Below are 57,671 nucleotides of genomic sequence, written 5' to 3' on the forward strand. Positions count from 1 at the left end.
CGGTCATAGCGTGGGGGAAACGCCCGGTCCCATTCCGAACCCGGAAGCTAAGACCCACAGCGCCGATGGTACTGCATCCGGGAGGATGTGGGAGAGTAGGTCACCGCCGGACAATATTTAGTAGAGAGGGTCAGGTCCCGCACCATTGGTGCGGGACCTGACCTGTTTAACATCCTTCGGCAGGATTGCTGCCGCGCTGCCGGAGCCATACAGTCGTCGCTATTAGTAGCGGCAGCTGCGTGACGCCGTACAGAGCGTGGAAAGCATAATGCCGCGCCGATTGCTCGGGATCGAAAGGCAGGACCGGCAGCGGAAGCACGCTAAAAACCGCGCCTATGAGATTCAGCACTCCCCATACCAGCATCCCCCAGGCGGCCCACAGCCGACGGGGCGTAAACCACAGGACCAGGAGCGCGAGCAGAAGCACCAGCGGCAGGAATGATTCCGGGCTCAGGAGCGTCTGGCCGGGCAGATCGGCCAGATTATGGACCAGCAATCCAAGCCAGCTCAGAACCGCCAGCGCCGGTAGCCACGGGAACATGCGTCGACTATCCCACTCCGCAGCAGTAAAAGAGATCGTCTACTAGGCTTAGACCCATGCGTATTGCTCGATTTGTACAGGACAGCGACCCCGCCTTCGGCGTGGTCGGCGGAGAAGAAGGCAGCGAAGAAATCGCCGTCATTAAGGGTGACCCGTTCTTTTCGGGCGTCCAGCTGACGGGGGAGCGGCACAAGCTGGAAGACGTGCGCCTGCTGGCCCCGATCATCCCCCGAAGCAAAGTAGTCGGCATCGGCCGCAATTACGCCGACCATGCCAGCGAAATGGGCAACGAGGTGCCGCCGGCGCCGTTGATGTTCCTCAAGCCCAACACCTCGGTGATCGGCCCCAACGATCCCGTGGTGCTCCCGTCCTTCTCGGACGAGGTTTCCTACGAAGCCGAACTCGCCGTCGTCATCGGCCGCATCTGCAAGGATGTTCCGATTGAGCGCGTGGACGAAGTGATCTTCGGCTACACCTGCGCCAACGACCTCACGGCCCGCGATGCCCAGCGCACCGACGACCAGTGGGCCCGGGCCAAAGGCTTTGACACCTCCTGCCCGCTGGGCCCGTGGATCGAAACCGAACTGGATCCCGAGAGCACCGCGGTCCGCGGCTACCTCAACGGTGAACTGGTTCAGGACGGCAACACCAACTCCATGATCTGGGGTGTCAAGGAACTGGTTTCCTACGTCTCGCAGGCCTTCACCCTGCTGCCCGGCGACGTCATCCTCACCGGCACCCCCGCAGGCGTCGGGATCATCAGCGACGGCGAACGCTTCGAGGTCGACATCGAAGGTATTGGCCGCCTGGCCAATACCGTCCGCAGCTGATGCCGCGCGGAGCGGTCCGGGAGACCGGACGAAAGACAGCAGGGGCTTCGCTCATCTGGTCCCTCATTCTCCTGGCCGCTCCGTTCCTCAGCTTTTCACCGGGCGTAGCCCTGCCGTGGGGCGTCGGAGCTGCGCTGCTGATGGGTGTTTTCCCGGCAGTCCTGGTCTCCTATCTGCAGCGCCGCAATGACCTGCGCCGCCTGCCGCCGTCGTCCCTCCCGCCCGCCGTGCTGGGTGCCGCGGCGCTGGCGTTTATGTTCCAGCGGATCATCCTCTGGCTGCAGGGACCGTTGACGCTCTCGGCCGCGGTCTTCGCCCTGCTGGCTGCCGCCGTCGTGCTGCTCATCGCCAATACCTTCACCTCCTGGTCCTGGTTGGACCTCACGCTGGGCGCGGGCGCCGTGATCCTGGGAACGACGGCGGCCCTGCTCCTCCCGGGTCTGACGGGAACAGCTGCGGGGATCCTCCTGGCGGCCGTACTGGCCGCTTTCCTCGCCGTTCGACTGCGGCAGGGGAACCTGTCAGGACGCTTGGCCGCCGCCGCGGCCGGAGCGGTTGCCGGCGGCGGAGTCTTCCTCTGGCTGCTGTCCTACGCCCAATAAGGCGGCTACCTGACGGAAGAGTCTAAACTGGGAACCATCATGACAAACGCTCCCACTCCCTTAGCTGACCTTCCCACCGTTACCGATGACACGCCCGTACGCGTGCGCTTCTGCCCATCTCCCACGGGCACACCGCACGTTGGCCTCATCCGGACCGCCCTCTTCAACTGGGCCTATGCCAAGCACACCAAGGGCACCATGGTGTTCCGCATTGAAGACACCGACACCGCACGCGACAGCGAGGAGAGCTATCTCCAGCTCCTCGACGCGCTGAAATGGCTCGGCATCACGTGGGATGAAGGCGTGGAAGTAGGCGGCCCGCACGAACCGTACCGGCAGTCCCAGCGCGGCGACATCTACCAGGGCGTCATCGCGAAGCTGCGCGAGGCCGGCTACATCTACGAGTCCTACTCCACCCCGGAGGAAGTCGAAGCACGCCACCGTGCCGCCGGCCGTGACATCAAGCTTGGCTACGACAACTACGACCGCGACCTGACCCCGGAACAGATCGAAGCCTTCCGGGCCGAAGGCCGCTCACCCGTGCTGCGCGTCCGGATGCCGGATGAAGACATCACCTTCACGGACCTGGTCCGCGGCGAGATCACCTTCAAGGCCGGAACCGTTCCCGACTTCGTGGTGGTCCGGGCCAACGGCGCACCGCTCTACACGCTGGTCAACCCGGTGGACGATGCCCTCATGGGCATCACCCATATTCTGCGCGGCGAGGACCTGCTGTCGTCCACCCCGCGCCAGGTGGCCCTCTACCGTGCCCTGATCGACGTCGGTGTGGCCAAGTACATGCCCCTGTTCGGACACCTCCCGTACGTCATGGGTGCCGGCAACAAGAAGCTGTCCAAGCGCGATCCGGAATCCAGCCTCTTCCTGCACCGGGAACGCGGCTTCATCCCCGAAGGCCTGCTGAACTACCTCTCCTTGCTGGGCTGGTCCCTGTCCGCGGACGAGGACATCTTCACCGTCGACCAGCTGGTGGAAAACTTCGACATCCACAACGTGCTGGCCAATCCCGCCCGCTTTGACCTGAAGAAGGCAGAGGCCATCAACGGCACCCACGTGCGGATGCTCGAGGCCGAAGACTTCCGCAACCGTCTGGTCCCGTACCTGCAGGAGGCTGGCCTGGTAGGGGAGACGCTCACCCCGCGTGACGAGGAAATCCTGACCGAAGCCGCGCCGCTGGTGCAGGAACGCATCACCCTGCTGGGTGAGGCTCCGGACATGCTCGGCTTCCTGTTCAAGGCCGACGACGCGGTCGACGTTGCCGACGACGCCCGGAAGGGCCTGCCGGCGAACCTGGCCGAGGTGCTCGACGCCGCCCTGGCGGCCCTGGACTCCGTGTCCGATTGGACTGCGGAGAACATCCAGGCTGCGCTGCGCCAGGCCCTGGTGGAGGACATGGGGATCAAGCCGCGGCTGGCCTTCGGCCCGGTCCGCACAGCCGTGTCCGGACGCCGGATCTCACCGCCCCTGTTCGAATCCATGGTCATCCTCGGCCGGGAATCCTCCCTCGCACGGATCCGCGCCTTCCGCGCCGCCGCGTAGGGAACTGTCATCATGGGCAGGTCCGTCGATGCAGTGCTCTTCGACATCGACGAAACGCTCATCGACCTGCAGGCTGCCATGGGCAGTACGCTGCAGGCGGTCGGCGCCGATGACCTGACCCATTTCACGGCGGCGGACTGGGAGGCCTATACCTCCCTGTTCGCCGCCGACCCGCAGGGGCACTACGACGCCTATTTGTCCGGCCGGCTGGGCTTTGCCGACCAGCGGGTGCTGCGCCTGCAGCACGCCCGCGAACGGGCCGGGCTGGCGCCGCTGGACAGTGACGCCGCCCGCGCCTGGAACGAGGCCTACGAAGCGGCTCTGCCTCGCTACTTCCGGGCGTTCGACGACGTCGTGCCCCTCCTGAACGCGCTGGAGGCCCGCGGCATTGCGTACGGTGCCGTGAGTAACAATGTCCACGATTACCAGCGGGCCAAGCTGGACGCCGCCGGGCTGCAGCGGATCAAGGTCCTGGTGGGCATCGACACCGTGGGCGCGGCCAAACCGGAGCCGGCGATCTTCCATGAAGGAGTGCGCCTGCTCGGCAGCGAGCCGGAACGCACTGCCTACGTCGGGGACAACCCCACCGTGGATGCAGTGGGAGCGGCCAACGCCGGCCTGCTGGGCGTCTGGCTCGACCGCACGGACAATCCTTCTCCGGTGCACCCCCGACGAAGCAGTAGCTCCTTGGGGGGGGGGCACACCATCGGCTCGCTCGGGGAGCTGCTGGAGCTGGTCTGGCGCGGCCTTCGGGCCCGTTTTGTACTTGGTCCGGAAGCCGTGTATAGTTATATCTCGTGCTGAGGGGTTGCAGCCGAGGATAAGTCCTCAAGATGCAGCCAGAAAAGCGCATTGGGATATGGTGTAATTGGCAACACATCGGTTTCTGGTACCGACATTCTAGGTTCGAGTCCTGGTATCCCAGCGGTAATCAATGGTGGTTTAGCCCCGATTGGTCTCCTCTGAAAGAGTATGAAATACTTTACAGGCCGGTTCTTGGAAACCGGCAAGGAAGTGCCTGAGCTGTAAAGCTCGGAGCACTGTACACGGCCCCATCGTATAGCGGCCTAGTACGCTGCCCTCTCACGGCGGTAACGCGGGTTCGAATCCCGCTGGGGTCACATATATTAGCCGGTCCCGGACATTGTCCGGGACCGGCCTTTTTGCATTCAGGGGTTTTCCAAGGGTGCTAGGGCGGGCTGTATCGCAGAACTTACGATAACGCCGCGTCCCGCTCGCTGGCCGTCTCCCCGCAGGCCCGGCAGATTTCTGTCTCGTGCCGAGAGCGGCTTGCACGATGCACTCGCAGATATCCATTAGAGTGGGATCACTTGACGAGTGAATATAAGAGCTCTACGCCGTGTGTGACGGTGGCGTAGCGGTGCATGAAAATGGGGTCTTACTACTAATGCAGCACAAAAAGGGCGCTCTCAGCCATGAAACAAATGTTTCGGAACGCCGTGAATCAATTCAAAACGGACCGGACCAGGGCCTCTCCGTACCAACATCGCTTGAAAACTCGATGCGGGTTGCTATCGAAAGTCAGCTCTTATCAATGGGTGTGTTGCTGGAACGCACAACTGAAGCCATGGAGCAGCAAAGCGGTCAGTTCAGAGCGGCTTTGTCTGCCCTGGAACAACGAAACCAGCGACTACAGACTTTGTTGGACGAGCGGGACGAAAGTCTCCGGCAGGCCACTAGAGAGATAAAGAGACTGACGGTTACACGCGGTGCTATTGCTCGTGACGCGGAGCGGCTGAGGGACGAACTCGCGCAGTTACAAGCGAGTCTGAGTATGCGAGTTGGTTCCCACATCGTGCGCTCGATCGAAAATCCGAGCAGCTCGTGGAAGCTTGTCCCGAGTTTACCTCGAACGGTTCTGCGCGAAATTATGTCACGACGGGTTAAGTAAAAGGGGAAGCAGTAAGTTGAGCTCGAATGAAGACTTGGCACAAGAGGTATACCGGAACATGGGCGTACGCCTGATACGAGATGTCGTTCCTAATGAGGAACCCACCCGGACGAGCGTGCTCCAGGGAAGCGCCTACGCAAGAACGGTTACAGCTGTCGAAACGCAGAATACGATACTCCGAAACAATGCGCTTGCGCTGCATAGCGTGATTGACACCCTCAGGGATGGTGCCTATGAGCGCCCTCCCCTGCCTAATAGTAGGTCCAACAGAATCCGTGGGCAGGAGATATCCGTTGACTCTGTCCGCGGGCTTCGCGTTCTGGGAATTATGGACGAATTTACAGCGTCGGCTTTTGAAGTCTCGTGTAATTTACTGCGCCCGAACGCTACAGGTTGGGAATCTGAGGTTGGGGAGTTCAAGCCCGATCTGTTGTTAGTGGAATCAGCTTGGAACGGAAACGACGGTGAGTGGCACAAGAAGATTGACCGTGTAAGCCCTGAGCTGGTCGCCCTAATAAACTGGTGTAAAGCCGAACATGTTCCTACCATCTTTTGGAATAAAGAAGATCCGGTACACTATAACGGCTTTGTGTCCACGGCAAGCCTGTTCGATTTTGTTTTCACGACAGATCTAGGTTCTGTTCCTAGGTACAAACAAGCCCTTGGACACAACAGGGTGTACGTTATGCCGTTCTTCTGCGAGCCAGCGCTTCACAACCCTCTGAACGCAGATCGCAAGCCGGGTTTCAGCTTCGCTGGCGCATACTATAAAAGGTACGAAGAACGCAGCAAGAATTTCGATGCCCTAATAAGCGGGGTCAGAGCGCACGGCCCGGTCACGATATTCGATCGTAATTTTGGCGAGAATAAGCCTGAGTTTCGGTTTCCTGATGAGTATGAAGATTTTATTGCGGGAGGGTTGAAGTACAGCGAAATAGACAAGTCCTACAAGGGCTTTGAATTCGGCATCAACTTGAACTCTGTAAAGCAGTCGCAGAGCATGTTTGCTCGTCGCGTCTTCGACTTAGTCCTGTCAAATACTCATGTCGTCAGTAACTACTCTCTCGGTCTCCGCCTTCTGTTCGGCGACTTGGTCGTGTCATCCGATGATGCTGGACAAATTGAGAGCCAAGTGCGGAGTCTGTTGGGGGAGGGAGACAGTGCATCGACTAATTCGTTCGCCGCATACGTTCGATTCCTCGCTCTTCGGAAGGTTCTCGCAGAGCACACCACCCAAGATCGCCTAGCTTATATTGCGTCGCGGATATGGGTGGACCCGCCAACTAGAGAGGCGCCGAAGGTCGGCGTGGTCGTTGGGGTAAAAGAATCCACCGAAATCGACTTGGCCATCGCCCAGTTTCACAACCAAACGTGGACCAATAAAGAGCTTATCGTTCTCATTGACCCGGACAACAACTCGATTGAACTGCCGCCCCAGGCGGAAGGTATCAGGTATCTCCTGAAGCCAGAAGGCAACCTAGAGCTGCCAGCGCTCACAGATGCTCCCTTGGTCTCTGTCTGGAATACAGCCGCTAGCTACGGTCCCAACTTCTTACAGGATGCCGTCAGAGCGTTCGAGTTTGGCGACGTCGACTGCGTAAGTCGTGTACCCGTCGAAGGAGACCCTCTCGGACTCCTCAACGCCTATGCCGGAGTGGATAGCTCACCGGCAATGAGTTCAGTGTGGCGTACTGAGGCTATGCCCGTGGTCCGCTATGCTCAGGGCACGCAGGCGCCATTCGATGTCCGCATCAGTGGTCTCCGGATCATAACTCTTCCGAGTTTTGATTATGCTTCCCCCTGCCAGCGGCTCGCAGATACCTCAACGTGGGATCTCGAAATCAATATGGGGTTGCCGCTGTCAAACCTCTTGAATGAGGCAGAAACGCTTCAACCAGACAGACCACTGCCAGATATCGTCAGTGGCTGGAACGCAGAAGCCCTTGCTGTCAATTTTCCGGCATCGCATGGTAAGGGGGAAGTGCAAATAACCCATTCAGCTGATGGGCTAGCAGTGAGTTCTACACTACCTGCAGACAAACACCGTTACGTGTATGCTCGTGCGTCAATTCCATTCGCCGAAGTTCTGGGGGACGAAAACGAAGCGCGACTGCATGTTGTCAGTCGCCCTGGTGCGGCTATCTCTTTGGTCGTTCTGTTCTTGGATCTAGCCGGCGATCGCCTAGGTAGCCAGGTCCTTCCCGTGAATAGCAATGTGGTTCTCTCTGCGCCAGAAAACACCAGTCATGTCCATCTAGGCCTGCGAATTCAAGGATCCGGCAGCTGTAATGTTTCGGGAATATCCTTTGGCGCCATCGAGCGTGCGGGCACTTCTGTGGGTATTCTTAACGCCAAGTCACAACTGCTGGTGACGAACGTTTACCCGTCATATGGCGATCTCTATCGTAACGGCTTTGTCCATAGTAGGGTTAGAAGCTATCGCGATGCAGGATTACAGACGACGGTTTTTGTATTGAATAAACGGCTGAGGCCGGGCACCTATGAGTTTGAGGGCGTGGACGTACAAGTTGGCAATGCGGAAGACCTGGATGCTGCCGTCAGAACTAATCGATTCGACAGTGTTTTGGTGCACTTCCTGGATGAGACCATATGGACGGTATTGGAGCCCTTCGTAGAGTCGATCCCTGTAATTGTCTGGATTCACGGTGCCGAAATTCAGCCATGGTACCGACGCGACTTTAACTATGCCACCGAGGCTGAACGCGATAAAGCGAAGCAACTAAGCGCTGTACGCATGTCGTTCTGGAGGAGGGTGTTCTCCTCTATCCATCCAAACTTGCACTTCGTCTTAGTGTCGCGGTATTTCGCTGAGGAAGTCATGAGCGACGTCGGCATCAAGCTTCCGGCCAATAGATACAGTGTCATTCATAACTTCGTGGATACGGAAATATTCAAGTACAACAAAAAGCTGCCAGAAGACCGATTCCGGATATTGAGCATTCGGCCCTTTGCGTCTAGGAAGTATGCAAACGATCTCACTGTTGAGGCTATCCTTCACCTCCGTAAGCACCCGAATTTCGCGCAGGCATCAATCTTGATTGTGGGCGATGGAGTACTTTTCGACGAAGTCCTCGGTCCCCTGAATGAGCTGGAAAATGTTGAGATACGCCGCGAATTCCTCGCACAAAGTGACATAGCCGAACTACATCAGGGCTACGGCGTTTTTATGTCGCCCACCAGGATGGATAGCCAAGGAGTGTCGAGGGATGAGGCAATGTCATCCGGCTTAGTCCCAGTTACCACGGCCGTTACTGCTATACCGGAGTTCGTCGACCCGTCCTGTGGAATCTTGGCTCCTGCCGAGGACGCCGCCAGCATGGCGAATGGTATAGCGTCCCTGTGGGATGACCCAAGTAAGTTCCTGGAAATGTCAGCCGCAGCATCCCGGCGCGTGTACCAGCAAAGCCGGCAGGAGAAGACTATAGACGCGGAAGTTCAGCTAATCAGGCAACGGTCAAATACGCCGGGAGTTTCTGTCTATCGAGTGCAGGAAACAAAGGCGGGGATTCAGTAAAATGCCGAAGGTCTATATCTACGGAAGTTGCGTCTCTAGGGACGCCTTTGAACATCCGCTAGCCCCGTTCCTGTCTGGCTATAGTGCGAGGTCTCCGATCGGTAGCGCCTTCTCGCCTATGCTTCGTGAAATCCCGGATATCGATCTGGAGGCCAACACAAGCACTTTCCAACAGGCCATGGTCCAGACGGATCTGTATAAGCTACTTCCCCACCGTTTGGCGACATCGCAGTACGACATTCTCCTCATTGATTTGATCGACGAACGACTGCAAACGGTTCGTAGTGATTCGGCCTTCTACACGTTTTCACCAGAAGCACAGCGTTGCGGGATGAACATAGAAGATATGGCTATAGTTCGTCCAGGCTCGGAGGAGCACAAGTCTACCTTCAAGGAGGGCTTGAGGAAGCTGCTAGAGGTCGTACCGCCAGAGCGCATCGTGGTGAACCGCGTATTCTGGGCCGCAGTCGATGTGCACGGCGTTGAGGTCGCACCAGCAGCCAATGTTGACGAAAATAACGAGATACTGGCCGAGTTGTACGCGTTCTTTGAAGAAGCGGATGGGGTGCGATTTATCGACTACCCGCCCGAGCTCTTCGTTTCCGATCCGTCGCACAAGTGGGGACCTTCGCCGTTTCATTATGTTCCTGCCCTATACGAACACACAATAAACAGCCTGCATAGTTTAGTCGGAGGGGTGGAGAATTCCGGTAGGTCTCGGAGTATGGTCCAAGGCTTTAACGCGCCAGATGTGGGTGCTGAAGTTGCAGGCCGGCACCTAACATCGATTCGGCCAGTGACGTTTAGCCGGGGTCGCACTGTTCAAGCAGGAGGGCTGGCTCCGGACAACAGTCCGCTTCATAGTAATGGCTTATGGAGTTACTCAAACGACTGCCTTACTATCGATTTTGAGGGCGAAATCGGCGTTTATGAAGCAACAATAAAACTGCCGGCGGGAGGTGTTGCCGGCAACGGGCTCAGCGCCAGATTCCGACTAAAGGACTGGGAAAGTGTTCAATATATCGCGGTCGGTCATATGCACGAAGGTCAATATCGTCATGTCAAGGTAGTCCATACGCGGCAGAAGGAATGGCTGAATCTTAGCGTTTCCTACCAAGATCTGGCCTTTAAGGTCCAGAACGGTTTCGAGCCTGTAGGGCCATGCCCTATATCGGACGTTCGAGTATTCATTAAAGGAAAGCCTGCCGCCCATGGGGCGGCTCTCGACATAGCTTGGTGTGCGACGTGGATGGAGAAGGCGGAAAGCCCCTCTGGGCTGGTGTCGCCTCTGAAACCAGAAGACTCACTCATTCAGCTGCTCGCGGACTACGTGATTGCAACCTCCGATGGAGTTGCCGAGCAGATCCAGACGTTCTTGGGAACAGGTCGATTTCCGATGCCGGGCGGCGTCGAGCTCCCCTGGAGAAGCTCTGAAAGAGTACCCGATGGATTGTACGCATTCGATACATATCGATATATATGGCATTCTCTTTACTTCGCTGCAAATCTTGTTATCTATGGCCGCCGCAATGATAACCACGCTGCGGTACTGGCCGGGCAAAGCTTGGTGCAAAGCTGGCTCGAAGACAATTTGTGGAGGGAGTCGGACGACAAGCGGTACGCATGGTACGACCACGGTACTGCTGAACGTCTTATCGCTCTGCTATTAGTCCAGCATATGGGCGGTTCATCGGGGCACGATTACCGGTTCTCACGACGCTTAGAAGTTGCCATAGAGGCACACAGTCGGCTCCTTGAGTCTGAATCTTTTTATGCTGCAAATCAGGTTTCTCGATACCATAACCATGCTTGGTTTCAGGATCTAGCGTTAGTTTCGGCTTCGGCTATTGCTGGTCGTTGTCGTGCAAGCGAGCGAAGAATCGCCAAAGGGCTGGAACGTCTGCGGGACCAATTTTCGCGATTGATAGTCTTGGAGGACGAATATGCGGTGTTTGCCGAGAACTCTTCCGGTTACCACGCTGGCGTCGGAAGTATAGTGCGGCTCGCCGGAGCGGTCGAAAAGCTTGCTACTGGAACCGGTGAATTCAGTCGATTGGCGGATAAGCTTGACGCCTGGACTGAGTATTTTCGTTACCCTAATGGTCGTTCTCCGGCGAACGGGGATACCTTTAGATACGGCAATCATCTCCCCGCTAAAACGTCAGGTGTGGCAGCATATGAGTCTCCGCATCTTTTGGTACTGCCCGACGCAGGTTACTCGGTGGTTAAGGGCAATGCCCACGGTTCCAGCTTCATGATGACGTTTTTGGCGACCTCTATATCGCCAACCCACAAGCACTGCGACGATCTATCGGTCACGCTCTTTTATGACGGTATCGAATGGTTGGTTGATCCTAGCTTCCACTCGCACGCATACGCTGAGGACGTCCCGAGATATCTGAGAGGCGCATGGGCACACAGTGCTGTTGCGATTCCCGACGTAGGCTATTCCATCGCCCCGGGTCTTTCGCGATTGGAGGGAAAGGCTGAAGGTAACAGATTCTGTCTCTCTGGACATCATGAGGCGTATTCGGATGTGCTCGTGAAGCGAAGCGTAGATGGTTATTTGGATGATTTGCAGTTGCATTTTAGAGACATCGCTTTGCCGGCAGATCGGTCGGCCTTACAGCCCTCACCTATTTATAGTGTTCTTCATCTCGGTGAGGGGGTTTCGGCGGAGATTTCTGAGACCTCGGCAACACTGCGACATGACCGCTCTGAACATGTGTTGATAATCAATTTTGGTCATGCGACGGCACGAAGCGTTGTTGGGCCTGGTGCTGACGAGAGTTCAACCAGTTTGTGCGGAACTGTCTTCGGGCAGGTTGAAGACAGCCAATCGATTCTCCTTCAACATCCGGAGCCCGGAGTCGTTCTTGGTTGGTCGATTGAGGTCAAGCGGTAGTTTGATACCACATTGGTGCTTCCGGCTCCGGACGTTCAGTCCGGAGCCGGACTCGTGCTTAACGGAGTGCATAAGACCTTGAGTTCGTCTGACACGCAGAGGCATACCTGGACCCTGTAGCGTACATTCGCAGCCCAGCGGCTGCCGCAACTGGAAGGCGTCGGGCTGTTTGTGGCGGTCATACTCTACGGTTTACGACCGTCAGACGGCCTGTCCGTAGCGTCTCCAGGGCCACCTCCGCCGACACATAATTGGAACTGAACTTGGCTGGCAGTCACCGCAGGAGCCCCCGCTGGACAGAACAGCGCTGCCACTAGCAGCCCAATCGGGCCTGCAGTACTACTAAGAGCCAGACGCGACGCGCGTAACTCTTGGCATGATGGTCCGCCGCAGCCCCCACTGTGGGTTCCGATCAGAGGGCTCCGCCGGGTCGGTCCTACACTGCTGTGCTAGTTTCAACACGGTAGCTTCAAGACAATAACCAGAGGACCAGCCCGTGCCGCTAGAAGCCCTGACCGTGGACCAGCTCGACGAGAAGGCGCTCCTGGCCCGAATCTTCCCCCGGCTCGGACCCACGACGGCACTTGTCGGGCCGGGCGATGACGCCGCTGTTATCGCTGCGCCGGACGGCCGGATGGTGATCTCCATCGACACCCTCGTCCAGGACGCAGACTTCCGCCTGCTCTGGCCCTCGGGGTACCGCACTACCGGATTCGTCGTTGGCTGGAAATGCGCTGCGCAGAACCTGTCCGACATCAGCGCCATGGGCGCCGTTCCCACGTCGCTGGTGGTCAGCCTCACGCTTCCGGGCCGCACCGAGGTTGCATGGGTAGAGGATCTAGCGACCGGACTTGCGGCGGGGGTGCAGTCCTTAACGTTGAACGCGGGCCGCTGCTCGGTGGTGGGCGGTGACCTGGGCCGTGGCAGCCAGATTGTGGTCACGGCCGCCGTCACCGGTGATCTCGAGGGCCGCGCACCGGTCCTGCGTTCCGGAGCCCGCCCCGGAGACGTGCTGGCACACTCCGGCGCATTGGGTGCTGCCGCAGCCGGCCTGGCCGTGCTGGAGAGCAGCCTTGACTACTCAATAGTCCGGGAAGAGGAGAACCAGGTTCTCGCGGGGCTCGTTGCGTCACAGAACCGTCCCCATCCGCCGGTCCATCTGGGTCCGCAGGCGGCAACTGCCGGCGCCACGGCCATGCTGGACGTCTCCGACGGCCTCGTGCGCGACGCCGGCCGCATCGCCCGTGCCTCGGGCGTGGCCATAGATCTCGACGCCGGCTATCTCACCTCCCGGGCCGAGGTGTTGGCTCCGGCAGCAGCCCGGCTGGGAGCTGACCCGCTGGCCTGGGTGCTCGGCGGGGGAGAGGACCACGGGCTACTGGCCACCTTCCCGCCGGACGCGGTCCTGCCCGAGGGATTTGTCCGGATTGGCGACGTGGCCGCAGGGGAGGGCGTCACCGTCGGCGGGCAGGCGCCGTCGACCATCGGCTGGGACCACTTCGCCGGTTAGCGGTACAGAGCCGCACCGCTCAGGAGCCCGGGAAGATGCGCCGGTTCCGGATCCGCTCGGCCAGGTTCAGCAGCTGTTCGCGTGACAGGTCCGGCAGATGCTCAAGCTCGTTGACGAAGTCATCCAGTGCGTTGGTGGCCCGGGCCTTGAGGAGCTCGGTGTAGAAGCCGACGATGATGCCGGTTATGAGGGCCACCACGAGGATTCCGTACAGGGTCACCACCACGGTGATGATCCGTCCGGCCGGACCGGTGGCCACGTAGTCGCCGAAACCGACGGTGGTGAAGGAAACAAACAGGTACCAGAGGCCGTCGCCGAAATCGGTGAACTCCGGTTCGAGCCGCGGCAGCAGGAAACTGGCAACACCGAGGACAATCAGGAAGCCGGTGAAAATGTAGTCGGCGCCGGAGATCCGGACAACGTGCCACAGCACCCGCATCCGCTTCATGGGAACCTCCCGCGTTGGAGATTCCCAATATAGGGTTACTCCCCGCTCTTGCGCAGTGCCTCGGTCAACTGGGCTCCTGCCTTGGCCACCACTTCGGCGTGGACACGGCCCGGCTGGCGGGTGAGGCGTTCGATCGGCCCTGAAATCGAGACGGCGGCAATGACCCGGCCGGACGGTCCGCGCACCGGCGCGGAAACGGAGGCGACACCCGGTTCGCGTTCACCCAGGCTCTGGGCCCAGCCGCGGCGCCGGACGCCGGCCAGAACCGTAGGGGTGAACCGGGCATTGTGCAGACCTTCAAGGAGCCGGTCATGGTCCTCCCAGGCGAGCAGGCACTGCGCCGCGGAACCGGCTTTCATGGACAGCTGGGTGCCCACGGGAATGGTGTCCCGCAGTCCGATGGGCCGCTCCGCGGAGGCAACGCAGACCCGCCATTCACCCTGCCGCCGGAAAACCTGGGAGCTTTCACCCGTAGCGTCGCGCAGCGCCAGCAGCACCGGCCCGGCCGAAGCAATGAGCCGGTCTTCACCGGCCGCAGAAGCAAGCTCCACCAGGCGTCCACCCAGGACAAAGCGCCCCTGGATATCGCGTCCCACCAACCGGTGGTGCACCAGGGCAAGCGCCAGCCGGTGCACCGTGGGGCGGGCAAGCCCCGTGGCGGAAACCAGCTGCGCCAGCGTGGTGGGCCCGGCCTCCAGTGCATCCAGCACCATGGCCGCTTTGTCAATGACGCCTACCCCGCTCGCTGTGTCCATAAACTGATACTGCCGTCTCACTATCTGAGATGCAAATCGGAAAAGTGGCGGAGCGCACTCGTCGGCTGGTTTTCTTAATGCCACAGGGAAACACAACGAGGGGTACCTGATATGGGTGAGCACGTGGCAGGCAGGACACTCGCACAGAAAGTGTGGGACGAGCATGTGGTCCGCAAGGGGGAGGACGGTGCTCCCGACCTGCTCTATATCGACCTTCATCTCGTCCATGAAGTCACCTCGCCGCAGGCCTTCGAAGGGCTGCGGCTGTCCGGCCGCCAACTGCGCCGCCCGGACCTGACCATCGCCACCGAGGACCACAACACGCCCACACTGGCCATAGATAAGCCTATTGCCGATCCGGTGAGCCGGACCCAGATTGAAACGCTGCGGGCCAACTGCGCCGAATTCGGAGTGCGGCTGCATTCGCTCGGAGATGCAGAGCAGGGCATTGTCCACGTGGTGGGACCGCAGCTGGGCCTGACCCAGCCCGGGCTCACCGTGGTCTGCGGCGATTCGCACACCTCCACGCACGGGGCGTTCGGGGCACTGGCAATGGGTATCGGCACCTCCGAGGTGGAACACGTGATGGCCACCCAGACCCTGTCATTGAAGCCGTTTAAGACCATGGCCATCAATGTCGAAGGCACGCTGCGTCCCGGCGTCACGTCCAAGGACATCATCTTGGCGGTGATTGCCCGGATCGGCACCGGCGGCGGACAGGGCTACGTGCTGGAATACCGGGGCTCGGCCATTCAGGCGCTGTCGATGGAAGCGCGGATGACCATCTGCAACATGTCCATCGAAGCCGGTGCGCGGGCCGGAATGGTTGCCCCGGACGAAACCACGTTCGCCTACCTGCGGCACCGCCCGCACGCCCCGCAGGGCCGGGACTGGGATGCCGCCGTCGAACACTGGAAATCCCTGGCCACGGACGCCGACGCCGAGTTCGACGCAGAGGTCTTCCTCGACGCCGACACGCTGGAGCCATTCGTGACCTGGGGAACCAACCCCGGGCAGGGCGTCCCGCTCTCCGAAGCCGTTCCTGCCCCGGAAGACTTCAGCAACGAGAACGCACGCGCCGCGGCCGAACGGGCGCTGGCCTACATGGACCTGGCCGCCGGCACTCCCATGAAGGACATTCGGGTGGACACCGTCTTTTTGGGGTCCTGTACCAACAGCCGCATCGAGGACCTGCGGATAGCGGCGGACATCATCCGCGGCCGGCAGAAGGACCCCGCCGTCCGGATGATGGTGGTGCCCGGCTCCGCACGCGTCCGGCTGGAGGCCGAGGCGGAAGGACTTGACCGGGTGTTCAAGGACTTCGGCGCGGAATGGCGGTTTGCCGGCTGCTCCATGTGCCTGGGCATGAACCCGGATCAGCTCGAACCGGGGGAGCGCTGCGCCTCCACTTCCAACCGCAATTTCGAGGGCCGGCAGGGCAAGGGTGGACGGACCCACCTGGTGTCCCCGGTGGTGGCAGCCGCCACGGCCGTCCGGGGAACCCTCAGCTCGCCCTCCGACCTTGATCCGCTGCCGGGCGCCGTCGCCGGCGCCGCAGCCTAGGAGAACCGTTATGGAAAAGATCACCACGCATACCGGTATCGGCGTCCCGCTGCGCCAAAGCGACGTCGATACGGACCAGATCATTCCCGCGGTCTACCTCAAGCGGATCACCCGCACGGGGTTCGAGGACGCGCTCTTCGCCGGCTGGCGGAAGAACGAGGACTTCATCCTGAACCGGGAACCCTACCGCCGGGGCTCCGTCCTCGTGGCCGGCCCCGACTTCGGTACCGGATCCTCGCGTGAACATGCCGTCTGGGCTCTGAAGGACTACGGCTTCCGCGCCGTGCTCTCCTCCCGCTTTGCCGATATCTTCCGCGGAAACGCCGGCAAGCAGGGCCTCGTCGCCGCCCAGGTGGCGCAGGACGATATCGAGCTCATCTGGAAGGTCCTGGAAAACTCCCCGGGAACTGCAGTGACCGTTGACCTGCAGGCCCGGACGGCCGTCTGCGGCAGCGTCACGGCACCTTTCGAGATTGACGAGTACACCCGCTGGCGCCTGCTGGAGGGGTTGGATGACATCGCCCTGACTCTGCGCCACGAGTCCGAGATCACCGCCTTCGAAGCTGTGCGCCCGTCCTATAAGCCGGCAACTCTCCCCGCCCTGCAGTAAGGCGGCGCGGCGTAGCCGGCCGCCCCGGGATGATCAGTACGCTGCCGGTTTGCGCTCCGGACAGTTTTCTGCCTTCCCTCCAGCCCCGATACCATGGATAGGCCCCCCTTCGGGCGGGGCCTATCCGCGTTCCGCTGCGGTGGACATGACCGGAATCACACCGGCGCTGCCCGCCGGAGAGGCGGAGTTATTTCAGTAAGCAGACGCTTGCTCATATGCTTGAGTGCAGTCTCTTATTGCTTCCGGGGCCAAACTATTTTAAGAAATCAGGTGTTCATGGGTAGCGTCCTCACCATCCGAGGCGGTGTTCCTCTCTCCGGGAAGGTACCGGTCCGCGGGGCGAAGAATCTGGTCCCCAAGGCGATGGTTGCGGCCCTGCTTGGCAACGGCCCGTCCACACTGCGCAACGTTCCGGAAATCAAGGACGTTGAGGTGGTGACGTCCCTGCTGCAGCTGCACGGCGTCGAGGTCACCAAGGACCCCGTCACCGGCGACCTCACCATGGACCCGACAAACGCCAAGACCGCGGCGTCCAAGGACATCGACGCCCACGCCGGCGATTCGCGCATCCCGATCCTGCTTTGCGGGCCCCTGATGCACAGCCTGGGTGAAGCCTTCATTCCGGACCTCGGTGGCTGCAAAATCGGCGACCGGCCCATCGACTACCACCTGCAGATGCTGCGCAACTTCGGTGCCGTGGTGGAAAAGCGCCCCGGCGGCATTTCCATCTCCGCCCCCAAAGGCCTCAGCGGCGCCAAGCTGGAGCTGCCCTACCCGAGCGTGGGAGCCACCGAACAGGTGCTCCTGACCGCTGTGAGGGCCGTCGGCATCACCGAACTCCGCGGTGCAGCCGTGGAACCGGAAATCATGGACCTGATCGCCATCCTGCAGAAGATGGGCGCCATCATCTCCGTGCAGACGGACCGCGTCATCCGCATCGAGGGCGTCTCCGAACTGACCGGCTACAACCACCGGGCGCTTCCGGACCGCAACGAGGCCGCTTCCTGGGCTTCCGCGGCCCTCGTCACCAAGGGTGACATCTACGTGGAGGGCGCGGAGCAGAAGGACCTCACCGCGTTCCTGAACACCTACCGCAAAATCGGCGGCGCGTTCGACGTCGACGACGGCGGCATCCGGTTCTACCACCCGGGCGGCGCCCTGAACCCGCTCGTCCTGGAAACCGACGTGCACCCCGGCTTCATGACCGACTGGCAGCAGCCCCTGGTGGTTGCGCTGACCCAGGCCGAGGGTGTGTCCATCGTGCATGAAACCGTGTACGAGAACCGCTTCGGTTTCACCGACGCGCTGATCCGGATGGGTGCCAACATCCAGGTGCACCGTGAGTGCCTGGGCAGCGTCCCGTGCCGTTTCGGCCAGCGGAACTTCCTGCACTCGGCGGTCATCGCCGGCTCCGTGCAGCTGCGCGGTGCCGAGATTGATATCCCGGACCTGCGCGGCGGTTTCAGCCACCTCATCGCGGCTCTGGCAGCGGAGGGCACCTCGCGGGTGACCGGCATTGAGCTGATCAACCGCGGCTACGAGCACTTCCAGGGCAAGCTTGAGGGACTCGGAGCGGACTTTGACGTTGCTTCCGGCGTATCTGCCGGACTCCGGTAGCCTGACGGAATGACGGAATCGAATAAGTCACGGGTTGTTTTTGCTCTGCTCGCCGGGTCTCTCCGGCCGGTATTCAATATGTTCCTGAAAAAGCAGTGGCAAGGGGCAGAGAACCTGCCCCGGGATCCGGGCTTCATTGTCTGCCCGAACCACGTGACTGAAATCGATCCGGTGGTGGTGGGGCACTTCCTGTACAACCAGGGACGGTCGCCGCACTTCCTGGCGAAGGCATCGCTCTTCAAGGTGCCCGTGCTGGGACCCGCGCTGTCCGCCACGAACCAGGTCCCGGTGGAACGGATTACCACCGGGGCCGCCGGGTCCCTGGATGCCGCCCGCGCGGCCCTGGCAGCGGGGCGCACCCTGGTGATCTACCCGGAAGGCACGCTCACCCGAGATCCCGACCTCTGGCCGATGAAGGGCCGGACCGGGGCGGCGCGGCTGGCCCTGCAGACCGGCGCCCCCGTTGTCCCCATTGCCCACTGGGGTGCGCAGGACGCGTTCCCGCGCTATGCCAAGTTCCCGAAGCTGTTCCCGCGCAAGCGGGTGCGGCTGGTGGTCGGCAAGCCGGTGGACCTGTCCGAATTTGCGGATCTGCCCATCAGCAAAGCCGTGCTGGATGCCGCTACGGAGCGGATCATGTCCGACCTGACGGATATGGTCTCCAAGCTCCGCGGCGCCCAGCCGCCCACCGAGCGGTGGAACCCTGTGGCCAAAGGCCAGCGCCAGGTGGGCCGCTCGTTTGAAAACCGAACCGGCGGATCCGGCGCAGAAACTCCACCAACCGAACCGGAGGCCGGCCAGTGACCGCCCGCAGTGAACACCCCGCCGTCGTCGCCGTTCTTGGTGCCGGAAGCTGGGGTACCGCGTTCGCCAAGATCGCCGCCGACTCCGGCGTGGAACGCGGCACCGATGTCCGGCTCTGGGCCCGGCGCCCCGAAGTGGCCGAGGACATCAACAGCAGGCACCGCAACACCCAGTACCTCAAGGACACCGTCCTGCCCGCCAACCTGCGTGCCTCCACGGACCTCGCCGAGGTGCTGGCCGGAGCGGAGATTGTCGTCCTTGCGGTTCCGGCTCAGTCCCTGCGCGCCCAGCTTCGGGACGTTGCGGGCCTCATTCCCGCCGACGCCGTCGTCGTATCGCTGATGAAGGGCCTCGAGCGGGGAACCGACGCCCGGATGAGCCAGGTGATCGCCGAGGAACTGGGGCTGCCCGCCGAACGCATTGCCGTGGTTTCCGGCCCGAACCTCGCCATGGAGATTGCCCGGCAGGAGCCCACCGCGTCCGTGGTGGCATGCACCGACCTGGACACGGCCGCCTGGATCGCCGAAGCCTGCACTGCGCCCTACTTCCGTCCCTACACCAACGTGGACGTGGTGGGCACGGAGATCGGCGGCATCGTCAAGAACGTCATTGCCCTCGCGGTGGGAATCTGCGACGGCAGGAAGATGGGCGACAACACCAAGGCATCGGTCATGACCCGCGGCCTGGCGGAAACGACCCGCCTCGCCCTGGCTCTGGGCGGCAACGCCGAGACGATGGCCGGCCTCGCCGGGATGGGTGACCTGATTGCCACCTGCTCCTCGCCGCTGTCACGCAACCACACCGCCGGCACGCTGCTGGCCCAGGGCCTGAGCCTGGCGGAAGTCAACGCGTCCATGACCCAGACAGCCGAGGGCATCAAGTCCGCGCAGGCCGTGCTGGACCGTGCCACCCAGCTCGGCGTGTACATGCCGATCACCGAGAACGTCGTCGCCGTACTGCAGGGCGTCATTACTGTTGATGAACTGGGCCCGCGGTTGCTGGCCCGAGAACTGAAATCCGAAGGTGTGTCCGCCCCGTGACTGTTGAACCCCTGCCCGCCGCTGCCGCAACGGACCGTCCCGGAGGCGCCCGCCCCCGGGTGGCCGTCCTGTTCGGCGGACGTTCCAGCGAGCATGCCGTCAGCTGCGTGACTGCAGCAGGAGTGCTGCAGGCCATCGATACGACAAAGTACGACGTCGTGCCCATCGGCATCGCGAAGAACGGCCAGTGGAGCCTGGTCTCGGCGGATCCGGCCGAATGGTCCCTGCGCGCCGCCACCCTGCCCGAGGTTCCCGTGTCGGAGGAATCCGTGGTGCTCTCATCCCAGGACGGCAGCCGGGAACTGGTGGCCCACGCTGCCGGCAGCCTGCCCCGGAGTCTCGGCGTGGTCGACGTCGTGCTGCCGCTGCTGCACGGGCCCTTTGGCGAGGACGGAACCCTGCAGGGCATGCTGGAAATGGCCGACGTGCGCTATGTAGGTGCCGGCGTGCTGGCATCGGCCGTGGGTATGGACAAGCACTACATGAAGGTGGTCTTCGAAGCCGCGGGCCTGACCGTGGGTCCCTACGAGGTCATCACCGACCGGCAGTGGCTGCGGGATCCGCAGGCCTGCCTGGACCGCGCCGGTGCCCTGGACTTCCCGCTGTTCGTGAAGCCGGCACGGGCCGGTTCCTCCATGGGCATCACCCGCGTCACCGACGCCGCGGAACTTCCGGCCGCCATTGAAGCCGCACGCCTGCACGATCCCAAGGTTGTGGTGGAAGCCGGGATCACCGGCCGGGAAATCGAGGTAGCCGTCCTGCAGGGGCGGGGAACCGAGGACCCGCGCACCAGCCAGCCCGGCGAAGTTGCCGTGCGCGACGGTGGCCATGACTGGTATGACTTCGAAGCCAAATACGTGGACGGTGCAGCCGCAGAGCTGAGCTGCCCGGCCGACCTGCCCGCAGATATCACCGCCCGGGTCCGCAGTCTCGCCGGCACCGCGTTCGAGTCCGTGGGCGGCGAAGGCCTGTCCCGGGTGGACTTCTTCTACACCCCGGACGGCCAGCTGATCATCAACGAGATCAACACCATGCCCGGTTTCACCCCCATCAGCATGTACCCGCAGATGTGGGCCAAGTCCGGGCTGCCGTACAGCGAGCTGATCGACGAACTGATCTCCCTCGCCCTGGCCCGGAAGACCGGCCTGCGCTAACCCTGCTGCTCGAGCTCCAGAGTGTCCTCGGGGCTCAGGCACTGGCGGGTGGGTTCGATGTTGGACACTGCGTTCTGCAGCTGGACCAGGACCGTGGACGACGCCACCTCGTTCGGATCGAACATCACCTCCACCGCCGGCTCCCGGCCGTAGGTGGTGGCGGTCCAGGTGTCTTCGCCTTCCCGCAGGATCCAGTCAACGCCGTTCACTTCGGCGCACGGATCGGTGGTCGGTCCGGGGACCGGGACGCCGCACTTGAGGATTGCCCGGGACGGATTACCCCAGGCCGCCGTCGACTGGCTGTCCGTGTCCCGCAGTGCGTAGCCTGCCATCTCGTCCGGCAGCGCCACCATCACGGCGGCGCAGTCGGGGTTGGCGGCATCCGTGGCGGAATCGACATTGGCCGCCGGACTGCAGCCGGTGGCAGCGACTGCCGAAAGTGCGAGTACTGCGGGTAGTGCATAGAACTTCATGATTCCAGCGTATCCGCAGCGCTGCCCGGGACCGGAATCGGAGGTGGCCCGCCGAATGTATAGACTCATAGCGCCCCCGACCTGAGGAAAAACACTTGAGCGAGCACTCCCCGTCCCCGGACTCCGCGCCACGAAAGCGGCATCCGGTCCGCGCCGTCCTGCTGGTGCTGCTGACCCTTGTCGTGGTGGCCGCGGTGGCGGCCGGGGGCTACCTGTGGCATCTGGCACGGACGTTCGACAACGGAACCAACAGCATTCCCAATGCGTTTCCGGCGAACAGTCCGGAGAAGGCCGCGTCCGCGGAGGATTCGCAGAACATCCTGCTCCTGGGCAGCGACACCCGGGATCCCGCGTCCGACGACGCACGGTCCGACACCATGATGCTCGTCCATGTGCCGGGGGACCGAAGCGGCGTCTACGTGATCTCGATTATGCGCGACACCTGGGTGCAGATCCCGGGGCACGGGGAATCCAAGATCAACGCCGCCATGGCCCTCGGCGGTGTTTCCCTGACCGTGGACACCGTGCAGACGCTTTTCGACGCCCCGATTGACCACGTGGCGATTATCGATTTTGAAGGATTCAAGGGCCTGACGGATGCCTTGGGCGGGGTGACCCTCACGAATGACGTGGCGTTCCGGTCCGAGGGTGCCGAAGGCGAGTTCTTTGCCGCAGGGCCCATCACCGTTGAAGGCGAATCGGCACTGAAATACGTCCGGGAGCGGTATGCCTTTACGGACGGTGACTACCAGCGCGTCAAGAACCAGCAGGCTTTCCTACGCGGTGTGATCTCCGGTGTCCTCAACAAGGGGACCCTGACCAACCCGGCCAAGGTCAGCAACGTGGTCAGCGAAATATCGCCGTACCTGAGCGTTGACGAGAACCTGGACGCGTCCGAGGCCGGGGCATTGGCAATCGGCCTCCGTAACGTTCGTTCCGGGGACATCTCCATGGCGACCCTGCCGAACGAAGGCGTGGGTACATCCGCGGATGGGCAGTCCATTGTGGTGCCCGACTATGCTGCAATCAGTGAAATCGCCGCCGCACTCGACGACGACAATATGCCGGCCTACATGGCTGCTGACCGGGGGAACTAACACCATGCAACAGAATCCTGCCCCCCGTATTCTCGGCGCCCTCGTGGGTGCCTTGGTAGCGGCCACGGTGTTGGCCGGGCCGGCCCTGGCTGTGGAAGGGACCCCGCCCCCACCCCCGCCGGTAGTGGAGACGCCGGAACCCGATCCGGTTCTGCCGCCTCCCGCTCCTGCTCCCGTCCAGCCGGTGCCGGTCCAGCCTGCCCCTCAACCGGCTCCTGCCCCTCAGCCTGCTCCAGCCCCTGTCGCGCCAGCTCCCGAACCAAGCCCGGAGCCCGAGCCGAGTCCGCCGGTCAACCAAATCGATCCGGTAACGGGGTACGTCGTCGACCCGGGCACCGGGTTCCTGGTCCATCCGGGCACCGGACTGCTCATCGAGCCGGGAACCGGCAGTCTCATCGATCCGGTCACCCTCTTCTACACGGGAGACGTCTGGGATCCGCTGACCATGCAGATCGTTGACCCGGACGCCGAGCCTTCTCCTACACCGACTCCGTCCCCGTCGCCTACGTCTACAGCGTCGCCGACTCCCAAGGCATCGCCGAGCCCGTCGGCCACTGCGGCCACATCCAAGCCCACCCCGACACCCTCAGCCCTTGCCGCAGAGAGCACGAATTCCGGTTCCGGCGGCGTGGATTGGATAGTGCGGGGCGGTGTCGTGCTCTTCTTGTTAGGCGGCGGCGTGTTTTATTACAGCAAGCTGCGCGGACCGACAGTTAGCCTCCCGTCCAAGACTGGGACAAGTGACGCGTAGAATAAGGTGAACTTTCCAGCACCATTAGGGTCGCTGGGCATGTAGAGCGGCAGATGTTATTGGGGGATTGGTAGTGCGGATTCAGTTACTGACGCATTCGTATTCCCCTGAGCACAGTCCTCCACAGCGCCGCTGGACTCAGTTCAACCGGTATTTCCGCAGCCTCGACTGGGACATCGACGTGATTACCCCGGTGGCACATGCTCCGCACGGCCGGCGGACCCTGCCGAAACGAGAAGCGGGCCGCGCTTTCCGCCGGGACACGGGCCGGTACGGGGAACGCATCCTGCGAGTTCCCTTCGTATGGCACCGCACCACACGGCTGGGACGGCTGTTAGACCACTGCTTCAGTGCGGCGGCTTCCGTCGCGGCCGGGATGATGACACGCCGCCCTGATGCCGTGGTCGTTACCGTGCCCAGCCTTCCCATCCTGGGCGCCGGATACCTGGTGTCCCGGCTCCGCCGGGTGCCGTTGGTGGTAGACATGCGCGATGCCTGGCCCGATATTGCGCGGGATGCGCGGATTGTCCGTGGAAGCGCGAAAGGTTTAACGGAACGCGCCATAACAGCCTTCCAGGAACGCGCAGAGTTGGTGGTGACCGTGACCCATGGTTTCGCCGCCACACTCCGTGAGCGTGGCTTGAACAATGTTGCCACGGTGGTGAACGGCGTAGATATTTCCGTCCGGGAGCTCCTGCCTCCTCCCCCTGAAAACCGGGACCTGCTGAACGTGCTGTACCTGGGAAACCATGGCGAAAGCCAGCGGCTGGACCTGGTCGTGCGGGCAGCAGCCCTTGCCCGCGGCTACGTCCGGTTGACCATGGTGGGCCACGGGGTGCAACGACGTGAACTGATGAAGCTGGCCGAGGAACTGGACGCTCCGGTAATCTTTCAAGGCCCTGCCCAGCGGCGCGAAGTCATGGAATATTACCGGGATGCGGATACGTGTGTCGTCTCGCTTCGGGATGACTGGAAATCCTTCGAAACCACCATCCCGTCAAAGACCTACGAGGTGTTGGCAGTAGGACGTCACGTCACGGGCATCGTCCGTGGCGAGGCACGCTACATCGTCGAAGAGTCGAAAGCCGGAGACATTGTTGATTCCAGGCCGGAGGCCATTGCTCAGCTGTGGATGGAACTGCACGCAGACCGCACCCGGCTGCTCACCGGCACCAACGGCAGGGACTGGGTACACCACAACGCCAACCTCGACGCACTGTCCGCTGCCTATGCGGACCTCCTGCGGAGCGTGGCAGCGGGCCGGTCCGAGTGACGGCACTGAGATACGTACGCAGTGCCGCCCTTGCCGGCGCCACTGCCTTGGAACACCTGGGCGATGACCCCGTAGTCCTGGCGCTGCAGATATCCCGCAGGCTGCCGGCATCCCTGGTACATCCGCTGGCGGCCGGTGCCGGGAAGATCTCCGGAAAAATGGCTGGGAACAGCTTCCTGGGACCGCTGGCGGCTTTCGTCATCGGAGATACCCCTGCGCTGTCCCGCAGTCTCACCGCAGCCGCCGCACCGGGCGGAACCACGGGTAGCCAACAGGCCCTGCGCCTGGCCGACGTCGCCATCGCAGCAGGCTTCCCCCAGGAGGCCGGGCAGCTGGTGGCACGGGTACGCCCCGGTACCAAAGGGCTGCCCGGCACTGTCGCCCGCAGCCGCTCGCACGCCGGAGACATGAGCGGCGCCGTGAAGGCCCTTTCCCACGGACGAGGCGCCGAACGCCGGCAGCAGCGGCGCCTGGCGTCCGAGCTGGCCGTGTTTTCGGGATGGCAGCCCTGGCTCGACCGTGTTGAGTCCTACACACCGGACCCAGCCACCGTCCTGCACGTCCTCACCAACTCCCTGCCGCACACCGGCAGCGGCTACGCGCAGCGGAGCCATTCGATCCTGAAGGCGCAGCACGAGCTGGGCTGGAACGTCCATGCCGTGACCCGCCCGGGATATCCCGTCCAGGTGGGTCGGCTCTTTGCCCGGGAACAGGACCGGATCGACGGCGTGACGTATCACCGGATCCTGCCGGCCCGGCTTCCCTTCGGCATGCAGGGCAGACTGCAGCTGCAGGCAGAACAAACGCTCGCACTTGCCCTGAAGACGCGGCCTGCGGTTCTGCATACCACCACGCACTTCGTCAACGGGCTGGTGACTGCCGCCGTGGCCGAGGCCCTCGGCATTCCGTGGATCTATGAGGTCCGCGGCCAGCTGGCCGATACGTGGGCTTCGGCCCGCCCGGCCGAGGCCCGGCAGAGCGAGAGGTACCGGCTCTTCTCCGAACGGGAAGCCGACGTTATGGGCAGGGCTGCCCTGGTGCCCACGCTCGGGACCGTCATGGCGGAACAGATTGCCGGCAGCGGAGTTCCCCGGGAGCGGATCCGGCTGCTTCCCAACGCAGTGGGGGAGGGATACCTCGAAGCACCCGTGGCGGCAGCCGAGGCCCGGCGCTCGCTCGGGCTGGATCCTGACACTGAATTGATCGGAACGGTCAGCAGTCTGGTTGACTATGAGGGGCTGGATGACCTCATCACCGCCTTCGGCCTGGTCGCTGACCGGCAACGGCACCTCAAATGCCTCATCGTCGGCGACGGAGCAGCCGCGCCCCGTTTGAAGGCGCTGGCTGCCGAACTCGGACTGACCGACCGCGTAATCTTCACCGGCCGAGTCTCCCGGGAGCAGGCTCATTTGTACCATCAGGCAATCAACGTCTTCGTTGTGCCTCGGAAGGATTTGGACGTGACACGAGCGGTAACCCCGCTGAAGCCGGTGGAGGCCATGGCCTGCGCACGGCCCGTAATAGCCAGCGATTTGCCGGCCCTGCGTGAATTGGTCCGAGATGGAGACAACGGGCTCCTGGTCCGGGCCTCCGATCCGGTGCATCTGGCCGAGGCGATCGACAGCCTGATCTCCGATGGCGAGCTTCGTGCCTTCTTGGGGAGCAACGGGCGCCGCCATGTGCTCGCCACGCGTACCTGGGAATCGGTCGCTGCTTCAACGGTAAAGATGTACCAGCAGACGGAGGCCAAGGCGTGACCCAGACATCAGCTAGCGCTGAGCAGAACGACAAGCCGGTGACGGTCGCCGTCGACCTCCGTAAGGTTTCAAGGGTCGGTGCGAAGCCTCCGCTACTGGATTATCTGGTTTCGCTCTGGAATTATCGGCACTTTATGCTCTACGACGCGAGAGCCCGGGTGCAGACAGGCAACAGCCGTGATCGATTGGGCAGCGCCTGGCTGCTCCTGGACCCGTTGCTTAATGGGCTCGGCTACTTCGCTATCTTTGGACTGTTGTTGAATGCAGGCCGCGGGGTGGAGAACTTTATTGGTTACTTGATTATCGGCATCTTTTTGTTCCAAATGAGTTCCCGTTCCATCGTTAACGGGGCACGGGTCATCCGGACCAACCAGAACGTGATTCAAGCCTTTAATTTTCCGCGTGCAACCCTCGCTGTAGCGGTCAACATCCGGGAACTGCTGGCCAACATACCGGTTCTTATCATGATGTTCCTGTTAGTGATTTTCCTGGCACCGGTGGAGGAAATCACCTGGCGATGGGTGTTGGTCATCCCGGCGGTCCTTCTGCAGGTCCTCTTTAATCTGGGAGCAGGATTGGTGCTGGCGCCCGTAGTCGCCAAGTTCAACGACCTCGTTCATATCATTTCCTTTGGCATGCGGTTTTGGATGTTTACCTCGTGCGTCATGTTCAGTATCGAGCGATATAACTCTGTTCCGTGGCTCAAGTCCGCTGTGGAAGCTAACCCCCTGTACCTGCTGCTAACGATTGTCCGGGAGTCCGTGCTGTACGCGCAGACTCCTGTGTGGCAGAGCTGGGCCGGACTTAGCGCCTGGGCACTAGGCGCGCTGGTCCTCGGCATCGTTGTCTTCTGGAAGAGAGAAGAGTCCTATGCCGGGAACAACTGAGCCTAAGCAGTTGGTCACGTCGCCTGCCGTCGTAGTTGATAACGTGGCCATGTCGTACCGGGTTGCTTCTTCCGGAGCCGCTGGGAATTCCGAACAAGCGACGTCCCTGTCGAAGCGATTAAGCCGCCGTGCGTCAACGGTTGAAGTCCGAGCGCTGGCGCCTTTGTCTTTCGTTGCCGAACAGGGTGAAGCCATTGGTGTGATCGGGTTGAACGGTTCAGGGAAGAGCACCTTAATGAACCTTCTCTGCGGCAAACTCCAGCCCTCCGGGGGTGCCGTGTACGCGTCATCAACCCCCACGATGCTTGGTGTTTCGGCGGCCCTCGTCCCGGACCTTTCCGGAGCCCAGAACATCATGCTCGGATGTCTCGCCTTGGGTATGACGCATGCTCAGATCGCCGCTAAGTACGAGTCGATCATGGAGCTTTCCGGGTTGGAAGGTTCCATAAACCTTCCGATGCGTTCGTATTCCTCAGGCATGTCCTCACGTTTGCGGTTCGCTATAGCCACAGCCATTGATCCTGAGATCCTGATCATCGATGAAGCCCTGAACACAGGTGATGACGAGTTCCGTGACCGGACCAAACGCCGGATGGACAGCCTAAGGGCGCAGGCGGGCTGCGTTTTTCTGGTGAGCCACAGCCTGAAGACAATCCAGGACCTCTGTACGCGTGTGATCTGGCTGGATAAGGGCGATCTACTCTTTGACGGCGACCCCGAGGTTGCCTTGAACTGGTATCGCCGGTACACCAAGGAGCTTGCGAATAAAGACCGTTTTGCAGCGGCCAAAGTGCGCAGACGGATGCTGAACGACCTTCGTCCCGTGTCGGTTCAGCCTCTGGCTGCAGGTCGTCGGAAGTCGGGCGTATGAGTGCGTTCTTAAAGGAAACACGCGCAGCCGCCTGGCACTTCCGGCGTGCCGGGATGAGCGGTCTGCTTGAAAAGCAACGGCGTGTACGGGCCGGAAAGAACCCCTACACCGGAGGCAACGGCGACTCGCAGGCCCGGAAATCCGGCCGTAGGCGAAAGCGCCTGCGGTTTGATCCGTACTTCCCCGAGCCGCGTCAGCGGCGCCGTTCGGACATCACAGTGGCCGTTATCCTCGACGAGTTTTCCATGTCGGCATTTGATTTTGAATGGCAGCAGGTCGCCCTCTCGCGCACAGGGTGGCGTGCGGAAATTGCATCAGCCAAACCGGACCTGCTCTTCGTCGAATCCGCCTGGGCGGGAAACGGTGGACAGTGGCGGTACCAACTCACCGGCGAATCCGGCCCCAAAGAGGACTTCCGCAAGTTGCTGGAATTGTGCCGGTCACTTGGCATCCCCACGGTTTTCTGGAACAAGGAGGACCCTCCGCATTACGGAGACTTCTTGGAAGCAGCAAGGCTTTTTGACTATGTCTTTACTAGTGATTCACGCCGCATAGCATCCTATACGGCTGATTTGGGCCATAACCGGGTGTCTGTTCTCCAGTTCGCTGCCCAGCCTGCGCTGCACAACCCCATACGACCGGGTGAAGGCTGGCATAGCAGGAACGTCGCATTCGCAGGAATGTACTTTGCGCACAAATACCCGGAGCGCCGAGAGCAGATGCAGTTGCTGCTGGGCGGCGCCCATGACGCAGACCTTGAAAAAGGAACCGGGCTGGATATTTTCTCCCGTCATGCCGGAAAAAACCCGAATTACCAGTTTCCACCGGCCTACAAAAAGTACCTCGCCGGAACTTTGCCTTACAGCCAGATGCTCACGGCGTACAAAGCTTACAAAGTGTTCCTCAATGTGAACTCAGTTGTTGACTCGCCGAGTATGTGTGCGAGGCGGATTTTTGAGATCACTGCGTCGGGGACATCGGTAGTGAGCACCTCCAGCGAGGCGCTAACCGCTCAATGGCGCCCTGGGGAGCAGTTCGTCGTCACCTCCCGCGAAGATGCAAAGAACACAATCCTGGCACTCACCCGAAACCCCCAGCTGTCGGACCGCCAGGTCCACCGCGCGCAGAGACGCATTTGGTCCGAGCATACGTACGCGCACCGGGTGGAGGCAGTTGTCGCTGCCGCTTTGCCTGCGGCATCCCGACCCGTGGCGGAACCCTCTGTATCGCTGCTTGTAGCCTCCATGAGGCCTGGACAGCTGGAACAGGTCTTCAGGACGGTTGGTTCTCTGGAAGGGAGGAAACCGGAACTGGTGCTGTGCACCCACGGATTCGAAGCCGACCGCGCTCATGTGAAAAGCTTGGGCTTGCTCTACGGGCTAAACGACGTGATTGTGTTGCCGCGACCGCGCTCTGTGTCGCTGGGGGAGTGTCTCAACGCGTGCGTTGCGGCAGCTGGCGGGGAAGTGCTTTCGAAAATGGATGATGACGACCTCTACTCGCCGAATTACCTCCGGGATCTGGTCGCGGCCCTTCAGTTCTCGAGGGCAGATGTCGTGGGTAAACAGGCGCACTATATGTACCTTGCGGAGCGTAACGCCACACTTCTACGTTTCGCGGACAGGGAGCATCGGTTCACTACCTCGGTGATGGGTCCAACCATTACCGCTCGCCGAGAGGTCTTTGAAGGAATGCCCTTTGCACCGCTGAACAGGGGTGAGGATACACAGTTCTTAAAGGCTGTCCGGGCGGATGGAGGCCGTATTTATGCCTCCGACCGCTTCAACTATGCCCAATTCCGAGGCGTGGGTAACCACACTTGGGCAATATCCGATACCGCGTTGTTGGCTTCGGGAGAAATAAAGTTTTTCGGGAAGCCCGAAGAACAGATCGCACTATAGGGGAATGAATATGAAGGAAATCAAGGACGTTGCTGTCATCGGACTTGGATACATTGGTCTGCCGACTGCAGCGGTGCTTGCCGCCAACGGTCTCAATGTCATCGGAGTAGACGTCAAGGAAGCCAACGTCGCAGCAATCAACCGCGGAGAAGTCCCGTTCGTCGAGCCCGATCTTGGGGTTCAGGTAGCGGGCGCGGTCAGCCAAGGAATGCTGAAGGCCACCACGGACACTCCGCCGGCTGACGCTTACATCGTCGCCGTGCCCACGCCGTTCAATGCGGACAGGACAGCTGATCTGTCCTATATTGATGCCGCGGCCCGCGGTATCGCTCCCCAGCTAGTCGGGGACGAACTGATCATTCTCGAATCAACGTCTCCTCCAGGCGCCACGAAGCATCTCGGCGAATACCTCGTGGAACTGCGCCCTGATCTCTCCCTGGACCCCGAATCGGGGCTTCCCCTCATCCACGTAGCCCACTGCCCTGAGCGTGTTCTGCCGGGACGGGTAATGATCGAACTTGTCACCAATGATCGAATCATTGGCGGCTTGACGGCGGTTGCTGCCGAGCGTGCGCGTGACCTGTACAGCGCTTTCTGCAAGGGAGGCATGCATCTGACCGATGCAACAACCGCCGAGATGGCAAAACTGGTGGAGAACTCCTACCGGGACGTCAATATCGCCTTTGCCAATGAACTCTCCGTCATTAGCGACAGATTGGGCATTGATGTTTGGGAACTGATCGAGCTCGCGAACCACCATCCCCGGGTGAACATCCTGCAGCCCGGACCTGGTGTTGGAGGCCACTGCATCGCCGTGGATCCGTGGTTCATCGTCTCCAGCGCGCCTGAAGACGCGAAGCTGATCCGTCAGGCCCGTGAAACCAACGATGCCAAGCCTCGATGGGTGCTGGACCGCGTGGAGCAGCTGAGCACGGGCAAAAAGTCGCCGAAGATCGCCGCCCTGGGCCTGGCTTTCAAAGCCAATATCGATGATCTGCGTGAGTCGCCAGCAGTTTCCATCGTCGCTGACCTCGGTGCCCGGATGCCGGGGGCAACAATTGCCGTGGTGGAACCCCATGTGGAGGAACTGCCCCGCAGCCTGGCCGGCCGCGGCAACGTCAATCTGGTGTCCGTGGAAGAGGGCCTCACCGACGCGGACATCGTTCTTCTGCTGGTGGACCACGATGCGTTCAAGACGCTCGACCGTGCCGTGCTCGAAGGCAAGGAAGTAATCGACACTCGGGGAATCTGGCGCTAGCGCCTTTGCCTACCCGTATTTGCTAACCATCAACTTTGGAACTCCATGACGCACGCAGACGAGCAGTTGTCCTTCTCTCCCGCTGAAAGCCTCAGGCGTCAGCGCTATGCCACAAACGTGGATGAACTCATCGCGGACTATGAACGCGTGAAAGCGAAGGGAAAGCAGGACGCGCGCGAACTGGAATCCCTTCGTGGAGAGTTTCAGTCGCTGCTGCGTGACTCAGTCAGGCTCAGGACCGAGTTGCAGTCGTCCAAGACCGAAGTCGTGCGGTTACGGTCCACGCTTACCGCTCTACGATCTTCATCGAGCCTTCGGGTGGGCAGGGCTGTCCTGCTGCCCGCCCGGGGGGTTCGTAAATCGGTCCGGAATATTAAGCAGGTCCGTGGAGCAGCCTTTTCTCGGGACGGTTCGGCGGAGGTAGCACCCACGCCGCCGGATCTTCCCTTGACAGCAACCAACAAGAAATCTCGACCCCAGCTTCGCGCACTCCATCAGACTTACTTAGCCAAAGCTGAGGAGGATCCAACCGCCGCAAATGTCATGCGGGCGATTTCCCACGCCTATTTCGTCCTAGGCGACGTGAAAGAACCTGCAGCGCTAATCCGACGGCACCAACCCGTGTTGGACAACCAAAGCGCCAAGGACGTGAGAACCATGGACGCTGTGCTGGGGATGGACCGCCTAATGGCGCGGCTGCCACCACTTGCTCCGCGCCAGCCCAACCCGGTGTACTTGGTAGAGCGTGGACGCATCATGTACTGCGCCCACAGCACAGGCCATTTCAACAGTAACGGTTACTCCACGCGCACTGCGGAACTCACTAAGGGCCTGTTGAACGCGGCAATGGATGTAGTGGTTGCCGCACGCCCTGGCTATCCGTGGGACGTGGCGACGGACCACCCGCCTGCCGGGTCTGACCGTTTTGCCCGGAAGATCGGTGGCGTTGAACATGTATTCAACCCCGGACCGAGTTGGACGCAACAACCGCTGGATCATTATTGGTTCGAAGCGACGGACATCTACGTGCGCGAAGCGCAGCGTGCCAGGGTGGAAGCCATCCACGCAGCGTCTAACCATGTGACCGCACTTCCGGCCCTGGCCGCGGCCCGCCGTCTCGGTGTGCCGTTTTCCTACGAGGTGCGGGGGCTGTGGGAGGTAACCGAGGCATCGGGGAAGCCGTCATGGGAAGAGTCGGAACGCTACCGCCTCGCGGAGAAGCTTGAAACCTTTGTTGCAATGCATGCAGATACGGTCTTCGCGATCACCGAGCAGGTGAAGGCGGAACTGGTCCGCAGAGGTGTGGAAGCTGGAAAAATTCAAATTCTTCCAAACGGAGTGGATACCGACCGCTTCGCTCCAATGCCGCCGTCTGACAGGTTGAGGGACAAACTGCGCCTACCTGCTGACGTTCCGGTGGTGGGATACGCCGGAAGTTTGGTCCATTATGAGGGTCTCTCCGATCTCCTCAGTGCCCTTTCCATCCTGAAGGACCAGGGGAAGCAGTTTCGGGCAGTAATCGTGGGAGACGGCGCCGAGTTAGGGGAGCTGCGCCGTCAAGCGGGCATACTCGGGCTGGAAGACCGCGTTCAGTTCCCCGGACGGGTAGACGCCGAAAATATACCCGACTACGTCAGTATTTTTGATGTTATGCCCTGCCCCCGGGTTCCACTGCCTGTTACGGAACTCGTGTCCCCGTTGAAGCCGCTTGAAGCAATGGCTGCCGGCAAGGCCTTGGTACTGACAGACCTGGCTCCGTTGCGGACATTTGCCGGAGAGGACCAGGAACGCGCCCTTTTGGCTAAACCTTCGGATCCGGAATCCCTGGCAAAGGCCATCGGATCACTCTTAGACGATCCCGGGCAGCGCCGCGACCTGGGACGCCGCGCACGGCTATGGGCCGTCGGCCAACGGAAGTGGAATTCCCTCGGAGCTGAAGCCGCCCGGGGGCTGAACTCTGCCATTGCGGAAGCAATAGTGTCGGCACCGAGTGGCAGATCACTGAAGCAGATCACCATCGGTGTTGTTGCGGATACCTTCACCACTGAAGGGCTGCGTTCGGAAGTAGTCCTGAATGAACTGCGTCCCGACACCTGGCGGGAAAAGGTGCGGGACCGTCCGCTTGACGTCCTCTTCGTTGAATCCGCGTGGGAAGGCGCAGAAGATACGTGGCGGCAGAAGGTGGGGTATTACGACGAGGAACGATTCCGTTCACTTCGCGAGCTGGTTGAGTACTGCAGGGAAGAGTCCATTCCGACAATCTTCTGGAACAAGGAGGACCCGGTCCATTTCAACAGGTTCCGCCGAACCGCCGAAATCTTCGACCACGTCTTCACCACGGATGCGAACTGCCTCCGTGAATATGCCCGTTCCGAAGGCCTGCACACCAGAACGATCTCTTCCCTTCCCTTCTATGCCCAGCCCAAACTGCACAACCCGCTCCCCACCGAGCGCCCCTATTCCCACACCGTCGCGTACGCCGGTTCCTACTACGGCGAGAGATACCCCCAACGATCAGCAGAATTAACTTCGCTGCTGGACGCGGCACGTCCCCTCGGACTGACGATTTATGACCGGCAGCACCTCAATCCGGAAAGCCCTTACCGGTTCCCCGAATCTCTCCAGCCGTTTGTCCAGGGCGGATTGCCGTATCTGGAAATGGTGAAGGCTTATAAAAGCCATCCGGTGCATGTCAACGTTAATTCTGTGGATGCTTCCCCCACCATGTTTTCCCGCCGGGTGGTCGAACTTGCGGCCTCCGGAGCCGCCGTCGTCAGCGGCAAGGGGCAGGGCGTGGACCGCGTCCTGGGTGGACTCGTCCACACGGTGGCAGGGCGAGATGAGACCAAGGTCCTGCTGGACCGCTGGATGAATGATGAAGAGGCTCGGCTGAATGATGTCTGGCTGGCGTATCGACTAATTCACCGAGGGCACACCGCCGCACACCGCCTTTCCTACGCCCTGCGCTGCGCCGGTTTGGTGGTCACGTCTCCCCAGCCTCCCGGCTACGCCGTGAGGGCAAGTGCACCCAGTCCGGCACTCCTGAGGAGCCTTGAGGTGCAGACCGTCCGCCCCGCCGTCGTTATAGTTGCAGGCGATCCCTCCGGCCTCCGGACTGACCTTAAATGTGTGCGGGAGGAGGAAGCAACACCGGAGATGCTGTCAGACCTCGGCGTGAGCTGGCTCGGGACGCTGACGGATGCCGCTCCGGACCGAACTGTTTTTGAGGATCTGCTAACGGCCGTCTCGTTCGGAGAATGGGCCGAAATCGGTGTCTCGGACGAGGAGGGAGATGACAGGCTCAGTGGGGGACTGGTAACCGTTGGAGCCACTCGTGGGGCAGGCCTTCGACTGGTACCTATCGGGCCGGAGACGCCGGGCAAACAGGGGCTTTACTTCCACCGGCGAAGGACGACAACAGAGCTCGCTGCCAAGACCGTCACCACTAATCCCGGTGTGCGGCAGCAGAAGGTGCTCGTAGCCGGACATGACCTTAAATTCGCAGCCGGCATCATCGATGCCCTGGAAGCTGCCGGTCATATGGTGGCAACCGACCAGTGGCAGGACCATAACCGTCACAACGAGGAACAGAGTAGGTCGCTGCTGGCAGACGCCGACGTCGTGTTCTGTGAGTGGACGCTCGGGAATGCTGCCTGGTACTCAAAAAACGTGCGGCCGGATCAGCGGTTAGTCACCCGAATGCACTCCCAGGAGCTGTTCACTCGGTACCCCCGGGAACTTGACCTCTCCAGCATCCAATCGGTGGTTTTCGTGGGCAGGCACGTGGCGGATCTCGCTATCCGGGATCACGGGATTCCTTCGGAAAAGGCCCTGGTCATTCCGAATCCAGTGGACACCGTCGGTCTGCGGTTGCACAAATCCGATGAGGCCCGGTTCCGGCTTGGCTTAGTCGGCATTGTGCCGGCGCAAAAGCATCTGGACCGGGCTCTGGACCTGCTGGGTATCCTTCGGACAGAGGACCCCCGTTACCAGCTGCATATCAAGGGAAAGCGGCCGGAGGACTATCCATGGATGGCCAACAGGACTGAAGAAATGGCCTATTACCGGGAGCAGATGAGACGGATTACCGGCGATCCGACCCTTCACGGTGCCGTTCACTTCGACGGTCACGGCAACGACATGGCCCAGTGGTACCAAAAGGTGGGCGTCGTCCTGTCCCTCAGTGACTTCGAGTCATTCCATTTGACGCTGGCGGACGGAGCTGCCAGCGCCAGCGTACCGGTGACCCTGCCGTGGCCTGGTGCTGATCAGATCTATCCGGCGTCGTGGATTCAGACCGGCGTGCGGGAGATGGCGGGTTACATATCCGGGTTGACTTCCTCCGACGAACTGTGGCGTAGCGCCGGGGCAATGGCTCAGGCTTACGCCGAACGTAACTTCGCCCAGGCGAGAGTTTTGCCAAGGATCCTAGAGGTCATTCTGGGAGAGCCGACAATATGAATCTGCGAGCCGCCCTAAGGCGCGTCAGAGCTAGACTGCACTTCATGGTTCGCGACTGGGAGACCCGGCGGGCGATGAAGATTCTCACCCGTCCCTTCCGCGGCATGCCGGCCGCAGGGGCTGGGCGGCAGCCGTACGTATCCGGAGGGGAACGAGTGTTTTCTCTGGTCCTGGGCGAAAAGGCTATCCGCTGGCAAATTCCTGCCGGTTATCGGATCGAGGTGCATGGACATGCCTTCGTGCTGACTAACCGCCGTTCGCGGCGGTTGGCCGAAGTAACGATCCAAGCAGATGCGCCGGTGCGGCTCCGTTCTGCTGGAGCCGAGACGCCATTATCCCCGGGGTCCAATGAGGTTACACTCTCCGGTTCTGCCGGGACTGGAACGAGCATCGCGGTTGCCGGGGGAACGCTGCGGGTGATTGACCGAGGAGTGGGGGAGGAAGGAGGAGAATGGCGAATTTGGAATGGTCAACGCAGTCTGACCTATTGCCTGGAAGAGCCGTTATCGGAGCACGGCAAATCGACACTTTGCGTAGCGTTCTCCGCCATCAGCGCGCCGTACGATTTCACCTACAACTACAAGTCATCACTGGCGAAAGTGGACGCTTACCGCCTCTATATCCTGGACAACTTCGGATCACAGGGTTCTTACTATTATGCCGATAACCGTGACACCGGGATTTTCGACGCGGTGCAGTCTTTCCTGCTGGAGATGTCGTCTGAGTTGGGTATCGGACCCGATGGAATGGTGTTCCTCGGGTCGTCCAAGGGTGGAACAGCTGCCCTTTCCCACGGGTTGCAGCTGGGAGCCGCACGGATCGTTGCGGGCGCCCCGCAGAGTTATCCGGGAACGTACCTCAGCGGCGCTTCCCCGGGCATGTTGAGTTTCATTGCGGGAGACAGCGACAACGAATCGATCGACTGGCTGGACCAATTAATTCCCAATGCCGTAAGCAACGCTCAGGGAAACCCGCACATCACAGTCGTGGTAGGAGACAACGACAGCCACAAGCATGTCCATATCGAACCGTTGATGAAGCTGGCCGCGGACGCTGGATTGTCGATACAGACACTCGTCATTAAGGACCTGTCCCACCAGGACATTGGTGCAGCATTCGGTCCCTACCTTGAGGCGGCCCTACAAGAGGAATTCTTCTCGGGAGCGGATCTTCTGCCGTACCGCCTGACACGCAGGGACGATGCGGAGGACATGGTGCAGTTCAAGCTATGGCTTCCCCCCGGCGAAGAAGCGGCGATTGAAGTCCGGACCTCCCACTCACGGATTTTTAGCACCGATTATTCGGCCGAGACCTTCTTCGTGGTCCAAGCACCCGAAAACGAAGGTGTTCAGGCAACCGTCACCCGCAGGAGGGAGAACACGGAGGTGGGACGCTTCACAACCGTCTGGCTTCAGTCCAAATCGTGAGTAAGAAGGCCGCCTGCGGGTTATCGTTCCTCAGTCGAAGACCCGTACAACCTTCCGGCTGATGATTTCGCCTCTATTCCGAACGAACGCGCGGATGCTGCAGCCACTCGGGACGTTATGGAAAACAGCGTCTTGGTTCTCCGAGTACCAACGCATGTCGAGACGTTCGGTCCCTAGCATGAGGTACAAGGCCATTTGATGGTCCGGGCCGAACATCGCTTCGAGATTGGTTGAGACGCTAACCCGTCCATTGGCAGAACGGCTCGCGCTGAGGCGGAATTCGCGGGGCAGGGCCGCGAGAACTATATTCGACGGACCGGTGACCGGCGCCGAGCACACATAGCGAGCAAGGTCATCCTCGGTGGCAAAGACCCTCTCTCCATGTGTGGCGTCGATATACTCCGCTTTCGACTGTCGGGAGAGATTCGAGGCCCGGCGCATATATACAAACGTCGGTTCATTCGCGCGTGCCAAGGTGAGGACAACTCCCCTCTGCCCAAAGCGGTCTACTGCATCCTCATCAATCAGTTCCGGGATGCCCCACGGGCTGTATGCCGCTGCGTCCTGAAAATGGCCGGACGGGATGACATAGAACTTATTTCCAGGAATGACCCGGTTAAAATCCACAGTAGTGAGGGTTACACCGTGGCTGGTTACCGTTCCCAGATTCTGACGGTAAAGGCCCGCTGCACAAACGGAGCCTGGATAGTTGTCTAGGAGAGTGTCAGCAACGGTGCAGATTTGGTTTAAATGACCGGAAAAGTATAGATCATCGTCGTCCATGGAGATCCGGATCATAGCTTGATATTCGTCCCACTGTTCAGTGGACGAGGCTTCCGAAAACAACGCTTCCCGACGTCCGGGTTGCTTATTGGGGTTCTTGATTTTGTCGATGTGTGCCGATGTCGGAACCCCGTAACCTGCAGCGGGGTGGTCATATACATGGATTCGGCTTCCGTATCGGATCTCCGGATCCATGCGACGGATAGCCTCCGTGATTCGAGGCACAAGGGCGCACTTGTCACGGGAGAGGTTTATCGTGAGCCGCAAGTCCGTGTCTTCGGGAATGACCTGCTTTCCAAGGGTTGCAAGGGTCAGCACAAACCTCTGCAGGTATCGCTCGATAACAGCCGGATCACTCTCGGCGTCGCAGAAGACTGTGTCTATCCAGAGTAGCTTCGTCGCGTGGGCCAATTCATGGTCCCGGATCATGCGATGATCGCATCGCCAAGGAGGTCTTCGTACCTGCTTCGATCCCATGGATGTTGGGGTAATCCCCAGTCTTCCAATGCGAGATCAATAAAGCGGTTGAGGATCTTCCGATAGGGCATGTTATGGCCGTCCGCGAACCGGTCTACCAGCAGCTGCACGTTGCCGTTTCGAGATACCGAGGACCGCGCCTTCATTCCGAGTCCTGCAGCGAACGGCGCCAGGTGGTTGTCCATATGGAAGGCGTCGTCGTCGTTCTGAACGTAAATGACCTGGTAGTCCGCAGCCTTGTCTGTGCGCACCCTGGCCACGGCGCTGACCCTCGGTCCGAAGGCGTCCAACCCCGCCGGGGAATCCAGTTCCGGAAACAGCGTGTGTTGATAGACGGAGACGGACTTGTTCCAGTACCTGCGGATTGCTGTCTGCGGATTGAAAACCAAGGCGCGTGAGCCCGGGGCGGAAGAAGCCAGTGCCAGCGAAGCAAACCCGCCGCCGGATCCGCCCATAAACACGATGCGGCTGATATTCAGCTGGCCGGCGACAATATCAACAATATTGCTGAACCGCTCCGTGAGATCATCTGCTGCATTTCCCGTAAACCAAGCGAGATCAAGCGCAGGGTGTGATTCGAGGGCGCCGTCCGCCAGGAACAGGAGGTTCTCCGGACGGTCCTCCAGCGTCGCCAGCCACTCAAACCGGGGCACTTGGTACTTGCCGCGGGGCAACGCACCATGGCTGACTACCAGCAGGGTGTCCGAGCCGGTGTTCTGAAGGAGAAACCGTGCGGGAAACTCTTCACCGGACTTCGTGCGCGGTGCAACCACGTGCTGTGTGCGGCCGGGAATATCACTCTGGACCTGCTCTGCGTCCGTCCAGTGAAGTATCTGGGCCTCATGGCGTTCGTCCCAGTTCCAGTGGGCTCGAGCAGGGGTCTCGGTCTCGGCAACGGCAGCGGCCAATCGTGCAGACAGAGCGTGGTAACAGGAGTCCAGCAGATTGAAAGGTGCTCGGCCGGCAGCGTGTTCTGAGGCGCCCGTGGTCCGCGGCTCCGAGATTACCCGAACGCCGAGGCCCTGGAGGTGATCATAGTAGGGCTGAAGGAAGCTGTTCATTTGGCTTGAATCCGGTCCGAAGGACAGCTCTACTCCAGCACCGGTTTCGTCCGTGGGCGCCCAGGGCAGGTCCAGGACAAACGTCCGGGATTTCAGGCCCAGAGTTTCCAGCATGGTGACAAATCGGGTTGCCGCCACCCGCCACAGGTCGAGATGTTCCTGTGAACCAAAGGTCACGCGGCGGAGGAGATCGGCGCCGCTGACCGTGGTGCGCACTAGCTGTGGGGAAGTTGTGAGATAGGTTCCGTCGCTCATCTCACTGACGCCAAAGCGTTCATCCGCCAGATCCCAGAGCAGCAGGTCCACATCACCAGCGACTCGGGTCAGGTTTTCCGTCAGGGAAGACGCTGCATCCCGCCGCACGTGGCTGGCGGCAGAAACGGTAAGGTCCGCGGGGATCGCCAACTCAACGTCACTGGGCGCATTCATGGCGCTGATCAGGGACTGTCTGGCTACAAATCCGGACCGGGCGATGTCCGAGCTGTAGGCGGTAACCAGCGCCGAGGCAGCATTGCTGCCATAGACGAAGACCCGCTTATGCATAGGCAAAATCAGCGGTGCGGGATCCTAGGCCCAGAAGCTGCTCAATAGCTGCAACGGTCCGGGCAGCAGCTTTACCGTCACCGTACGGGTTGACTGCATTTGCCATCGAATCGAAGTGGCCCTGATCGTTCAGCAACCGGGTTACCTCGGCAACGATGCGGTCTTCATCCGTGCCGATGAGCTTCACGGTCCCGGCAGTCACTGCTTCCGGCCGTTCGGTGTTTTCACGCATGACCAAAACCGGCTTCCCCAGGCTCGGGGCTTCTTCCTGGACGCCGCCGGAATCGGTAAGGACCAGATGAGAAATGGAAAGCATGCGGGTGAACTCGCCGTAAGCCAGCGGTTCCGTGACAATAATGTTGGATTTTCCCTCAATGGCGGGCATAACTGCCTCGCGCACCACTGGGTTCCGGTGGAGTGGAACAACCACAGTGAGGTCGGGCTCGGCGTCGGCAATGCGGGCGAGAGCCTGTCCGATGCCGCGCATGGCAACACCTTGGTTCTCCCGTCGGTGCGTGGTGGAGAGTAGAACGCGTCGGCCCGAGGCAGCGAGTTCTTCCAACTGCGGGTCAGTGAAGGGGATGTTCTTGTCCACAGTCATGAGGAGGGCGTCAATGACGCTGTTGCCTGTCACCGCAATAGCGGAGGCCCCAATGCCTTCTGCCAGCAGATTGTCCCGGCTGGTGGTTGTCGGGGCCAGATGGAGGCTGGCGATCTGCGAGGTCATTTTCCGATTGGCCTCTTCCGGGAATGGAGAGAAGAGGTCTCCGCTGCGAAGTCCCGCTTCCACATGGACAACGGGAATCCCGTGGTAAAACGCCGCGATAGCCCCGGCGGTGGTCGTTGTGGTGTCACCCTGTACTACAACGGCGTCGGGCTTGTTGACCGAGAAGAGCTTATCCAGTCCGTCGATGGTCTTGGTCAAGATGCCGTTGAGCGTTTGGCCGGGCTCGAAAATATTCAGGTCGTGGTCGGGGATGATGCCGAACAACCCGTTGACCTGATCCAGCATGGACCGGTGCTGACCCGTAACGGTGACGAAGCAGTCCAACGTTGAAGAAGCCTGGAGAGCAGCAACGATTGGGGCCATTTTGATGGCCTCCGGCCTAGTTCCATAAATAGGCATAACGACCGGCATTAAAGTTCCCCCAAATACGCTTGACAATCAAAATTTATACGAGCTTCCATTAAACTATAGCCGGAGCTATAGCCCAAACCGCTGCCCAGCGTGAGCGCGGCTTCTCTCCCTGCAGCCCTGCGCTAGCCGAAGATCACCAGCAGTGTCACCAGAGAGGGTACCGAGAGGCACACCAAAACGCTCAAAACGGAAGCGACGATACGTTTTTTCCGGTAATCCTTATCGCGCCGGAGGGTAACCGGAAGCGCAGCATTGACCCGTGAGGGACTGGCGTAAACCCGCTTTGCGCCTCCGGACCCCGGGCGGGGTTCTCGCAGCGCATCTCTCAGGTGGCGGGCAGCGGCCACGTCAGGATATTGCTTGTTGGGCATGGACCAAGCCTTCCACACCCTGGCTGCCTCCGGCGGCAGGCGCGTGCGGAGCCCATGGAGGTGCGGGTATTCCGGACCGTACTACTTGGACCAGGGCATGACTTACCCGTATCCACGGCACTCACTACTCGGATCCGCGATATTACGCGTCTTATTCGAAAGACCCATGCGTATAGTGACGTCGATCGCCCCCACCATGTGGCAGGCGTTTCCGTATCTTCCAGGGGGGATGATTATGCGGCTTCTGCTGTTGACGCATTCGTATGCGCCGGAACACACCCCTCCTCAACGCCGCTGGACCCAGTTCAACCGGTACTTCCGCAGCCTGGGCTGGGAAGTGGATGTTATTGCCCCCGTCGCCCATGAGCCGCAGGGCCGGAGGACCTTGGACTCGCGGGCCGCCGGCCGATCCTTCCGACCGGATAGCGGCAGTTCGGGGGACCGGATTCTCAGAGTGCCGTATCTGCGGCATCCGGTTACCCGGTGGGGACGGCTGCTTGACCATTGTTTCAGCGCCGGCGCATCCGTGGCGGCCGGGGTGCTTACGCGTCGCCCCGACGTCGTGATCGTCACTGTGCCAAGCCTTCCTATCCTGGGGGCGGGATACCTGGTGTCGAGGTTAAGGCGGGCACCGCTGGTGGTAGATATGCGCGATGCCTGGCCCGATATTGCACGGGATGCCCGGATAGTGCGAAGCGCTGGCCGGGGTCTTCGAAATGTTGCAACGGTGAATAACGGCGTGGATACGTCCGTCCGCGAACTTCTCCCTCCACCGCCCCTCGATCGGGAGTGCCTGAACGTTCTGTACCTGGGAAACCACGGAGAGAGCCAGCGACTGGATCTGGTTATTCAGGCTGCAGCCCTCTCGCGTGATTACGTCCGGCTGACCATGGTGGGACACGGGGTGCAACGCAGACAGCTCCGGAATGACTGGCAGTCCTTCGACATCACCATCCCGTCCAAAACCTACGAGATCCTTGCTGTGGGCCGCCATGTCACAGCAGTTCTGCGGGGAGAAGCCCGAAGAGTCATTGAAGAGTCCGGAGCGGGAGACGTGGTAGCCGCAGACCCGGAGGCGATTGCCGCGTTATGGAAGGACCTGCACGCGGACCGAAGCCGCCTGGTGGCCGGGACTTCGGGCCGGCAATGGCTCGAAGCCCATGCGGATCTCAACGGGCTTTCGGCTGCCTACGCCGACCTCCTGCGCTCGCTGACTCCGCGGCGGAATGCCTCGTGATGCCACATGAGAGGAGGTCTCTGTTGACGCAACCCGCCGATGAGGCCGACGCTCGGGTCCGTCCGGTTCTTTTGGACGTCGGCAATCTGCAGCGGGTGGGCGCGCGGCCGGGATTCGGAAATTACCTTCAGCGGCTCTGGGCCTATCGGCACTTCATTGTCTTCGACGCGAAGTCCAGGGTAGTCGGCGGCAACCGACGGGACCGGCTGGGCAGCATCTGGTTGATCGCTAATCCCGTGCTTAACGGCTTGACCTATTACCTGATCTTCGGATTGTTCCTGAGGACGGGTGCCGGAATTGAGAACTTCATCGGATACCTGGTCATTGGCATCTTCCTTTTCCAGATCAGTTCGCGCGCCATAACGAATGGCGGGCGGTCTATCCAGCAGAACCGAACGGTCATCCAGGCTTTCAGCTTTCCCCGCGCCGCGCTGCCCGTGGCGGTGAACCTGCGCGAACTGATAGCGAGCGTTCCGGTGCTGATCGTGATGCTGTTGATAGTTCTCGTACTGCCACCAACCGAGGACGTCACGTGGAAGTGGCTGCTGATAATTCCTGCCCTGGCGCTGCAATGGATGTTCAACCTCGGCATCAGCCTGATTCTTGCCCGGATCATTTCCAAAGTGAATGACGTGGTCCATTTGCTCAGCTTTGCCCTCCGGGCCTGGATGTACGGAAGCGCCGTCTTCTACAGCTATGAGCGCTTTATCGAACATCCCGCCCTGCTTCGGGTAGTGGAGCTGAACCCCCTGTTTAATGTGCTCGACATTGCGCGGAACTGCCTGCTGTATGACCAGCTGCCGTCATGGCAGTCCTGGGCCGTCCTCTCAGCCTGGGCAGCCGGAGCACTGGCCGTGGGGGCCGTTTACTTTTGGCTGGCGGAGGAGACCTACGGCCGTGGTTGACCGGATTCCCGAAGAGGAGCTAAGCGTCGTGGTCGACGGGGTAAGCATGCGCTACCGAGTGCAGTCGAGTCCGCCCGTTCCTGAAAGCAGACGGGGAGGAGCCATCCGCGGGCACACCGCAAAACAGGTGACGGTCAATGCCCTCAACTCACTTTCGCTCGTTGCAGTTCAAGGGGAGTGCATTGGCATCGTGGGACGCAACGGATCCGGCAAAAGCACCCTGATGAAGCTGATCAGCGGACAGATGCCCCCGGACACCGGTGCCGTATACGCGTCCAGCACCCCCGTCCTGCTTGGGGTCAATGCAGCACTTGTGCCCGAGCTGTCAGGGGATCGCAACGTGGTGCTCGGGTGCCTGGCCATGGGGCTGACCGGCGAACAAATCGCGCAGCGCTACGCATCGATTGTCGAGTTGTCCGGCCTGGAAGATGCCATCCACCTGCCGATGCGTTCCTATTCCTCCGGCATGTCCTCCCGGTTGCGGTTCGCCATCGCGGCCAGCATTGACCCCGAAATCCTGCTTATCGACGAGTCTTTGAGTACCGGTGATGCGCAGTTTGCTGCCCGCAGCCGCAGGCGGATGGACGAGCTTCGCGAGAATGCAGGCTGCGTGTTCCTGGTCAGCCACAGCCTCGACACCATCGTCACCATGTGCACCCGTGTGGTCTGGATGGATAAGGGAGACCTGGTAATGGATGGGGAGCCGCATGACGTGGTCACGGCATATAAACAGTTCGCCCGGGAGTTGGCACACGGGAACAATGTCAGCGCGGACGCACTCCGGCAGGATGCGTTGGACACGCTGACGATCACCCGGATTGTGCGGCGCTCCAGCGGCCGACGCCGTGCGAGGAGGCAGTAAATGGCGGTGTTGCAGGTTCTTCGGACGGGGCTCTGGCACTTGCGGTCGGGCGGCCCGCGGCAGGTACGGGAGTGGAACGGACGCCGCAGGGCAGAGCGGGGCTTTACCGACCCCATCGGCTCCCGCGGCGTCGAGGCAGGATGGATCGGTCGGGGCACCAAACGCCGGTTGGCGATTCCCGCGGCGTCCGTACCGTCCCGAGGACCCCGCCGTCCGGACCTAACGGTCGGCGTTGTTCTCGATGAATTTTCGGCTGTTGCTTTTGCCTATGAGTGGAATACCGTGCCGCTGGACCCTGTCGTATGGCGGCAGCAGATGCAGGAGCACGGGGTGGAGCTGGTCTTTGTCGAGTCGGCGTGGGCCGGCAACCAGAGGCGCTGGCGGGGAAAGCTCGCCGGCCCGGATGGCCCGGCGCCCCAGCTTGTCGAATTGCTGGCGTGGAGCAGGAGCCGCGGAATTCCCACCGTATTCTGGAACAAGGAAGACCCGCCCCACTACGATGACTTCCTGCCCGCCGCGGGCCTGTTCGACCACGTTTTCACTTCAGACATCCGACGGGTCGAGCATTACCGGCGGGACCTCGGCCATGCGAACATTGCCGTTCTGCCGTTCGCGGCCCAGCCTGCGGTACATAATCCGGTACGGCCGGCGTATGGCCGGCATTCCCGTGATATCGCTTTTGCGGGGATGTACTTTGCCCACAAGTACCCGGAACGCCGCGAACAAATGGATCTGCTTCTGGGCGGGGCGATGGACGCCTCCGAGACGCTGCCCATCGGACTCGAAATCCTTTCCCGGAATCTCGGGGGCGAGCCCAATTATCAATTCCCTCCGCCGCTGGACTCCCGGGTAGTCGGTTCGTTGTCGTACCAGCAGATGCTGTCTGCCTACAAGGCCTACAAGGTGTTCCTCAACGTCAATTCGGTAGTGGACTCACCGAGCATGTGTGCCCGGCGTATCTTCGAAATCAACGCAGCCGGGACTCCGGTCATCACTACACCCAGCGAAGCCGTTGCCGGCTTCTTTGCTCCCGACGAAGTCCCGGTCGCCCATTCCCGCGAAGAAGCGGCGGCGCTGAGCCGGGGGCTCGCGCGGAACGCTGAATACAATGACCGCACCGTCCACCTTGCCCAGCGCCGCATCTGGTCAGACCATACTTATGCGCACCGTGCGGAAGCCGTTGTCGCGGCGGCCGTGCCGTTGCGCAGCCGGCCCGTGACGCGACCCACGGTTTCGGCACTGGTACCCACCATCCGACCCCACCAGGTGGAGAACGTGTTCCGGACCATCGCCGGACAGCAGGACGTAGACGTGGAACTGGTGCTGCTCACCCATGGCTTCGCCCTGGACCGGGACATGGTGAATGAGCTCAGTTCCGCTCATGGGGTGGAAAACGTCCGTCTGCTCACAGCAGGCAGGGACGTGTCCCTCGGGGAGTGCCTGAACCTGTGTCTTCAGGCAGCTTCGGGGGACGTGGTGGCAAAGATGGACGACGACGACCATTACGGTGCGCACTATCTCAGCGACCAGCTCTACGCACTCGAATACTCAGGCGCCGATGTGGTGGGCAAGCAGGCGCACTACGTGCACCTGCGCAGGAGCAATGCAGTCATTCTGAGGTTCGGGGACCGGGAACACCGATACACGGGCTTCGTGATGGGCCCCACGATCGTGACCCGGCGGACGCTCGCGTTGGAACTGCCCTTTCCGCCGCTTGGACTGGGAGAAGACACCGGGTTCCTGAAGCAGGCCGTGGCCGCCGGGAAACGCATTTATTCTGCCGACCGCTTCAATTATTTCCAGGTTCGGGAAGGCTCCGGACACACCTGGCAGGTTGACGACGCCACCTTACTGGCCTCCGGCGACCTTCGATTCTTCGGGGAACCGCATGCGCACACAGACATTTAGCGCCGTCCGATCGGCCGCGTCGCAGCACAGGGCTGCAGCGATGCTCCACCCCGCGTTGCGGGCAAGGCTGCGCCGGACGGCATCGAGGCAACCCGGGAACGCGGGTTCCGCCCTGCTCAGCGTCATCGTGCCCATGCACAACGTGGCACCGTATCTTGACCGGTGCCTAAGCAGCCTCGTCAGCCAGACGTACCGCCGGCTGGAAATCATCCTGGTCGACGACGGATCCACCGACCGGACGGGCGCCATCGCAGCCGGGTACGCGCGGTACGACCGCAGAATCAAGCTGGTGCGCCTGTCCCACGGAGGAAACGGAAAGGCCCGCAACATCGGCGTCGAGCGCGCTCGCGGACGGTTTTTAGCCTTCGCCGACGCCGACGACGTCGTCCCCTCTGACGCTTACAGCTTGATGATGGCGAGCCTTGCCCGCACCGGCTCAGATTTCTGCGTCGGCTCCTACGGGAGGATCCGCGGGAGCAAGCGGACACCTGTCCGTCTTGCTGACAGGATTCATGCCGTTCCCGATACGGGCGTCACCTTGGCGGAGCGTCCGGACGCCATCGACGACGTGTTCCTCTGGAACAAGGTGTTCCAGCGGAAGTTCTGGGACCGCGCAGTGGGCCGGATACCCGAGGGCATCCGCTACGAGGACCAGGAGAGCACAGCCCGGGCCTACCTGAGATCCGGCTCCTTCGACATCCTGACCCCCGTTGTGTATTGGTGGCGGATCCGTGAAGACGGTACGTCGATTACCCAGGCGAAGCACTTGCTGGAGGACCTGCAGGACCGGCTCACCGTTGCCCGTGATGTCACGGCTTTGATGACGGGCGAAGCGACGCAGGCGGTCCAGGCTCATTGGTACCGGCGCCTGCTGGGCACGGACCTCATCCCGTACATTGAACAGATTCCCGATGCCGGCGGCGAGTTCTGGCAGACACTCCGCGACGGGCTGCGGGACCTTTACGCGGGTGGACAGCCACATCTGGGCAGCATTGACCCGCAGTCCCGGATCTTGCTGTACCTCGTAGCCGAGGGACATCAGGAGGACGTCAGGCGGGCGGTGGTCGACCGGATCAACAACGGAACCGCCAGCCCGCTGGCGTTCGACGGGGGCCGCATCCTCGCCCGTCCGCCGCTGGTGGACGTCCTGAAAACGACTGTGCCGCCTAGGGTGTTGGTGGTTGCCCCTGAGCAGCTGGAACTAGTGGCTGTGCTGGAACCGCCACTGCGGGGAGCCACCGGGCAAGCTGTGCTTCGGGGCCACGCCTACGTCCGCAACGTGGACCTGCGGAGCAACGAGGTGACCCTTACGGTGAAGGCGGCCGATGCTGCCGGACAGCGGGGGATCCGTGCCTTCCGCCGCTACTCGAATCCGGAGATCGATCTTGCCTCCGGTGACCGGAACTGCAGCTATGCCGACTCCGCGTTCGCCATGGAATTGGACCTGCCGCTGCCGAAGGAACTGAGCATCGCTGCTGAGGTGGCCGGACACCGTGTGGAGTGCATGCTCCGGGTTCCCTCCCCGGTGGATGGAGCCGGCCTTCCTCCCGCCGGACCGGCAGTCACGGCACTCTCCACGCTCTCCGGCGACGACGGAGACGAGCTGCGGCTCGAGTTGGCGGGTGCTCCGCCTGCCGCGTCTTACGCCCTGGTGACCGCACGCTACCAACTTCCTGCGAAGGCACTGCGTCAGCCCGACGGGAAACTCCTGCTTCGGGTGCCGCTGGCCACGCAAAGATGGGGCGTGAACCTGCCTGCGCCGCCGTCGGGGTCCTATACCCTGCGCATGCGCGGGGACGGCGGAGCCGCAGGACCGGGGGACCCCGCCGTCGCGGTGGATGAAGCCACGGCGGGAGATTTCCGTTCCATCCGGCTCGCCGATGCCCGTGTGCGCGGCCTGCGGACCGACGCCGGTTTCATGGCTGTGAGCATTTCCGCTCCGCTGGCCGACGATGAGACCGGGACCTTCCATCAGTACCGCTTACGGCGGGCGGTATTCGGCGGGGACACCGCGGCTACCCCCTGCCCGGGAATCTTCTTTGAGAGCTTCGGCGGTACCAGCTGTTCGGACAATCCCCGCGCGATCTCCGATTACCTTGCCGCCACCGGCTTTGACGAGCCGCTCTACTGGTCCGTGGCCGACCGATCTGTTCCCGTGCCCGAGTATGCGGTCGCGCTGCTGCAGGGATCCGCCGAGTGGTACGAGAAGCTGGCAACCACCCGGCGGCTGGTGAACAACAACAACTTTCCCTGGTACTTCCGCAAGTCCCCGGGACAGTTCTACCTGCAGACCTGGCACGGAACCCCGATGAAGAAGCTCGGGCTGGATGTACCGCAAAACCTGCTGGCGCTCTCCTACCGGGACCTGATGCAGCGGGAAGCCCGATGGTGGGATCTGCTGCTGGCACAGAATACCTTCGCCGCAGCAACGCTTCCACGGGCACTCGGGTACACGGGCGAAGTACTGACTGCCGGATACCCCCGCGGCGACGCCCTCCTGCGCTTGGATACCCGGGAACGGGTTCGCCGCCGACTGGGGATTTCACCCGGACAAACGGTCCTACTGTATGTGCCGACCTGGCGGGATGGCGTACGGGACGGTGCAGGCCGTTCGGATTGGATCGGATTTCTGGACGTATCGGAAGCCAGCCGGCTGCTTGGGGCGAAATACACCTTTCTGATCCGGGGCCACCATAACGTTGCGGCCCAGCGGAACATCGAGGAGCATCCCCGCACAATCGATGTCACCGACTATCCCGACATCACTGACCTGTACCTGGCGTCAGACGCACTGGTCACCGACTATTCCTCTGCGATCTTCGATTACGCCGAGCTGGGCCGGCCGATTTTCCTCCTGGCACCGGACCTGGAGCAGTTCCGGCAGTCGCGCGGACTGTATCTGAATCCGATGACGGATTTGCCCGGCATTCCGCTGGTTTCAACCTCAACCGAACTGGCGGCTGCAGCGGCGGAGGGTTTCGGATCAGGGCACGTCGGACCTTCAATGCCTGCACGCCTGATTCCCGATACACACGGAGACAGCTCTGCAGCAGTAGCCGCTGCGCTGCTGGCCCGCAGCCGGCCCGCACCCGATCGAACCGAACTGACTGGAGACCTACGTGGCTAGAGGACAATTTTCCCTGGTGGTGGCGCTGTACAACGTTGCCGAATATGTCCCCGCCTTTCTGGAGTCCCTACGCACACAGACATACCCTGTGCAGGACCTGGATATTGTGGTGGTCGACGACGGCTCAACGGACACGTCGGCCGCACTGGTGGAACGCTGGGGCCGCGAGCATCACCCCGGCCTTCGGCTGGTTCGCCAGGAAAACGCAGGTCCCGGCGCCGCCCGAAATGCAGGGCTTCGGCTGGCTAGAAATACGTGGGTGACCTTCTGCGATCCTGACGATGTCTTTCACCCCGGTTACTTTCAGGAGGTGGCTAAGTTCCTGCAGGGTGACGCAAACGGTTCCGCGCAGTTGCTGGCGACCAGACTGGTGCAGTTCGCGGACGGCACCGCAAAGATGAACCATAATCATCCGCTGGGGAAGAAGTTCAGGTTCGGAAATACCTTGGTCAGTCTGAACAACAATCCGGAGTTCATCCAGCTGCACGGCCCTACCGCCTTCCTGCGCCGGGAAATCCTCGCCCAGCACGGCCTGACCTTCGACGAACGTATCCGCCCCAAGTTCGAGGACTCCCACCTGATCGGCCGGTACCTTTCAGCCGTCGAGGAGCCCGTCCTGGGCATAGTGGCCAGTGCCCGCTACTTATACCGTCGAAACAGACAGCACGGAGCATCGCTGGTGGCCGCAGCATGGGCTGACCCTCGTGCCTACGACGACCTTCCGCGCTATGGCTACCTTGGAATGCTCCAAGCAGTCCAGAGGCAGCTGGGCCGGATCCCGCACTGGGCCCAGTACATGGTGCTCTATGACCTGATCTGGTTCTACATCGATGACAAGCGGATGCACAGCGTCACGGCAGGAGCTACGAGCCTGCAACAGGAACGCATGCACGGACTCCTTGAGGAGATCGTAGAGCTCATTGATGTTGAGGTCATTGATGAGTTCAGTGTCGTGAGCCAGGGCTGGATCTTCCACAACATCCTGCGCCGGCACTATAAACAGCTGATGGACGATCCGTCCGTCGTCCAGGAAGGAAAGCACGACGAACAACGCGGAACTGTCCGGTACTCCTATCTGTTCCAGGGCGATCACCCGGAAGAAAAAACCTACCTCGACGGCGCCCCTATTGTTCCCAATGCGGCCAAGGTGCGGGACCACCGGGTCCTAGGTAAAACGCTCATCAAGGAGCGGGTGCTCATCCTGCCGGAAGGAGCCGGTCTGGAGATCCAGCTGGACGGCGTTCCGGCAGTGATTACCACTAACCGAGGGGTCCCGTTTCAACCCGGACGTCTTCCGGACCAGCTTCCCGGGTTTCACCTGGTGCCGCCCGCGGTTCCCGCAGGGCCCGGGCACCACACGGCGAGCTATATCCGGCCACTTGGCCGCAATGCCGGGAGGTTCCGGCAAAACCGCATCCTGCATCGTTCGCTCACAGGAACGGGTGGCCTAGCGGAGGCGCGTGACAGCGGGACCCGGTATGTGCAGCGGATTATTTCCCGTGGAAAGGCTCTCCGCCAGAAAACTGCGGATCGCCGCCTTGTCGCTCGGGCCGCGCAGGAGCCCGCCGTGTCGCGGTATAAAGACGCCTGGCTGCTGATGGACCGGATTGGACGGGCCGATGACAACGCAGAGCACCTGTACCGGTACCTGCTGCGTGAGCGCCCGGAGATCAATGCCTGGTTTCTGCTGGAGCGGACCAGCCGGGACTGGGACCGACTAGCCGCCGAGGGCTTCAAACTCGTAGCGTACGGCTCGGACGAATCGGTGCTGCTCTACCTCAACGCAGCGTTCAAAATTTCTTCCCACCTCAACGCCAACATTGAGTTTCCGGTCAGCAAGCGCCGCTTCGGTACCGGCCGGGCGCGCTTTGTGTTCCTGCAGCATGGAGTCATCAAGGACGACATGTCCCTCTGGCTCAACACGAAGGAAACCGCCCTGATGATCACGGCGACTTATGCCGAGCATGAATCCATCGCCGGTGACGGCCCGTACGACCTAACCCGGCAGGAAGTGAAGCTTGTGGGCTTCCCCCGGCATGATGCCTTGTTAAAGACGGCTGAACTGAATCCAGTGCATCTGCGGCGCCAGATCCTGATGGCCCCGACCTGGCGGGAGTACCTCCGGAATGAGCTGGAGACAGCGGGTTCCCCTATGGAAAGAGCCGAGCTGTTTGAACACAGTGACTTCGGCCGAAACTGGCTGCAGTTGCTGCGGTCACAGGCCTTAGGTGAGTTCTGTCAGCGCAATGGCTACGAGGTGGTGTTCCTGCCCCACCCTGAGCTGGAGTCCATGGTTCCGCTTCTGAAGCTTCCCGCCTATGTGCGGGCGGCCGCTTATTCGGAGATCAGCGTCCAGGCCCAGTTGGTGCAGGCCCGCATGATGGTGACTGACCATTCTTCCCTTGCGTTCGATGCGGCCTACGCCGGGGCGAAGATCATTTATTTCCACTTCGATGGTGATGAGATTTTCGGCGGCGGACACGTCTACCGGAAGGGCTACTTTGACTACCGCCGCGACGGTCTGGGGCCGATAGCCGAGGCGCCTGACCAAGTAGTACGCGAACTCGCAGCCAGGGATGGCAGGTCGGGACCGACACTCTACGATGAGCGGGTTCGCTCCACCTTCCCCTATTGGGATTCGCAGTCCAGCGTCAGGACTACATCCGCCATAGAGGATCTGAACGGCAACAGGCCGGCCGGGGCCGAGGGAAGAGGACATCCGTGACGACGCCGGCGCGCGCCGTGCTGGCCGGGATACGGCGGCGGGCGCGGGCCTTGGTATCCTCCGGGCGCGGGGCAAAAACCGGACCCGGATCCGGGCTGCTCAGCGTGGTGCTGCTCTCCGGTAATCAGACGGACGCCTCCACAGCCACGCTGGCTGCAGTGTTAGCTCAGCCCTACAGGCAGATTGAAGTGCTGGCCCTGGCATCCGAGAGCTGTGGCGCCGAGGCCCTCGAGAGCGCCTCCGGGAACGACCCTCGGCTGAAGATGCTGCGCTCGGAGGGGGAGGGGGATCTACGAACATGCATAAGAGCAGCGGCTGGTGACGGCATTGTCTTCATGGAACCCGGCGCCCGGCCCGCCCCGGCGCTGTACGAGGATATGCTTGCGGCGCTCGTGGCATCGAGGTCCGACTTTGTTTCGGCGGCTCCTCAGCACACCACCGGTCCCGGGCGGTCAGCCTCACTCGTGCAGGCCCGAGGCGGCAAGGGCCTGACTCTGTCCATGGTTCCCGCAGCGCTCGCCGACACCGAACTGTGGAACAAAATTTACCGTTCGGCCTTTCTGGAACGGGTTACCGGTGACCTCCCGGCAGATGCCGCTGCCCGGGATATTGCCCTGAGGGGATACCTACGGTCGGAGTCTTTTGACTATCTCGGGATACCAGCTGGAAAAGGACCGAAGGCGCCCGTCGCGACACCTGCCCAATTGCGCGACGACCTGTCCGAATGCCGCCGGCTGGCCCCCCTGCTGGACGCCGAAGGAACAGTTGAGTCACGCGCTTACTGGTATGCGGAGGGTCTCGGTACGCGGTGGCGGAGCCACCTGCGCGAGGTTCCACGCTCCGGAACGGGCTACTGGGAGCTGGTTCAGGAGACCGCGGCATACCTTGCCGGAACCTCCGGGGCGCTTGAGCAGTTCCAGCTGCACGACCGCGTGCTCGCCGGACTTGCCGCTGCCGGCGACCGAGCCGGCGTTGACACGGTTCTCGCAGAATTGCAGGACCATGGCATCGGCTACGCTGTCCATGCCCACGGCGGCGGCTATCACGCCTTGCCGACATATTGGCCCCTGTTGACGGAACCACCGGATCCCGCGGTTCTTCGTCTGGGGCCGGCGGATCTTCGGCTGCGTTCCCGGTTCAGCGGGTTCCGATGGGACGGCGGGGTGCTGGAACTCAGCGGATCAGCTTATGTCGAGGGGCTGGACACCAGGGATCATCCATCGGCTCTTGGCGCCGAACTGGTCGACGGCACCACCGGCCAGTGTTACCCGCTTCCCCTGCAGCAGATAGCGGACGCCCGCATCGATGAAAAGTCGGGGGACCGGTTCAACACCTATGCGGCGGCCGGATTCCTGGTACGCGTGGATACGGGACGGCTCCTTTCCGAACGCAGCAGCTTCCGCGGACGGAAGTGGCACGTGAAGATCTCGGCGGACTTTGGCGGACTGCAAATCGAGGACCGGATACAGGCACGGGAACCGGATTTGGTACCGCGGCGGCTTCCCCTCGGGCCGGTAGCGGGAGTTCAGCGAATCGTCGGCCTTCTTGACGCGGTGCACGGACTGCGGCTGATACCGGTGACCTATAGGTTTCTTGTTCACCAGGCACGGCTGCAAAAGTCGGAACTGTCGGTTCGTTTCCGCGACGCCGTTCCGGAAAGACTGATTATGCAGCTGCCGGAGGGCCGGGAACTTGAGGGACAGCACCTACCGGGCGACGGCGGGACTTTCGTTTTCGATCTGACTCGAGTGTCACCGGAAGATGCCGGGGGACACGATGCCGTATTCCATCTCCGAGGCGGGACCCATAGCGGCCGGCTCGAATACGTGGGGTGGGCAGGGTCCGACGACGAACTACCCCCCGGGACAACGGCGAACAGCCTGATGCTCCGTTGCACGGGATTCGGATTCCTCACCGTTGTCCGGCCGGCAGCATGTGCAACCGTGACCGCTTGGGAGCTTTCCCCTGACGGTGAGCGCCTGAGTGTTACCGGGCACTGGCATGGTGCCGCTGAGGAGGACGCCAGATGGTTGGTCCTGGCCGGGGACCACGACACGATCCTGCCTGACGCGGTTCAGCGGAGGCGGAACCAATGCTTCCGGGTGGAATTCGCCCTGCGGAGGGACATCTGGGGAACCGGTCCGGTCTGGCCGGAGAGCGGGAACTATCGCCTGGTGTACCGGCCGGACGACGGCGGACCCCAGCAGCCGGTCGCCGTCGCCGCGGCTTTGGCTGCCGAACTCCCACAGGAAGCGCTACGGACACGCGTGCGCGTGACCGTTCCGGCGGCAGGACAGGGAGAGCAGTTTCGCTTACGGGTCCAGGCGCCGTTGCCGCTCCAGGAACGCGGACCGTACAACCAACAGCGAATGATTGACGCCTACGCCAGCGCGTCCGAGCCTTTGATTGAAGCTGTCTTCTTTGAAAGCTTTGCCGGAAAATCCGCGACCGATAGCGTCCGCGCCGTGGACGAGGAGATCTCAACCAGATACCCCGGACTTCGGCGGTACTGGTCCATCACAGACTCTTCAGTAGCCGTCCCCGCAGGCAGCACGCCGCTGATCCGGTTTTCCAGCGAGTGGTTCCGGATATTGGCAACGGCAAAATACTTGATCAACAACAACACCTTCCCGGTCTTTTTCCGGAAACGTGCCGGGCAGATCTATGTCCAGACGTGGCATGGAACCCCGCTTAAGCGGATTGGGTTTGACACGCCGACTGCAAGGGTGACGCCGTCATACCGCCGCACGCTGGAACGCGAACCGCAGAGCTGGGATCTATTGCTGGCTCAGAGCCCTTATGCCGCCCGGACTCTGGCGTCAGCGTTCCGCTACAGCGGGACCACCGCAACGCTGGGGTACCCACGGAACGATTCGCTGCTGCGCGGCGACGCTGCGGCCCGGCGGACGCGTACCCGTAACAGCCTTGGCATCCCCGCTTCAAACAAGGTTTTGCTGTATGTCCCGACCTGGCGGGACACTGCCCGAACACGGGGAGGAAAATTCGCGGTAGTAAGCCATCTGGACTTCCCTCAGCTGCGGTCCGCGCTGGGCCCGGATTACACCTTCCTCTTCCGCGGTCACCACAACGTGGCCTCTCAACGGGCCCGCAGTTATGAGGGAGTAATAGATGTCACTGCTTACCCGGAGGTAACGGACCTCTACCTGGCAGCCGATCTCATGGTCACCGATTATTCCTCCGCGATGTTCGACTTCGCGGTAACCGGCAAGCCCCTGTATTTCCTAATCCCGGACATCGATGAATACAGGGACTCCATTCGGGGCTTCTACTTCGATCTGGCTGCGGAGGCTCCCGGGCCATTGTTCCGTAGCTCGGCCGAGCTGGCTTTCCACCTCGCAGGTTCAGGCGGCGCCGGGCGAACCTACACGGAGTTTGCGCGCAAATATTCTCCTCATGATGACGGTAGGGCAGCTTCACGGTTTGTTGACCGTATTTTCGGGACTGTGCCGAAAGATGGCCAAGGAGAACCGCGGATTAGCGGATAAAAATTACGCTTGTGCTTTCACCGCCCGCATGTATTCTTCCCTCCCTGGGGGGACCGCGGAGGCCAGGCAAAGGGGCCAATCGGTAGTTTAGCTATCGATACTCGCACGGTGTTCCTTTCGATTGTTTCCCGAGGAACAGGACAACCAAATGACTGTGCAAACCGTAATTCTTGCAGCAGGATTGGGAACCAGGCTGGCGCGCCCGCACCCTAAGTCACTGACGCGTCTGGATGACGGTCGGACGATCATGAGGCAGCAGGTGGATAACCTGCAGGCAGCATTCGGCGGGAGCCTTCGCCTCACGATCGTCGTCGGCTACAAACTCCGCGAGATTATGGAGCATGTCCCGGATGCTTCATTTGTGTATAACGAAGCCTACGGCGAGACAAATACCTCCAAGAGTCTTCTCAAGGCCCTGCGTAATTCCAGCAGCGACGGCGTCCTGTGGATGAACGGTGATGTGGTATTCGAGCCGGGAATGCTCGAATACCTTCGCGATTACATTGTCGCAGACCGCTCTTTCGTGGCAGTCGATACATCTACCGTGTCCGAGGAAGAGATCAAATATACGGTCGATCGGAAGGGATTCATCGACCAGCTGTCCAAGACGGTGAAGAACGCGCTGGGTGAAGCGATCGGAATCAATTATGTCTCTTCTGCAGACAAGCAGGGCCTGATCGACCGCTTGGTCTCTGTGCCGGACCATGAGTACTTCGAACGAGGGATTGAACTGGCCATCGCGGACGACGGAGCCGAATACCTCCCGGTGGATATCAGCAGCTTCTACGCCGTTGAAGTGGATTTCGCTGAGGACCTGACCAGGGCGAATGAACGTATAGCGGTAGCCAAATCCATCCCGGCATGAGCATTCGATCAAAGCTTGGGCAACGGCAGCCGAATACTGCGGGTGGGGGAAACATGATCGGATGGCAGGCGCTCTACGCGCATGCGAGGAATCTGGAGAAGAAAGACGAGTGGGACGCCGCTGCGGCTGCGTATGCCCGTATTCTCCGCGGCGGGGAGAACCACGATGCAAGAGTGGTGTTCAGGTTGGGGCATGCTTACTTCCGCCTCAACCGACTGGACGAGGCGCGCCCCCTCCTGGAACGGGCGGTGCACCTGGAGCCCGGAAATGCTGCCTGGCACTACCGCCTGGGCTTCGTTATGGAGCGGCAAAAGCAGTACAACGGCGCCCTGGCACACTACCGGGCGGCGCTGGACCTGCAGCCCGGGCAGGCCGGTTGGCTTCACCGCGTTGAAGCCTGTGAAGCGGCACTTAGCAGGATGGAGTTGGACGCCGTGGTCAAGGGCAAGGGGCCGACGTGGCAAATCACCGAGGTGCTCGAGGACGGCCTGGCGTTCCACTCCACTGATTACCGCTGGGCGGAGCGCCTAGGTGATGCCTATTTCAAAATGGGCCGGTACGAACAAGCCGGCGGAACCTACGCACGGAGCACAGCCCTGCAGGCACAAGACGCGAACCTTCATT

The 57,671-nt window shown here is 61.4% G+C and carries 40 protein-coding genes, 2 tRNA genes, 1 rRNA gene and 1 pseudogene (1 of these 44 running past the window's edge); 37 read left to right on the top strand and 7 right to left on the bottom strand.

The window, feature by feature from the left end:
• A 5S ribosomal RNA gene (gene rrf / locus NNX37_RS06650) occupies window positions 1-112 on the top strand; the annotation flags it as partial.
• A gap of 54 nt (window positions 113-166) precedes the next feature.
• Here the strand turns inward: rrf and NNX37_RS06655 are convergent.
• Window positions 167-541 (bottom strand): hypothetical protein, encoded by a 375-nt coding sequence (locus tag NNX37_RS06655; RefSeq protein ID WP_255791545.1) that lies wholly within the window; start codon window positions 539-541, stop codon window positions 167-169.
• Window positions 542-597: 56 nt separating this feature from the next.
• Between NNX37_RS06655 and NNX37_RS06660 the strand changes: the two genes are divergently transcribed.
• The 10 genes from NNX37_RS06660 (at window position 598) to thiL (ending at window position 13,392) form a co-directional block, all read left to right on the top strand.
• On the top strand, window positions 598-1,371 hold the full coding sequence (locus tag NNX37_RS06660; RefSeq protein ID WP_255791546.1) for a fumarylacetoacetate hydrolase family protein: 774 nt from the start codon (window positions 598-600) through the stop codon (window positions 1,369-1,371).
• Window positions 1,371-1,973 (top strand): hypothetical protein, encoded by a 603-nt coding sequence (locus tag NNX37_RS06665; protein WP_255791547.1) that lies wholly within the window; start codon window positions 1,371-1,373, stop codon window positions 1,971-1,973. The genes NNX37_RS06660 and NNX37_RS06665 overlap by 1 nt, the downstream gene beginning before the upstream one ends.
• Window positions 1,974-2,012: 39 nt before the next feature.
• Window positions 2,013-3,530 carry a glutamate--tRNA ligase gene (gltX, locus tag NNX37_RS06670; protein ID WP_255791548.1) on the top strand — a complete coding sequence of 506 codons (1,518 nt, stop codon included), beginning with the start codon at window positions 2,013-2,015 and terminating at the stop codon, window positions 3,528-3,530.
• Window positions 3,531-3,542: 12 nt separating this feature from the next.
• Window positions 3,543-4,334, top strand: a complete 792-nt coding sequence (locus NNX37_RS06675; protein WP_255791549.1) for an HAD family hydrolase — start codon at window positions 3,543-3,545, stop codon at window positions 4,332-4,334.
• A gap of 49 nt (window positions 4,335-4,383) precedes the next feature.
• A tRNA-Gln gene (locus tag NNX37_RS06680) sits at window positions 4,384-4,455 on the top strand.
• A gap of 123 nt (window positions 4,456-4,578) precedes the next feature.
• A tRNA-Glu gene (locus NNX37_RS06685) sits at window positions 4,579-4,651 on the top strand.
• A gap of 287 nt (window positions 4,652-4,938) precedes the next feature.
• A complete protein-coding gene (locus NNX37_RS06690; RefSeq protein ID WP_255791550.1) occupies window positions 4,939-5,442 on the top strand; it encodes a hypothetical protein in 504 nt (167 codons plus the stop codon).
• Between the two features lie 328 nt (window positions 5,443-5,770).
• Window positions 5,771-8,977: a glycosyltransferase gene (locus tag NNX37_RS06695; protein ID WP_255791551.1), complete on the top strand. Its 3,207-nt coding sequence runs from the start codon at window positions 5,771-5,773 to the stop codon at window positions 8,975-8,977.
• A 1-nt stretch (window position 8,978) separates the two neighbouring features.
• Window positions 8,979-11,882, top strand: coding sequence for a DUF6270 domain-containing protein (locus NNX37_RS06700; protein WP_255791552.1), 2,904 nt, complete (start codon window positions 8,979-8,981; stop codon window positions 11,880-11,882).
• Window positions 11,883-12,378: 496 nt separating this feature from the next.
• Window positions 12,379-13,392 (top strand): thiamine-phosphate kinase, encoded by a 1,014-nt coding sequence (gene thiL / locus NNX37_RS06705; protein WP_255791553.1) that lies wholly within the window; start codon window positions 12,379-12,381, stop codon window positions 13,390-13,392.
• 19 nt (window positions 13,393-13,411) lie between these two features.
• On the opposite strand, the gene NNX37_RS06710 is transcribed toward thiL, so the two are convergent.
• Together NNX37_RS06710 and NNX37_RS06715 are read right to left on the bottom strand one after the other, a co-directional pair.
• Window positions 13,412-13,840: a potassium channel family protein gene (locus NNX37_RS06710; protein ID WP_255791554.1), complete on the bottom strand. Its 429-nt coding sequence runs from the start codon at window positions 13,838-13,840 to the stop codon at window positions 13,412-13,414.
• Between the two features lie 35 nt (window positions 13,841-13,875).
• Window positions 13,876-14,595: an IclR family transcriptional regulator gene (locus tag NNX37_RS06715; protein ID WP_255791555.1), complete on the bottom strand. Its 720-nt coding sequence runs from the start codon at window positions 14,593-14,595 to the stop codon at window positions 13,876-13,878.
• Between the two features lie 111 nt (window positions 14,596-14,706).
• On the opposite strand from NNX37_RS06715, the gene leuC reads away from it, so the two are divergent.
• From leuC to NNX37_RS06745, 6 genes are all read left to right on the top strand, one after another.
• Entirely contained in the window at window positions 14,707-16,158 is a 1,452-nt protein-coding gene (gene leuC, locus NNX37_RS06720) for a 3-isopropylmalate dehydratase large subunit (protein WP_255791556.1), read from the top strand.
• A gap of 10 nt (window positions 16,159-16,168) precedes the next feature.
• A complete protein-coding gene (gene leuD, locus NNX37_RS06725) occupies window positions 16,169-16,768 on the top strand; it encodes a 3-isopropylmalate dehydratase small subunit (protein WP_255791557.1) in 600 nt (199 codons plus the stop codon).
• Window positions 16,769-17,044: 276 nt separating this feature from the next.
• Complete coding sequence (murA, locus tag NNX37_RS06730) at window positions 17,045-18,385, top strand: UDP-N-acetylglucosamine 1-carboxyvinyltransferase (RefSeq protein ID WP_255791558.1); 1,341 nt, start codon at window positions 17,045-17,047, stop codon at window positions 18,383-18,385.
• Window positions 18,386-18,394: 9 nt separating this feature from the next.
• On the top strand, window positions 18,395-19,189 hold the full coding sequence (locus NNX37_RS06735; RefSeq protein ID WP_255791559.1) for a lysophospholipid acyltransferase family protein: 795 nt from the start codon (window positions 18,395-18,397) through the stop codon (window positions 19,187-19,189).
• Complete coding sequence (locus NNX37_RS06740) at window positions 19,186-20,229, top strand: NAD(P)H-dependent glycerol-3-phosphate dehydrogenase (RefSeq protein ID WP_255791560.1); 1,044 nt, start codon at window positions 19,186-19,188, stop codon at window positions 20,227-20,229. Before NNX37_RS06735 ends, NNX37_RS06740 begins: the two co-directional genes overlap by 4 nt.
• 11 nt (window positions 20,230-20,240) lie before the next feature.
• A complete protein-coding gene (locus NNX37_RS06745; RefSeq protein WP_255791642.1) occupies window positions 20,241-21,383 on the top strand; it encodes a D-alanine--D-alanine ligase family protein in 1,143 nt (380 codons plus the stop codon).
• Here NNX37_RS06745 and NNX37_RS06750 read toward each other — a convergent pair.
• Window positions 21,380-21,856: a DUF3515 domain-containing protein gene (locus tag NNX37_RS06750; RefSeq protein WP_255791561.1), complete on the bottom strand. Its 477-nt coding sequence runs from the start codon at window positions 21,854-21,856 to the stop codon at window positions 21,380-21,382. The two genes, NNX37_RS06745 and NNX37_RS06750, sit on opposite strands and share 4 nt — an antisense overlap.
• 95 nt (window positions 21,857-21,951) lie before the next feature.
• On the opposite strand from NNX37_RS06750, the gene NNX37_RS06755 reads away from it, so the two are divergent.
• The 10 genes from NNX37_RS06755 (at window position 21,952) to NNX37_RS06800 (ending at window position 37,539) form a co-directional block, all read left to right on the top strand.
• Window positions 21,952-22,953, top strand: coding sequence for an LCP family protein (locus NNX37_RS06755; RefSeq protein WP_255791562.1), 1,002 nt, complete (start codon window positions 21,952-21,954; stop codon window positions 22,951-22,953).
• Between the two features lie 4 nt (window positions 22,954-22,957).
• Entirely contained in the window at window positions 22,958-23,704 is a 747-nt protein-coding gene (locus tag NNX37_RS06760) for a hypothetical protein (protein ID WP_255791563.1), read from the top strand.
• Window positions 23,705-23,777: 73 nt separating this feature from the next.
• Window positions 23,778-24,977: a glycosyltransferase family 4 protein gene (locus tag NNX37_RS06765; protein WP_255791564.1), complete on the top strand. Its 1,200-nt coding sequence runs from the start codon at window positions 23,778-23,780 to the stop codon at window positions 24,975-24,977.
• On the top strand, window positions 24,974-26,734 hold the full coding sequence (locus NNX37_RS06770; RefSeq protein WP_255791565.1) for a glycosyltransferase family 4 protein: 1,761 nt from the start codon (window positions 24,974-24,976) through the stop codon (window positions 26,732-26,734). The genes NNX37_RS06765 and NNX37_RS06770 overlap by 4 nt, the downstream gene beginning before the upstream one ends.
• Window positions 26,731-27,621, top strand: a complete 891-nt coding sequence (locus NNX37_RS06775) for an ABC transporter permease (RefSeq protein WP_255791566.1) — start codon at window positions 26,731-26,733, stop codon at window positions 27,619-27,621. The genes NNX37_RS06770 and NNX37_RS06775 overlap by 4 nt, the downstream gene beginning before the upstream one ends.
• Window positions 27,605-28,492, top strand: coding sequence for an ABC transporter ATP-binding protein (locus NNX37_RS06780; protein ID WP_255791567.1), 888 nt, complete (start codon window positions 27,605-27,607; stop codon window positions 28,490-28,492). Before NNX37_RS06775 ends, NNX37_RS06780 begins: the two co-directional genes overlap by 17 nt.
• Window positions 28,489-30,393: a glycosyltransferase family protein gene (locus NNX37_RS06785; RefSeq protein ID WP_255791568.1), complete on the top strand. Its 1,905-nt coding sequence runs from the start codon at window positions 28,489-28,491 to the stop codon at window positions 30,391-30,393. Before NNX37_RS06780 ends, NNX37_RS06785 begins: the two co-directional genes overlap by 4 nt.
• 10 nt (window positions 30,394-30,403) lie before the next feature.
• Window positions 30,404-31,651 carry a UDP-N-acetyl-D-mannosamine dehydrogenase gene (gene wecC / locus NNX37_RS06790; protein ID WP_255791643.1) on the top strand — a complete coding sequence of 416 codons (1,248 nt, stop codon included), beginning with the start codon at window positions 30,404-30,406 and terminating at the stop codon, window positions 31,649-31,651.
• Window positions 31,652-31,696: 45 nt separating this feature from the next.
• Window positions 31,697-36,112, top strand: a complete 4,416-nt coding sequence (locus tag NNX37_RS06795; RefSeq protein ID WP_255791569.1) for a glycosyltransferase — start codon at window positions 31,697-31,699, stop codon at window positions 36,110-36,112.
• A gap of 44 nt (window positions 36,113-36,156) precedes the next feature.
• Window positions 36,157-37,539, top strand: a complete 1,383-nt coding sequence (locus NNX37_RS06800) for a hypothetical protein (RefSeq protein WP_255791570.1) — start codon at window positions 36,157-36,159, stop codon at window positions 37,537-37,539.
• A gap of 30 nt (window positions 37,540-37,569) precedes the next feature.
• On the opposite strand, the gene NNX37_RS06805 is transcribed toward NNX37_RS06800, so the two are convergent.
• Genes NNX37_RS06805 through wecB form a run of 3 tightly spaced genes read right to left on the bottom strand, consistent with a single transcriptional unit; the run spans window position 37,570 to window position 41,541 of the window.
• On the bottom strand, window positions 37,570-38,751 hold the full coding sequence (locus NNX37_RS06805; RefSeq protein ID WP_255791571.1) for a hypothetical protein: 1,182 nt from the start codon (window positions 38,749-38,751) through the stop codon (window positions 37,570-37,572).
• Window positions 38,748-40,403 carry a DUF6270 domain-containing protein gene (locus NNX37_RS06810; RefSeq protein ID WP_255791572.1) on the bottom strand — a complete coding sequence of 552 codons (1,656 nt, stop codon included), beginning with the start codon at window positions 40,401-40,403 and terminating at the stop codon, window positions 38,748-38,750. Before NNX37_RS06810 ends, NNX37_RS06805 begins: the two co-directional genes overlap by 4 nt.
• A complete protein-coding gene (gene wecB / locus NNX37_RS06815) occupies window positions 40,396-41,541 on the bottom strand; it encodes a non-hydrolyzing UDP-N-acetylglucosamine 2-epimerase (RefSeq protein WP_255791573.1) in 1,146 nt (381 codons plus the stop codon). The genes NNX37_RS06810 and wecB overlap by 8 nt, the downstream gene beginning before the upstream one ends.
• 606 nt (window positions 41,542-42,147) lie before the next feature.
• Here wecB and NNX37_RS16490 point away from each other — a divergent pair.
• The 10 genes and pseudogenes from NNX37_RS16490 to NNX37_RS06865 all read left to right on the top strand — a co-directional run.
• Window positions 42,148-42,630 (top strand): annotated as a pseudogene (locus NNX37_RS16490) (glycosyltransferase); the annotation flags it as partial.
• A 21-nt stretch (window positions 42,631-42,651) separates the two neighbouring features.
• Complete coding sequence (locus NNX37_RS16495) at window positions 42,652-43,149, top strand: glycosyltransferase family protein (RefSeq protein WP_255791648.1); 498 nt, start codon at window positions 42,652-42,654, stop codon at window positions 43,147-43,149.
• A 23-nt stretch (window positions 43,150-43,172) separates the two neighbouring features.
• The gene (locus NNX37_RS06830) at window positions 43,173-44,054 is read left to right on the top strand and encodes an ABC transporter permease (RefSeq protein WP_255791574.1); all 882 of its coding nucleotides are present in this window, start codon (window positions 43,173-43,175) and stop codon (window positions 44,052-44,054) included.
• Entirely contained in the window at window positions 44,047-44,916 is an 870-nt protein-coding gene (locus NNX37_RS06835; protein ID WP_255791576.1) for an ABC transporter ATP-binding protein, read from the top strand. Before NNX37_RS06830 ends, NNX37_RS06835 begins: the two co-directional genes overlap by 8 nt.
• The gene (locus tag NNX37_RS06840) at window positions 44,917-46,824 is read left to right on the top strand and encodes a glycosyltransferase family protein (RefSeq protein ID WP_255791577.1); all 1,908 of its coding nucleotides are present in this window, start codon (window positions 44,917-44,919) and stop codon (window positions 46,822-46,824) included.
• A complete protein-coding gene (locus NNX37_RS06845; protein ID WP_255791578.1) occupies window positions 46,805-49,951 on the top strand; it encodes a bifunctional glycosyltransferase/CDP-glycerol:glycerophosphate glycerophosphotransferase in 3,147 nt (1,048 codons plus the stop codon). The genes NNX37_RS06840 and NNX37_RS06845 overlap by 20 nt, the downstream gene beginning before the upstream one ends.
• Window positions 49,944-52,676, top strand: coding sequence for a bifunctional glycosyltransferase/CDP-glycerol:glycerophosphate glycerophosphotransferase (locus NNX37_RS06850; RefSeq protein WP_255791579.1), 2,733 nt, complete (start codon window positions 49,944-49,946; stop codon window positions 52,674-52,676). Before NNX37_RS06845 ends, NNX37_RS06850 begins: the two co-directional genes overlap by 8 nt.
• The gene (locus NNX37_RS16500; RefSeq protein WP_255791580.1) at window positions 52,673-56,182 is read left to right on the top strand and encodes a bifunctional glycosyltransferase/CDP-glycerol:glycerophosphate glycerophosphotransferase; all 3,510 of its coding nucleotides are present in this window, start codon (window positions 52,673-52,675) and stop codon (window positions 56,180-56,182) included. The genes NNX37_RS06850 and NNX37_RS16500 overlap by 4 nt, the downstream gene beginning before the upstream one ends.
• Before the next feature lie 148 nt (window positions 56,183-56,330).
• Entirely contained in the window at window positions 56,331-57,047 is a 717-nt protein-coding gene (locus tag NNX37_RS06860) for a phosphocholine cytidylyltransferase family protein (RefSeq protein WP_255791582.1), read from the top strand.
• A protein-coding gene (locus NNX37_RS06865; RefSeq protein ID WP_255791583.1) for a CDP-glycerol glycerophosphotransferase family protein crosses the window boundary here: on the top strand, window positions 57,044-57,671 show its 5' portion. It continues 3,176 nt past the right edge of the window; only the first 628 of its 3,804 coding nucleotides appear in the window; its start codon is at window positions 57,044-57,046; its stop codon lies off the right edge, out of view. Before NNX37_RS06860 ends, NNX37_RS06865 begins: the two co-directional genes overlap by 4 nt.

This window comes from Arthrobacter zhaoxinii (genome assembly GCF_024385505.1).
GTDB classification, from domain to species: Bacteria; Actinomycetota; Actinomycetes; order Actinomycetales; family Micrococcaceae; genus Arthrobacter_B; species Arthrobacter_B zhaoxinii.

Coding starts and splice junctions, on each gene's coding strand:
- NNX37_RS06710 (WP_255791554.1), bottom strand. CDS start 13,840: ATGAAGCGGATGCGGGTGCTGTGGCACGTTGTCCGGATCTCCGGCGCC.
- NNX37_RS06735 (WP_255791559.1), top strand. CDS start 18,395: ATGACGGAATCGAATAAGTCACGGGTTGTTTTTGCTCTGCTCGCCGGG.
- NNX37_RS06715 (WP_255791555.1), bottom strand. CDS start 14,595: ATGGACACAGCGAGCGGGGTAGGCGTCATTGACAAAGCGGCCATGGTG.
- leuC (WP_255791556.1), top strand. CDS start 14,707: ATGGGTGAGCACGTGGCAGGCAGGACACTCGCACAGAAAGTGTGGGAC.
- NNX37_RS06665 (WP_255791547.1), top strand. CDS start 1,371: ATGCCGCGCGGAGCGGTCCGGGAGACCGGACGAAAGACAGCAGGGGCT.
- wecB (WP_255791573.1), bottom strand. CDS start 41,541: ATGCCGGTCGTTATGCCTATTTATGGAACTAGGCCGGAGGCCATCAAA.
- NNX37_RS06795 (WP_255791569.1), top strand. CDS start 31,697: ATGACGCACGCAGACGAGCAGTTGTCCTTCTCTCCCGCTGAAAGCCTC.
- NNX37_RS06760 (WP_255791563.1), top strand. CDS start 22,958: ATGCAACAGAATCCTGCCCCCCGTATTCTCGGCGCCCTCGTGGGTGCC.
- NNX37_RS06690 (WP_255791550.1), top strand. CDS start 4,939: ATGCAGCACAAAAAGGGCGCTCTCAGCCATGAAACAAATGTTTCGGAA.
- NNX37_RS06800 (WP_255791570.1), top strand. CDS start 36,157: ATGGTTCGCGACTGGGAGACCCGGCGGGCGATGAAGATTCTCACCCGT.
- NNX37_RS06700 (WP_255791552.1), top strand. CDS start 8,979: ATGCCGAAGGTCTATATCTACGGAAGTTGCGTCTCTAGGGACGCCTTT.
- NNX37_RS06845 (WP_255791578.1), top strand. CDS start 46,805: ATGCGCACACAGACATTTAGCGCCGTCCGATCGGCCGCGTCGCAGCAC.
- NNX37_RS06840 (WP_255791577.1), top strand. CDS start 44,917: ATGGCGGTGTTGCAGGTTCTTCGGACGGGGCTCTGGCACTTGCGGTCG.
- leuD (WP_255791557.1), top strand. CDS start 16,169: ATGGAAAAGATCACCACGCATACCGGTATCGGCGTCCCGCTGCGCCAA.
- NNX37_RS06695 (WP_255791551.1), top strand. CDS start 5,771: ATGGACGAATTTACAGCGTCGGCTTTTGAAGTCTCGTGTAATTTACTG.
- NNX37_RS06655 (WP_255791545.1), bottom strand. CDS start 541: ATGTTCCCGTGGCTACCGGCGCTGGCGGTTCTGAGCTGGCTTGGATTG.
- NNX37_RS06660 (WP_255791546.1), top strand. CDS start 598: ATGCGTATTGCTCGATTTGTACAGGACAGCGACCCCGCCTTCGGCGTG.
- NNX37_RS06810 (WP_255791572.1), bottom strand. CDS start 40,403: ATGCATAAGCGGGTCTTCGTCTATGGCAGCAATGCTGCCTCGGCGCTG.
- murA (WP_255791558.1), top strand. CDS start 17,045: ATGGGTAGCGTCCTCACCATCCGAGGCGGTGTTCCTCTCTCCGGGAAG.
- NNX37_RS06860 (WP_255791582.1), top strand. CDS start 56,331: ATGACTGTGCAAACCGTAATTCTTGCAGCAGGATTGGGAACCAGGCTG.
- wecC (WP_255791643.1), top strand. CDS start 30,404: ATGAAGGAAATCAAGGACGTTGCTGTCATCGGACTTGGATACATTGGT.
- NNX37_RS06750 (WP_255791561.1), bottom strand. CDS start 21,856: ATGAAGTTCTATGCACTACCCGCAGTACTCGCACTTTCGGCAGTCGCT.
- NNX37_RS06785 (WP_255791568.1), top strand. CDS start 28,489: ATGAGTGCGTTCTTAAAGGAAACACGCGCAGCCGCCTGGCACTTCCGG.
- NNX37_RS06675 (WP_255791549.1), top strand. CDS start 3,543: ATGGGCAGGTCCGTCGATGCAGTGCTCTTCGACATCGACGAAACGCTC.
- gltX (WP_255791548.1), top strand. CDS start 2,013: ATGACAAACGCTCCCACTCCCTTAGCTGACCTTCCCACCGTTACCGAT.
- NNX37_RS06805 (WP_255791571.1), bottom strand. CDS start 38,751: ATGATCCGGGACCATGAATTGGCCCACGCGACGAAGCTACTCTGGATA.
- NNX37_RS06780 (WP_255791567.1), top strand. CDS start 27,605: ATGCCGGGAACAACTGAGCCTAAGCAGTTGGTCACGTCGCCTGCCGTC.